Annotated in this window: 49 protein-coding genes, 1 tRNA gene, 1 pseudogene and 2 riboswitches (1 of these 53 cut by a window edge); of the genes and pseudogenes, 19 read left to right on the top strand and 32 right to left on the bottom strand. The window is 74.0% G+C overall.

Annotated elements, in window-relative coordinates:
• On the bottom strand, positions 1-1,502 hold the 5' portion of the coding sequence (locus MCM47_RS17895) for an ABC transporter ATP-binding protein (protein ID WP_238862615.1). 271 nt of this gene lie to the left of the window's left edge; the window shows 1,502 of its 1,773 coding nt (coding positions 1-1,502); the start codon lies at positions 1,500-1,502; its stop codon lies beyond the left edge, outside the window.
• A 454-nt stretch (positions 1,503-1,956) separates the two neighbouring features.
• Between MCM47_RS17895 and MCM47_RS17890 the strand changes: the two genes are divergently transcribed.
• Positions 1,957-2,820 (top strand): aldo/keto reductase, encoded by an 864-nt coding sequence (locus MCM47_RS17890; protein WP_238862614.1) that lies wholly within the window; start codon positions 1,957-1,959, stop codon positions 2,818-2,820.
• 160 nt (positions 2,821-2,980) lie between these two features.
• Here the strand turns inward: MCM47_RS17890 and MCM47_RS17885 are convergent, their stop codons facing one another.
• Entirely contained in the window at positions 2,981-3,847 is an 867-nt protein-coding gene (locus MCM47_RS17885; protein ID WP_238862613.1) for a MarR family winged helix-turn-helix transcriptional regulator, read from the bottom strand.
• Positions 3,848-4,325: 478 nt separating this feature from the next.
• Between MCM47_RS17885 and fabG the strand changes: the two genes are divergently transcribed.
• Together fabG and MCM47_RS17875 are read left to right on the top strand one after the other, a co-directional pair.
• A complete protein-coding gene (gene fabG, locus MCM47_RS17880; protein ID WP_238862612.1) occupies positions 4,326-5,093 on the top strand; it encodes a 3-oxoacyl-ACP reductase FabG in 768 nt (255 codons plus the stop codon).
• A gap of 230 nt (positions 5,094-5,323) precedes the next feature.
• Complete coding sequence (locus tag MCM47_RS17875; RefSeq protein ID WP_238862611.1) at positions 5,324-6,133, top strand: phosphatase PAP2 family protein; 810 nt, start codon at positions 5,324-5,326, stop codon at positions 6,131-6,133.
• Here the strand turns inward: MCM47_RS17875 and MCM47_RS17870 are convergent.
• Complete coding sequence (locus MCM47_RS17870) at positions 6,084-6,272, bottom strand: I78 family peptidase inhibitor (protein WP_238862610.1); 189 nt, start codon at positions 6,270-6,272, stop codon at positions 6,084-6,086. The two genes, MCM47_RS17875 and MCM47_RS17870, sit on opposite strands and share 50 nt — an antisense overlap.
• A 66-nt stretch (positions 6,273-6,338) precedes the next feature.
• On the opposite strand from MCM47_RS17870, the gene MCM47_RS17865 reads away from it, so the two are divergent.
• A complete protein-coding gene (locus tag MCM47_RS17865) occupies positions 6,339-6,611 on the top strand; it encodes a DUF6343 family protein (protein WP_238862609.1) in 273 nt (90 codons plus the stop codon).
• A gap of 91 nt (positions 6,612-6,702) precedes the next feature.
• Here MCM47_RS17865 and MCM47_RS17860 read toward each other — a convergent pair whose 3' ends face one another.
• The 15 genes from MCM47_RS17860 to MCM47_RS17790 form a co-directional block, all read right to left on the bottom strand.
• Positions 6,703-8,109, bottom strand: a complete 1,407-nt coding sequence (locus MCM47_RS17860; protein ID WP_238862608.1) for an aspartate aminotransferase family protein — start codon at positions 8,107-8,109, stop codon at positions 6,703-6,705.
• Positions 8,099-10,009: a 1-deoxy-D-xylulose-5-phosphate synthase gene (gene dxs, locus MCM47_RS17855; RefSeq protein ID WP_238862607.1), complete on the bottom strand. Its 1,911-nt coding sequence runs from the start codon at positions 10,007-10,009 to the stop codon at positions 8,099-8,101. The genes MCM47_RS17860 and dxs overlap by 11 nt, the downstream gene beginning before the upstream one ends.
• Before the next feature lie 120 nt (positions 10,010-10,129).
• A complete protein-coding gene (gene hpnH / locus MCM47_RS17850; protein ID WP_238862606.1) occupies positions 10,130-11,155 on the bottom strand; it encodes an adenosyl-hopene transferase HpnH in 1,026 nt (341 codons plus the stop codon).
• A 2-nt stretch (positions 11,156-11,157) separates the two neighbouring features.
• A complete protein-coding gene (locus MCM47_RS17845) occupies positions 11,158-11,844 on the bottom strand; it encodes a 1-hydroxy-2-methyl-2-butenyl 4-diphosphate reductase (protein ID WP_238862605.1) in 687 nt (228 codons plus the stop codon).
• On the bottom strand, positions 11,841-13,931 hold the full coding sequence (gene shc, locus MCM47_RS17840) for a squalene--hopene cyclase (protein WP_238862604.1): 2,091 nt from the start codon (positions 13,929-13,931) through the stop codon (positions 11,841-11,843). Before shc ends, MCM47_RS17845 begins: the two co-directional genes overlap by 4 nt.
• A gap of 7 nt (positions 13,932-13,938) precedes the next feature.
• Positions 13,939-15,027: a polyprenyl synthetase family protein gene (locus MCM47_RS17835; protein WP_374209151.1), complete on the bottom strand. Its 1,089-nt coding sequence runs from the start codon at positions 15,025-15,027 to the stop codon at positions 13,939-13,941.
• A gap of 137 nt (positions 15,028-15,164) precedes the next feature.
• Positions 15,165-16,598, bottom strand: coding sequence for a hydroxysqualene dehydroxylase HpnE (gene hpnE / locus MCM47_RS17830; RefSeq protein ID WP_238862603.1), 1,434 nt, complete (start codon positions 16,596-16,598; stop codon positions 15,165-15,167).
• 175 nt (positions 16,599-16,773) lie between these two features.
• Positions 16,774-17,631 (bottom strand): presqualene diphosphate synthase HpnD, encoded by an 858-nt coding sequence (gene hpnD, locus MCM47_RS17825; protein ID WP_238862675.1) that lies wholly within the window; start codon positions 17,629-17,631, stop codon positions 16,774-16,776.
• 41 nt (positions 17,632-17,672) lie between these two features.
• Positions 17,673-18,602 (bottom strand): squalene synthase HpnC, encoded by a 930-nt coding sequence (gene hpnC / locus MCM47_RS17820; RefSeq protein ID WP_374209150.1) that lies wholly within the window; start codon positions 18,600-18,602, stop codon positions 17,673-17,675.
• A gap of 353 nt (positions 18,603-18,955) precedes the next feature.
• Positions 18,956-19,765, bottom strand: a complete 810-nt coding sequence (locus MCM47_RS17815) for an ABC transporter ATP-binding protein (protein WP_238862602.1) — start codon at positions 19,763-19,765, stop codon at positions 18,956-18,958.
• Complete coding sequence (locus MCM47_RS17810; protein WP_238862601.1) at positions 19,758-20,699, bottom strand: ABC transporter permease; 942 nt, start codon at positions 20,697-20,699, stop codon at positions 19,758-19,760. Before MCM47_RS17810 ends, MCM47_RS17815 begins: the two co-directional genes overlap by 8 nt.
• 184 nt (positions 20,700-20,883) lie before the next feature.
• Positions 20,884-21,729, bottom strand: coding sequence for a glycosyltransferase family 2 protein (locus MCM47_RS17805; RefSeq protein ID WP_238862673.1), 846 nt, complete (start codon positions 21,727-21,729; stop codon positions 20,884-20,886).
• Positions 21,730-21,782: 53 nt separating this feature from the next.
• Positions 21,783-22,520 (bottom strand): CDP-alcohol phosphatidyltransferase family protein, encoded by a 738-nt coding sequence (locus MCM47_RS17800; RefSeq protein WP_238862672.1) that lies wholly within the window; start codon positions 22,518-22,520, stop codon positions 21,783-21,785.
• A 91-nt stretch (positions 22,521-22,611) separates the two neighbouring features.
• Positions 22,612-23,673: an iron-containing alcohol dehydrogenase family protein gene (locus MCM47_RS17795; RefSeq protein ID WP_238862600.1), complete on the bottom strand. Its 1,062-nt coding sequence runs from the start codon at positions 23,671-23,673 to the stop codon at positions 22,612-22,614.
• A complete protein-coding gene (locus MCM47_RS17790) occupies positions 23,661-24,416 on the bottom strand; it encodes a sugar phosphate nucleotidyltransferase (protein ID WP_238862599.1) in 756 nt (251 codons plus the stop codon). The genes MCM47_RS17795 and MCM47_RS17790 overlap by 13 nt, the downstream gene beginning before the upstream one ends.
• Before the next feature lie 529 nt (positions 24,417-24,945).
• Between MCM47_RS17790 and idi the strand changes: the two genes are divergently transcribed.
• Complete coding sequence (idi, locus tag MCM47_RS17785; RefSeq protein WP_238862598.1) at positions 24,946-25,602, top strand: isopentenyl-diphosphate Delta-isomerase; 657 nt, start codon at positions 24,946-24,948, stop codon at positions 25,600-25,602.
• Positions 25,603-25,678: 76 nt separating this feature from the next.
• Here the strand turns inward: idi and MCM47_RS17780 are convergent, their stop codons facing one another.
• A complete protein-coding gene (locus MCM47_RS17780; RefSeq protein ID WP_374209149.1) occupies positions 25,679-26,185 on the bottom strand; it encodes an ATP-binding protein in 507 nt (168 codons plus the stop codon).
• A 331-nt stretch (positions 26,186-26,516) separates the two neighbouring features.
• On the opposite strand from MCM47_RS17780, the gene MCM47_RS17775 reads away from it, so the two are divergent.
• Positions 26,517-26,601, top strand: a tRNA-Leu gene (locus MCM47_RS17775).
• A gap of 428 nt (positions 26,602-27,029) precedes the next feature.
• The gene (locus tag MCM47_RS17770) at positions 27,030-28,706 is read left to right on the top strand and encodes an APC family permease (protein WP_238862597.1); all 1,677 of its coding nucleotides are present in this window, start codon (positions 27,030-27,032) and stop codon (positions 28,704-28,706) included.
• A gap of 450 nt (positions 28,707-29,156) precedes the next feature.
• Here MCM47_RS17770 and MCM47_RS17765 read toward each other — a convergent pair whose 3' ends face one another.
• The gene (locus MCM47_RS17765; protein ID WP_238862596.1) at positions 29,157-30,146 is read right to left on the bottom strand and encodes a class I SAM-dependent methyltransferase; all 990 of its coding nucleotides are present in this window, start codon (positions 30,144-30,146) and stop codon (positions 29,157-29,159) included.
• A 486-nt stretch (positions 30,147-30,632) separates the two neighbouring features.
• On the opposite strand from MCM47_RS17765, the gene MCM47_RS17760 reads away from it, so the two are divergent.
• Positions 30,633-30,977 carry a hypothetical protein gene (locus MCM47_RS17760; protein ID WP_238862595.1) on the top strand — a complete coding sequence of 115 codons (345 nt, stop codon included), beginning with the start codon at positions 30,633-30,635 and terminating at the stop codon, positions 30,975-30,977.
• Here MCM47_RS17760 and MCM47_RS17755 read toward each other — a convergent pair.
• Positions 30,953-32,413: a glycine hydroxymethyltransferase gene (locus MCM47_RS17755; RefSeq protein ID WP_238862594.1), complete on the bottom strand. Its 1,461-nt coding sequence runs from the start codon at positions 32,411-32,413 to the stop codon at positions 30,953-30,955. The two genes, MCM47_RS17760 and MCM47_RS17755, sit on opposite strands and share 25 nt — an antisense overlap.
• Before the next feature lie 29 nt (positions 32,414-32,442).
• Positions 32,443-32,539: riboswitch (ZMP/ZTP riboswitch) on the bottom strand.
• 307 nt (positions 32,540-32,846) lie between these two features.
• Here MCM47_RS17755 and MCM47_RS17750 point away from each other — a divergent pair.
• The 3 genes from MCM47_RS17750 (at position 32,847) to MCM47_RS17740 (ending at position 35,434) form a co-directional block, all read left to right on the top strand.
• Complete coding sequence (locus MCM47_RS17750) at positions 32,847-33,410, top strand: EF-hand domain-containing protein (protein WP_238862593.1); 564 nt, start codon at positions 32,847-32,849, stop codon at positions 33,408-33,410.
• Between the two features lie 233 nt (positions 33,411-33,643).
• A complete protein-coding gene (locus tag MCM47_RS17745; RefSeq protein ID WP_238862592.1) occupies positions 33,644-34,708 on the top strand; it encodes a PhlD in 1,065 nt (354 codons plus the stop codon).
• Between the two features lie 228 nt (positions 34,709-34,936).
• On the top strand, positions 34,937-35,434 hold the full coding sequence (locus tag MCM47_RS17740) for a flavoprotein (protein WP_238862591.1): 498 nt from the start codon (positions 34,937-34,939) through the stop codon (positions 35,432-35,434).
• 56 nt (positions 35,435-35,490) lie between these two features.
• Here MCM47_RS17740 and MCM47_RS17735 read toward each other — a convergent pair whose 3' ends face one another.
• On the bottom strand, positions 35,491-36,066 hold the full coding sequence (locus tag MCM47_RS17735; RefSeq protein ID WP_238862590.1) for a TetR/AcrR family transcriptional regulator: 576 nt from the start codon (positions 36,064-36,066) through the stop codon (positions 35,491-35,493).
• Between the two features lie 109 nt (positions 36,067-36,175).
• The gene (locus tag MCM47_RS17730) at positions 36,176-37,198 is read right to left on the bottom strand and encodes an EamA family transporter (protein WP_308222353.1); all 1,023 of its coding nucleotides are present in this window, start codon (positions 37,196-37,198) and stop codon (positions 36,176-36,178) included.
• Positions 37,199-37,423: 225 nt separating this feature from the next.
• Here MCM47_RS17730 and MCM47_RS17725 point away from each other — a divergent pair, with 225 nt between their 5' ends.
• The 6 genes from MCM47_RS17725 (at position 37,424) to MCM47_RS17700 (ending at position 41,880) form a co-directional block, all read left to right on the top strand.
• Entirely contained in the window at positions 37,424-37,837 is a 414-nt protein-coding gene (locus MCM47_RS17725; RefSeq protein WP_238862588.1) for a gamma-glutamylcyclotransferase family protein, read from the top strand.
• A gap of 183 nt (positions 37,838-38,020) precedes the next feature.
• Positions 38,021-39,274: a precorrin-6y C5,15-methyltransferase (decarboxylating) subunit CbiE gene (cbiE, locus tag MCM47_RS17720; RefSeq protein ID WP_238862587.1), complete on the top strand. Its 1,254-nt coding sequence runs from the start codon at positions 38,021-38,023 to the stop codon at positions 39,272-39,274.
• Positions 39,271-40,032 carry a precorrin-4 C(11)-methyltransferase gene (gene cobM / locus MCM47_RS17715; protein ID WP_238862586.1) on the top strand — a complete coding sequence of 254 codons (762 nt, stop codon included), beginning with the start codon at positions 39,271-39,273 and terminating at the stop codon, positions 40,030-40,032. The genes cbiE and cobM overlap by 4 nt, the downstream gene beginning before the upstream one ends.
• Positions 40,032-40,796, top strand: a complete 765-nt coding sequence (locus MCM47_RS17710) for a cobalt-precorrin-6A reductase (RefSeq protein WP_238862670.1) — start codon at positions 40,032-40,034, stop codon at positions 40,794-40,796. The genes cobM and MCM47_RS17710 overlap by 1 nt, the downstream gene beginning before the upstream one ends.
• 40 nt (positions 40,797-40,836) lie before the next feature.
• Entirely contained in the window at positions 40,837-41,340 is a 504-nt protein-coding gene (locus MCM47_RS17705; RefSeq protein ID WP_238862585.1) for a DinB family protein, read from the top strand.
• Positions 41,341-41,373: 33 nt separating this feature from the next.
• Positions 41,374-41,880 carry a protein phosphatase gene (locus MCM47_RS17700; protein ID WP_238862584.1) on the top strand — a complete coding sequence of 169 codons (507 nt, stop codon included), beginning with the start codon at positions 41,374-41,376 and terminating at the stop codon, positions 41,878-41,880.
• 33 nt (positions 41,881-41,913) lie between these two features.
• Here MCM47_RS17700 and MCM47_RS17695 read toward each other — a convergent pair whose 3' ends face one another.
• The 5 genes from MCM47_RS17695 to MCM47_RS17675 form a co-directional block, all read right to left on the bottom strand.
• The gene (locus MCM47_RS17695) at positions 41,914-43,443 is read right to left on the bottom strand and encodes a UDP-N-acetylglucosamine 1-carboxyvinyltransferase (protein WP_238862583.1); all 1,530 of its coding nucleotides are present in this window, start codon (positions 43,441-43,443) and stop codon (positions 41,914-41,916) included.
• A gap of 136 nt (positions 43,444-43,579) precedes the next feature.
• Positions 43,580-44,719 (bottom strand): cobalt-precorrin-5B (C(1))-methyltransferase, encoded by a 1,140-nt coding sequence (locus MCM47_RS17690; protein ID WP_238862582.1) that lies wholly within the window; start codon positions 44,717-44,719, stop codon positions 43,580-43,582.
• Between the two features lie 111 nt (positions 44,720-44,830).
• Positions 44,831-46,348: a precorrin-2 C(20)-methyltransferase gene (locus MCM47_RS17685; protein ID WP_374209148.1), complete on the bottom strand. Its 1,518-nt coding sequence runs from the start codon at positions 46,346-46,348 to the stop codon at positions 44,831-44,833.
• Complete coding sequence (locus tag MCM47_RS17680; RefSeq protein WP_238862581.1) at positions 46,345-46,971, bottom strand: precorrin-8X methylmutase; 627 nt, start codon at positions 46,969-46,971, stop codon at positions 46,345-46,347. The genes MCM47_RS17685 and MCM47_RS17680 overlap by 4 nt, the downstream gene beginning before the upstream one ends.
• A complete protein-coding gene (locus MCM47_RS17675; RefSeq protein ID WP_374209147.1) occupies positions 46,968-48,191 on the bottom strand; it encodes a hypothetical protein in 1,224 nt (407 codons plus the stop codon). Before MCM47_RS17675 ends, MCM47_RS17680 begins: the two co-directional genes overlap by 4 nt.
• A gap of 132 nt (positions 48,192-48,323) precedes the next feature.
• Positions 48,324-48,409, top strand: a riboswitch (cobalamin riboswitch).
• A gap of 113 nt (positions 48,410-48,522) precedes the next feature.
• Here MCM47_RS17675 and cobN point away from each other — a divergent pair.
• The gene (gene cobN, locus MCM47_RS17670) at positions 48,523-52,137 is read left to right on the top strand and encodes a cobaltochelatase subunit CobN (RefSeq protein ID WP_238862579.1); all 3,615 of its coding nucleotides are present in this window, start codon (positions 48,523-48,525) and stop codon (positions 52,135-52,137) included.
• A gap of 187 nt (positions 52,138-52,324) precedes the next feature.
• Positions 52,325-53,956: an apolipoprotein N-acyltransferase gene (gene lnt / locus MCM47_RS17665; RefSeq protein ID WP_238862578.1), complete on the top strand. Its 1,632-nt coding sequence runs from the start codon at positions 52,325-52,327 to the stop codon at positions 53,954-53,956.
• Here the strand turns inward: lnt and MCM47_RS17660 are convergent.
• From MCM47_RS17660 to MCM47_RS17645, 4 genes and pseudogenes are all read right to left on the bottom strand, one after another.
• Positions 53,932-54,696, bottom strand: coding sequence for a VOC family protein (locus MCM47_RS17660; protein WP_238862577.1), 765 nt, complete (start codon positions 54,694-54,696; stop codon positions 53,932-53,934). The genes lnt and MCM47_RS17660 overlap by 25 nt on opposite strands.
• Positions 54,697-54,711: 15 nt before the next feature.
• On the bottom strand, positions 54,712-55,620 hold the full coding sequence (locus MCM47_RS17655) for an NADP-dependent oxidoreductase (RefSeq protein WP_238862576.1): 909 nt from the start codon (positions 55,618-55,620) through the stop codon (positions 54,712-54,714).
• A 130-nt stretch (positions 55,621-55,750) separates the two neighbouring features.
• Positions 55,751-56,620, bottom strand: coding sequence for an AraC family transcriptional regulator (locus tag MCM47_RS17650; protein WP_238862668.1), 870 nt, complete (start codon positions 56,618-56,620; stop codon positions 55,751-55,753).
• A gap of 178 nt (positions 56,621-56,798) precedes the next feature.
• Positions 56,799-57,671 (bottom strand): annotated as a pseudogene (locus MCM47_RS17645) (hypothetical protein); the annotation flags it as partial.

Genomic DNA, 57,671 nt, shown 5'->3' with positions numbered 1-57,671 from the left:
GGCGGGTCCGCCAGCAACGAGCGGGCCAGTGCCAGCCGCTGGCGCTGGCCACCGGAGAGCGATCGCCCGCGCTCGGTGATACCGGCGTGCATCGCGTCCCCACCGCAGTCGGGCGAGCCGTCCACCAGGGCGTCCAGGACGTCCTCCGCCCGGGCGGCGGCCAGGGCCTCGGCCGGCGCGACCCGGCCCGAGGCGGGGATGTCCAGCAATGCGGCCAGGGTGCCGGAGAGCAGCACCGGCTCCTTGTCGTGGACCAGGACGGCCGCGCGCGCCTCGGCCAGCGGGACGGCGTCCAGCTCGGTACCCCCGAGCCGGACCGAGGGCTGCGGCTCCTCGCCCTCGGCCAGCGGGACATGCCCGCCGAGCCGCTCGGCGAGCGCCCCGGCGAAGTCCGGATCGCCGCAGACCACCGCGGTGAGCTCGCCGGCCCGGGCGGTGAGCCCGGTGGCCGGGTCGTACAGGTCGGACTGGCCGGGCCCGGAGAGCCGCGCCTCGGCGGTGGCGGTGGTCCGGCTGAGCGAGAGCACCCGGACAGCCCGGCCGGCGGAGACCCGGGCGACGCTCCAGGCGTGCGCGGCCTCCCCGAGGATGCGCAGCGGCGAGGCCAGGAAGGCCGTGGCGCCGTAGACGGCGACCAGGGTCCCGACTCCGATCCGGCCGGAGGCCGCCAGGTGGGCCCCGTACCAGCTGACGCCGACCACGAACAGGCCGGGCAGCAGGATCTGCTGGGCCTGCATCAGGGACCAGACGCGGGCCGACCGGACGGCGGCGGCACGGACCTTCTGGGAGGCGGCCCGGTAGCGGTCGAGGAACAGCTCCTCGCCGCCGATGCCGCGCAGCACCCGGAGCCCCGCCACGGTGTCGGCGGCCAGCTCGGTGGCCTTGCCGCCCAGTGCGCGCTGCTCCGAGTAACGCCGCTCGAACGGGCCCAGCAGCGGCCAGACGGCGGCGGCCAGCACCGGCACCCCGAGCAGCACGGCGAGGCCGAGCAGCGGCTCGGTGACCAGGACGGCGCCGCTGACAGCGAGCCAGACGACCACCGCACCGCGGACCCGGGCGACCAGCTCGACGTACCAGCCGATCTTCTCGACGTCGCCGCTGCCGACCGCGACGATCTCGCCGGTGGCGATCCGCCGGGCGAGCCCGCTGCCCAGTCGGGAGGCCTGACGCGCGACCAGCTGGCGGACCTGGGTGGCGGCGTGGATCCAGTTCCACACCGCCTGGCGGTGCAGCAGGACGGTGCCGAGCGCCGCGACGACGGCGAGGGCCAGGGCGAGGCCACCGGCCCGCCAGATGCCGGCGGCGTCACCGTCGACGGCGGCCTGGACGCCCCTGCCGAGCGGGACCGGGAGGGCCGCCTGGCAGCCCATCTCCAGGACGGACCAACAGGTGGCCAGCACCTGGCCGCGGCGCTGGCTGCGCTGGAGCCAGCGCAGGAAGGCGAGGGGGGAGGACAGATCGGGACCGCCGGGATCGGCCAGCGGCAGGGTCTTGAGCGGCATGACGCTCCGTTGCGGATGGTACGGGCGGTTGGCGCAGGACTGCGGCGACGCGGGTGGCGTGCGAAGGCTGCCGCGCGAGTGGCGCGGGGGCGACGGGGAACCGGCCGGCGGGGTCACGGCCGTGACGAGCTGGTCAGGAGGTCATGGCAGCGAGACTGCCAATCAGATGTGACCTGCGCAACAGGTTTTCCCGCCCCGCGCGCCCCCTTCCCGCCCTCGTTCGCACCCGACCGCCCCCGGCCGCACCCGCCCGCCCCCGGGCCGCACGCGCCCGGACCCCCGCCACCACCCCCGCCCGGACACGCTCCGCAACCCGCTGCGCAACACGCTCCGCAACCCGCTGCGCACGCCGGTACCCCGCGTCAGAAATTTCTTTCCCCGACCGGGAACAATCCGGACACGCAGCGGGTTCTGCCACTGGAAGCACTTGGACAACCCGGAGGCACCACTTCCCGTGAGCAGCATCCCGAGCGTCACCCTCAACAACGGCACCCAGATCCCGCAGCTCGGCTTCGGCGTCTGGCAGGTCCCGGACGCGGAGGCCACCGCCGCCGTGCACGCCGCCATCCAGGCCGGCTACCGCTCGATCGACACCGCCGCGATCTACGAGAACGAGGCCGGCACCGGCCAGGCGATCGCGCAGGCCCTGGCCGACGGCGTCGCCCGCGAGGACCTCTACATCACGACCAAGCTGTGGAACTCCGGCACCCGCGACTGGTCGGGCGAGCAGGGCCGCGACGCGGTGCTGCGCGAGTTCGACGCCTCGCTGGACAAGCTGGGCCTGGACTACGTGGACCTCTACCTGATCCACTGGCCGCGCCCGATGCACGGCAGCTACGCCAACATCTGGAAGGCCTTCGAGCAGCTCGCGGCCGACGGCCGGGCGAAGTCGGTCGGCGTCTCGAACTTCGGCGCCGAGCAGCTCACCCGCCTGCTCGACGAGTCTTCGGTCGTCCCGGTGCTGAACCAGGTCGAGCTGCACCCCTACTTCCCGCAGGAGGAGCTGCGCGCCTTCCACGCCGAGCACGGCATCGCCACCGAGGCGTGGAGCCCGCTGGGCCAGGGCAAGGACCTGCTCGCCGAGCCGGCCCTGCTGCAGATCGCCGAGAAGCACGGCCGCACGGTCGCCCAGGTGGTGCTCCGCTGGCACCTGCAGAACGGCGTCATCGCGATCCCGAAGTCGGTCACCCCGTCCCGGATCAAGGAGAACCTGGACGTCGCCGGCTTCGAGCTGGACGCGGCCGACCTCGCCGCGATCGCGGGCATCGCCACCGGCCGGCGGATCGGCCCGGACCCGCAGGGCTTCGACTGGAACTGACGACCCGTCCGGTCGCGGTCGGTCACCGGCCACGACCGGACGGCGGTGACCGCGACCGCCGAGGGGCCGTCAACCCCGAAGGCCGCCTTCCCTCTTACGGGTCGGCGGCCTTCAGTACGTTGGCGAATCGTTTTGGCTGGAGATTCCAGCGCCGCCCAGCCTAGATCCGGGCCGCCTTGGCGATCAGCGCCAGCGCGTTCTCGTGCTCGTGCTCCTCCAGCGGAGCCAGCAGCAGCCGCTGGACCTGGGCGACGCCCGCGGCCGAGCGGTGCAGCAGGTCCTGGCCCGCCGGCGAGAGCGACAGCAGGTTGCGACGCCCGTCCGAGGGGTCGCGCCGGCGCTGCACCAGGCCGCGCCGGACCAGCCGGCTGACCATCTCGGCCATCGTGGCCTTGTCCAGCGAGGCCAGCTCGCCGACCGTCCGCTGGTCGGCACCCGGCTCGAGTTCGAGCGCGTCCAGCACCGCGTACTGCGGCGCCGTCAGCTCCGAACCGACGTGCTCCGACCAGAGCTTGGTGTGCACCTGCTGGCTCACCCGGATCAGGTAGCCGATCGCCCGCTGGGCGTCCAGCATCGGTCGCGCGTCGCTGAGGACGGCGACCTGGGCCGGCTCCAGCCGGGCTATCTTGGCCATCACCCGCACGATCTCCAGCTGCTCCTCCGGAGAGAGCGGCTCGAACAGCGTGCGCTGCACGCGGACCACCCCGCCAGTGGCCTCGCGCACCGCCTGGGCGCCGCTCTGCGAGAGCGCGAGCAGCTTGCGCCGGCCGTCGGCCGGGTCGCGGCGTCGCAGCACCAGGCCGCGCCGGACCAGCCGGGCGACCATCTCGGCCATCGTGGCCTTGTCCAGCGAGGCGCGCTCGCCGACCGTCCGCTGGTCGGCACCCGGCTCGAGAGCCAGGACCAGCAGTACGGCGAACTGCGGAGCCGTGAGGTCGGCTCCGACGTGTTCGGACCACAGACGGGTGTGTACCTGCTGTGCAACGCGGATGAGGTGCCCGGGCGACTGCTGCAGTCGCGCGGACACGCGGGTCGTCGGGATCTCCCCCAGCACCATGTATCCGTCCCGATGTCACACCCGGTGTGTGTGGGACACCCGGGTGGGGCAGTAACGGCGAGTGGGCGTCCCGCTGTGAGGGAGGGCGCTCCAGCCGTGCAGCCGGTGGCTGCTGGCGGACACTATACAAACGGCGGGCCCTCGCTGGCAGGCGGGGGCGGATAGTAGACGCAGGTTCGGCGACATTGGCATATTTACGCGCCGTGCCGACTCGACAGTAACCCGAACGCAGGAGAAACCCGACCGGCCGGTCCTTACCCTCGGTCACCTGCGGCTTCACCCTGGCCGCGCACCCTACCCGCCGGTAGGGTGTGGCCACTCGACGGGTCCGCCCCGAGCCGCCGCTCCGCGCGACGCCCGCGCGGACCCCGCGACGCTCCGCACCGGATCCGGGCGAGACCCGAGCGGGATCGACGATCCCGCGGATCCGAGAGAGACGAGAGCGAGCATGACCGAGCAGACCACCGCCCCCCGGGTCGCCGTCGTCACCGGCGCCGCACGCGGACTGGGCGCCGCCACCGCCGAGCGCCTGGCGGCCGACGGCTACGCCGTCGCCGTCCTCGACCTGGAGGAGGCGGCCGGCAAGGACACCGTCGACCGGATCACCGCGGCCGGCGGCCGGGCGATCGCCGTCGGTGCGGACGTCTCGGACGCCGAGCAGGTGCAGGCCGCGGTCGACCGGATCGTCGCCGAGCTCGGCGCCCCGGTCGTTCTCGTCAACAACGCGGGCGTCCTGCGCGACAACCTGATCTTCAAGATGTCCGAGTCCGACTGGGACACGGTCATGAACGTCCACCTCCGCGGCGCCTTCCTGATGACCCGCGCGGTCCAGAAGCACATGGTGGACGCCGGCTTCGGCCGGATCGTCAACCTCTCCTCCTCCTCCGCCCAGGGCAACCGCGGACAGGCCAACTACTCCGCCGCCAAGGCCGGGCTCCAGGGGTTCACCAAGACCCTCGCGATCGAGCTCGGCAAGTTCGGCATCACCGCCAACGCCGTCGCCCCGGGCTTCATCGCCACCGACATGACCGCCGCCACCGCCGCCCGGGTCGGCATGGACTTCGAGGACTTCAAGCGCGCGGCCGCCTCGCAGATTCCGGTCCAGCGGGTCGGCGTGCCCGAGGACGTCGCGAACACCATCTCGTTCCTCGCCGGCGAGGGCGCCGGATTCGTCTCCGGCCAGGTCATCTACGTCGCCGGCGGCCCCCTCGACTGAGGCACCGGACCTACACAGGGTGACCACGGAGTGGGAGCCGGCCAGGCCGGTCTCCCACTCCGTTCGCTTTGCCCGCTCTTGGGAACGGGTGCCCGAATACTGGACACACGAGCGGTCAGAGAATATCGGAAAAGCATCTCCGTATGACCGGATTCCGGCCTCATCGATGCTTTCCGGAGAATTCCGAATTCCCGGCGGGCGGCCCGCACCCCGTGGGTAGGGTCGCCCGCGTGCAAGCGCCGAGTGAATTGCCGGAGAACGAGACCACCCGGCGTGAGCGCGCGCGCCGCACCCCCGCCCACCCCGGCCGGGACACCGGCTGGCCGCCGCTGAGCCGGCGCCACGCCGGCCTGCTCGCCCTCACCTGCCTCGGCTACCTGCTGGTGGTGGCCGGCGTGCTGCTGGACACCGCCCTGGTCGACCTCGACTGGTCGCTCCGGCTGCTCCGCCCCTACGAACGGTGGCCCGGTCTGCGACCGCTGCTCGACAACTGGGTGGTGGCGGGGCAGCGCGGCCCCTCCGCGATCACGGCCTTCGCCTGGCTCGGCTGGCGCGCCCACCGGCTCCGGCGGCTGCGCCCGCTGCTGGTGATGGGCGCCGCGCTACTGCTGCTCAACGTCACCGTGGGCGCGGTGAAGATCGTCACCGGCCGGCTGGGCCCGCACTACGCCCACTACGTCGGCTCGCCCGAGCTGTTCTCGGGGGGCACCATATTCCCCTCCGGCCACACCGCCAACGCCGTCGTCACCTGGGGAGTCCTCGCCTACCTGGCCGTCCGCTGGCGGCGCACCGGCGCGGTGCTCGCCGCCGCCACCGCCTGTTCGGTCGGGCTGACCACGGTCTACCTCGGCACCCACTGGGTGTCCGACGTGCTGGCCGGCTGGACCGCGGGGCTGCTGGTGCTGCTCGCGCTGCCCCTGCTCGAACCCCTGGTGACCGCCGCCGAACAGCGGGTGGCCGCCCGCCGGTCACACCGGGCGGCGCCGGCGGTCATCCCTCCCAGGAGCGTTCCACGACCCCGTCGCGCACCGCGAGGTTGAGCCGTCCTTCGCGGAAGTCCATGGTCATCGGCGCCCCGGGCGGCAGCACCCGGACCGAGGCCCAGCCGTGGCGGCGGGCCAGCTCCTCCGCCCGCTCCACCCGCAGTCCCGCGTAGCCCTCCGCGTCCGCCTCGGTCATCGCGCCTCCCCGCCTCCCGCCCCGGACGTACGCTGGAATCGTAGACCGCCGAAGGAGGTGACGGGCGTGCGCACCACGACTCCCCGCCGGTGGCGGAGCGGCACCGAGCCCGCCACCGCCCGCAGCGACCTCAAGCTGCGCTACCTGCTCTCGCTGACGTTCACCCCGCTGTTCGCCATCGCCACCGTGCTCTTCGCGGTCTGGGCCGCCAACACCGCCGAGTACGGCGCCCCCAGCCGGGGCACGCTCATCGGGTTCGCGGTGGCCTGCGGGATCCTCACCCTGTTCGCCGTCGTCGATCTCGTCATCGTCGTCCGGCGCCGCCGGACCGAGCTCTGACGCGGTGTCTCCCCCGGAGGGGGAGGCCGGGCCCGCCCGGCCTCCCCCTCCACGGTGTCCGCAGGACGGCGCCCCGAACGCTCCCGGCGCCCTAGCGGTTGCCGACCGCCTGCTTCACGAGGGTCCGGCCGAAGTCCCACATCAGCCCGCTCCCCCGGTGGGCGTCGTCCATCACGTCGACGAAGGCGTTCACGAAGCGGTCGACGTCCCGTTCGGTGATGATCAGCGGTGGAATCAGCTTGATCACTTCCAGGTGGTCCCCGGACACCTGGGTGAGGATCCGGTGCCGCTGCAACAGCGGGACGACCACCATCTGCGCGAAGAGCCCCTTCCGGGCGGCCTGCAGTGCCGTCCAGCCGGTCCGCAGCTTCAGCGACTTCGGCCGGCCGAACTCGATGCCGATCATCAGACCCCGGCCGCGGACCTCCGCCAGCAGCTCGTACCGCTCGACCAGCGCCGTCAACCGCTCGCGGAACAGGTCGCCGATCCGGCCTGCGTTCTCGACCACCTTCTCGTCCCGCATCACCTCCAGGGTGGCCAGGCCCGCCGCCATCGCCTGGGCGTTGGAGCCGAAGCTGGCCGAGTGCACCAGCACCCGGTCCATCGACGAGTACACCTTCTCGAAGATCCAGCTCTTGCCGAGCGTCGCCCCGACCGGCACGTAACCGCCGGAGAGCGCCTTCGCCGCGCAGACCAGGTCCGGCAGCACGCCCTCCTCGTGCTGGTAGGCGAAGAAGTCGCCGGTCCGGCCGACGCCGGTCTGCACCTCGTCGCAGATCAGCAGCGCCTTGTGGGCGTGCACCAGCTCCTGCGCCTCGCGCAGCCAGCCCGGCGGCGGCGCCTGCACGCCCTTGCCCTGGATCGGCTCCACGATCAGCGCCGCGACGTCGCCCTTCTTCAACTCCTTGGCCAGGGCCGCGAGATCGCCCAACGGGACGGCGGTGTCCGGCAGCAGCGGGTCGAAACCCTTGCGGAACCCGCTCTCCCCGTTGACCGAGAGCGAGCCGGTGGTCAGCCCGTGGAAGGCGTGGTCCGCGTAGAGGATCCGCCGGCGGCCGGTCGCGTACCGCGCGAACTTGAGGGCCGTCTCGACCGCCTCGGTACCGCTGTTGCCGAAGAAGACGCGGTCCAGGCCCGGCGCGTACGAGAGCAGGCGTTCGGCGAGGAGGCCGGGCAGCGGCGAGCAGTCGAAGCGGACCAGGTCCGGCAGGTCGAGGTCCATCACCTGCTGGATCGCCGAGCGCACCACCGGGTGGTGGCGGCCCAGCGCGAAGATGCCGAACCCGGCCAGCATGTCCAGGTACTCGTTGCCCTCGGCGTCGTAGAAGTACGGACCCTCGGCGCGCTCGTAGAACTTGTCGAATCCGATCGTGCGCAGCATCCGCGGCAGCTGCGGATTCAGGTAGCGGCTGTGCAACTCGTACCGCTCCGCGCCGCGTTCGGCGATCAGGGCGGCGAGGTCGAAGCGGGGACCGGTTCGGTCGGGGTCAGCCGGCATGGCGCTGTTTCGCTCCTCGGGTCGGTAGCAGGTTCTTGGCGAAGGCGGCGGTCTGGGCGGCCACCCCGGTACCGGTCAGGCCGGTCTCCTCCAGGATCTCGCCGCGGGCTGCGTGCCCGAGGAACTCCTGCGGCAGGCCGAGCACCCGTACCGGGACGTCCACGTCGGCGTCCTGCAGTGCCTGCGCGACCGCGGCCCCGACGCCGCCGGTGCGGCCGTTGTCCTCGACGGTGACCACCAGCCGGTGCGCGGCGGCCAGCACGGCGAGGGCCGGGTCGACCGGTTTCACCCAGCGCGGGTCGACGACGGTCGCGGTGAACCCCTCGGCCAGCAGCAGCCGGGCCGCGTCCAGCCCGGCGCCGGCCGTGGTGCCGGCCGTGACCAGCAGGATCTCCGGCAGCTCGCCGGTGCGCAGCAGCACGTCCACGCCGCCGATCCGCTCCACCGCCGGGACGGCCGGCCCGATGTCGGCCTTCGGGAAGCGGACCACGGTCGGGGCGTCCGCGACGTCCACCGCCTCGCGCAGCTGGGCCCGCAGCTGGTCGGCGTCGCGCGGCGCGGCGAGCCGCAGACCGGGGACGACCTGGAGGATCGACATGTCCCACATACCGTTGTGGGAGGCGCCGTCCGGGCCGGTCACGCCGGAGCGGTCCAGCACGAAGGTGACGCCCAGCCGGTGCAGGGCGACGTCCATCAGCACCTGGTCGAAGGCCCGGTTGAGGAAGGTCGCGTAGACCGCCACCACCGGGTGCAGCCCGCCGGTGGCCAGCCCGGCCGCGCTGGTCACGGCGTGCTGCTCGGCGATGCCGACGTCGAAGGTCCGCTCCGGGAACGCCTTGGCGAACCTGGCGAGCCCGACCGGTTGGAGCATCGCGGCGGTGATCGCCACCAGGTCCGGCCGCTCCGCGCCCAGGGCGTACATCTCGTCGCCGAACACGGACGTCCAGGAGACCCCGCCGCTGGGCGAGACGGGCAGGCAGGTGTACGGGTCGATCGGGCCGACCGCGTGGAACCGGTCCGCCTCGTCCTGTTCGGCCGGGCGGTAGCCGCGGCCCTTGACGGTCAGGCAGTGCACGATCACCGGACCGCCGAAGCCGCGTGCCTGGCGCAGTGCCTGCTCGATCGCGGACAGGTCGTGCCCGTCGATCGGCCCGAGGTACTTGAGCCCGAGGTCCTCGAACATGCCCTGCGGCGCGAAGGCGTCCTTGAACCCCTTCTTGGCGCCGTGCAGCGCGTCGAAGATCGGCTGGCCGACCAGCGGGGTGCGCTGCAGCGCCCCCTTGCCGAGCGCGAGGAAGCGTTCGTAGCCCTGAGTGGTGCGCAGCGTGGCGAGGTGGTGGGCCAGGCCGCCGATGGTCTTGGCGTAGGAGCGCTCGTTGTCGTTGACGACGATGACCAGCGGCCGGTCTCGGGCCTCCGCGATGTTGTTGAGCGCCTCCCAGGCGAGCCCTCCGGTGAGGGCGCCGTCGCCGATGACCGCGACGGTCTGCCGGTCGTGCTGGCCGAGCAGGCGGGCCGCCTTGGCCAGGCCGTCCGCGTAGGACAGCGCGGTGGAGGCGTGCGAGTTCTCGACCAGGTCGTGTTCGGACTCGGAGCGCGAGGGATAACCGGAGAGCCCGCCCCTGCTGCGCAGTTTCGAGAAGTCCTGCCGCCCGGTGAGCAGTTTGTGGACGTAGCTCTGGTGGCCGGTGTCCCAGACGATCCGGTCGTAGGGCGAGTCGAAGACCCGGTGCAGGGCGATGGTCAGCTCCACCACGCCGAGGTTGGGGCCGAGGTGGCCGCCGGTCCGGGTGACGGCGTCGATCAGGAAGTCGCGGATCTCGTCGGCGAGGAGCGGCAGCTCGGCGGCCGGGATCCTCCGCAGGTCGGCCGGGGACTTGACGCTGGAGAGCAGTGACATGTGTTCACCTCGCGACTCGGGGTGGTGCGGTGGTTCCGGTGGTACCCCTGGTGCGGCGTACCCCTGGTGCAGGGGCCGCCCGGCCCGGGAGGCCGTTCCCGTGCCGGGCGGAGGGTGCGGTCAGCGGCGGCGGTTGGCGCCGACGGTGTCGGTGATCGCCCGCAGTGATTCCTTCAGCGAGCCCATGGTGGCGAGGACGGCGGTCGGCTCGTAGCCGCAGTGCGCCATGCAGTTCGCGCAGCGGGCGTCCCGGCCGCGGCCGTACTTCGACCAGTCGGTCTCCTCGATCAGCTCGCGGTAGGTGGCGACGTAGCCGTCCGCCATCAGGTAGCAGGGGCGCTGCCAGCCGAACAGCGAGTAGTTGGGGATGCCCCAGGCGGTGCACTCGAAGTCGACCTTGCCCTCCAGGAAGTCCAGGAAGAGCGGGCTGTGGTTGAGCCGCCAGCGGCGCCGGTTGCCGCCGGCGAAGGTCTTGCGGAAGAGCTCACGGGTCTGCTCGACGCCGAGGAAGTGCTCCTGGTCGGGGGCCTTCTCGTAGGCGAACGCCGGGGAGATCATCATTTCGTCGACCTGGAGCTCGTCGTTGAGGTAGTCCAGGACGTCGATGATGGTCTGCGGGGTGTCGGTGTTGAAGAACGTGCTGTTGGTGGTGACCCGGAAGCCGCGTCGCTTGGCCTCCTTGATCGCCTCCACCGCCTCGTCGAAGGTGCCCTCCTTGGCCACCGAGGCGTCGTGCCGCTCGCGCAGCCCGTCGATGTGCACCGTGAAGGTGAAGTAGGGCGAGGGCTTGAACCTGTCGAGCTTCTTGCGCATCAGCAGCGCGTTGGTGCAGAGGAAGACGTACTTGCGGCGGGCGACCAGCTGTCGCACGATCTCGTCGATCTGCGGGTGCATCAGCGGCTCTCCGCCGGCGATCGAGACCATCGGCGCACCCGACTCCAGCACGGCGCCGACGGCCTGCGCGACCGGCATCCGCTGCTTCAGCACACCCGCCGGGTGCTGGATCTTGCCGCACCCCTCGCAGGCCAGGTTGCAGGCGAAGAGCGGTTCCAGTTCGACGATCAGCGGAAACTTCTCCCGCCGCCTGAGCTTCTGCTGCATGAGGTAGGTACTGACCCGCACGGTCTGGCGCAGCGGCATGGCCATGGCTAGCTCGCCTCCTGGGGGATCGAGGGTGTGGGGTGGGTGAGGGCGCCGGGTGCCGGACGCCGGGCCGGCCGGTTCCGTTCGTGCCAGTCGACCAGCGCGGGCACGGCGGCCCGCAGCGTGCGCCAGGCCCGGACGCCGGCCGGCAGGGTGCCCGGGCGCAGCAGTTCGTGCTCGGGGGTGTCGACCACCACCCGCAGGACGGCCGCGGGCAGCACGGGGCGGAGCTCGTGCAGGGCGGCGAGGACGGCGGCGGCCTCCATGTCGACGGCGAGCGCCCCCTGCAGGTGCAGGGCGCGCCGCTCGAGGCCGCGCACCACGTGGTCGGCGGTGTGGTGGGTGCCGGTGTGGGCGGTGAGGCCGCGTGCCCTCAGGGCCCGGGTGAGGTCCGGCCCGGAGTCGACGGCGAAGTGGTTGCCCTCGGCGTCGCGCACCCCGTCCGCGACGATGACGTCGGCGGGGGCCACGCCGGGCCCGACGGCGGCACCGAAGCCGGCCACCACGACGGCGCCGTAGCCTCCGGGGGCCGAGGTGAGCAGCCGCCGTACGGTGTGCGAGGCGCGCCGCCGCCCGACGCCGGTGCGCACGAGCACGGGCGGACCGCCGGCCGCGCCGCGCCAGTCCCCTCCGCGCAGGGCCCAGACCTCGGGGCCGAGCGCGCAGAGCACCAGCAGTGGGGCAGGGTTCACCGGGCCGCCCCGATCGCCGGGGTGCCGGTGGCCGGGCGGCCGGTGGCGGGGTTTCCGTGCAGGTACCGGCCCAGTGCGGTGACCGGGAAGACCAGCCGGTACAGGTGGTAGTTGATGGAGAAGTCCCAGGGGAAGCCGGTGCCGGTGAACTGTGGTTCGTCCCAGGTGCCCTCGGGCAGCTGGGTGCGGACCAGCCAGTCCACGCCGCGCTCGACCGCCGGGTTGGCCCGGCCGTCGGGGCCCTCGCCGGCCGCGAGCAGGGCCATCAGGGCCCAGGCGGTCTGCGAGGCGGTGGAGTCGCCGCGCCCGGCCCAGCGGACCGGGTCGTCGTAGGAGCGCATGTCCTCGCCCCAGCCGCCGTCGGTGTTCTGGCGGTCCTCCAGCCAGCGGACGGCGCGGCGGATCGCGGGGTGCTCGTCCGGGACGCCGGCGGCGACGAGGGCGGGCAGCACCGAGCCGGTGCCGTAGATGTAGTTGGTGCCCCAGCGGCCGAACCAGGAGCCGTCCGCCTCCTGATTGCGCAGCAGCCACTCGACGCCGCGGCGGGTGCGGGGGTCCTCGGCCTTGCCGACCTCGGCGAGCATCTCCACCACGTGCGCGGTGACGTCGGCGGACGGCGGGTCGACCACCTCGCCGAAGTCGCAGAACGGCAGCTTGTTCGGCAGGGTGCTGGTGTTGTCGACGTCGAACGCGCCCCAGGCGCCGTTCTTGGACTGCATTCCGAGGTTCCAGCCGACGCCGCGGTCGACCGCTCCGCCGACCTTGGCGGGGTCGGGGTGGCGGACCCGGCGCAGCGCGAGGACCACCTCGGCGGTGTCGTCGATGTCGGGGTAGGTGTCGTTCTCGAACTCGAAGGCCCAGCCGCCGGGGGCGAGCGAGGGCCGCCGCACCGACCAGTCGCCGCGCCTGGTGATCTCCTCGCCGAGCATCCAGTCGACGGCGGACACCAGGGCGGGGTGGTCGGCCGGCAGCCCGGCGTCCACCAGCGCGATGGTGGCCAGGCAGGTGTCCCAGACCGGGGACTGGCAGGCCTCCAGCCAGCGGCGGCCGTCCTCGGTGTGCACCGTGAAGCGGTCGAAGGAGGAGAGTCCGGCCTGCATCACGGGGTGGTCGAGCTCGTAGCCCTCCAGGTGCAGGGCGATCAGCGAGTAGACGGCGGGCGGTTGGATGCCGCCCCAGCAGCCGTCCGCCTCCTGGCGTTCGACGATCCAGCGGCAGGCCTGCGAGACGGCGAGCCGGCGCAGCGGGCGCAGGGCCCGGCGGTGGTAGGCGTGCAGGACCTTGTCCAGGCGTTCGAAGACGCCGTCCCAGCTGGTGGCGGGGGCGAGCGGGCGCTCGGGGAAGGGGTGGTCCGGGTCGGTGTGCAGCTCGGTGAGGGGGAACGGCGCGGGGCGGACCGGGCGGTGGGCCGAGACGATGGTCAGCGGGACGATGGTCTGGCGGGCCCAGCAGCCGAAGGCGTAGATGTTCAGCGGGAGCCATTTGGGCAGGAACATGATCTCGGGCGGCATCTCGGGCAGCCGTTCCCACGGCCACCAGCCGAAGAGCGCGAGCCAGATCCGGGTGAAGACCCGGGCGGCCGCGATGCCGCCGGCGGATCTCACGTAGCGGGCGGCGGCGGCCATGTGCGCGTCGTTCGGGTCGTCGCCGGCGAGTCTGAGGGCGACGTAGGCCTCGACGGTGGTGGAGAGCTCGGGCGGCCCGCCGTGGAAGGTGGACCAGGTGCCGTCCTCCCGCTGTTGCGAGCGGATCCACTCCGCGGTGGCCTTGGTCTGGTCCTCCGTCCGGATACCGAGGAACTGCCGGAGCAGTAAGTCCTCCGCGTCCATGGTGACGTTGGTTTCCAGGTCTCCCTTCCACCAGCCCTCGGAGCTCTGCAGCGAGAGCAGGTGAGTGGTGGCCCGGGCCAGGGCCTCCTCGGCGGAGGCGGGCCCGGGCGGCTGGTCGGGCGCCTCGGCCGCCCGTACCGGCTCGGGGCCCGCGGGCTGCCACCGGCCGGCGCTCAGCAGCGCCGGCGGGCGGTCGCCCACCGCGACCGGCTCGGAATCGTACTCAGGGTCGAGCCGGCCGTCCGCGGTTGCTGTCAACGTAACGTCACCTCTCTCGTACCACCACGAATTCGGCGAGTGCGACGAAGTGCTCGCGCACTGCGTCGGGCATGGGCACCTCGTCCAGGGCGGCGAGGGCAGTCGTGTGCTGGCGGCGGGCCTCTTCCTGCGTCCAGGCGCGGCCGCCGGCCTCCTCGATCAGGGCGGCGCGGGCGGCGAGCTCGGGCTCGCCCTCCTCACCCCGCCCGGTCGGGTCGGCCAACTGCTCGGCGAGCTTGCGGGAGGCGGCACCGCCCTCCGCGAGGGCGGCGGCGACCGGCAGGGACTTCTTGCGCTGGCGCAGGTCGCCCCAGTGCGGCTTGCCGGTGACCTCGGTGGCGCCCCAGATGCCGAGCAGGTCGTCCACCGCCTGGAACGCCAGGCCCAGGTGGTGCCCGTAGCGCTCCAGCGCGCCCGAGACGCGGTCGTCGGCGCCGGCCAGGACGGCGCCGATCGCCGAGGCTGCGGCGAGCAGGGCGGCGGTCTTGCCTCCCTCCATCTCCAGGCACTCGTTGACGGTGACGCTGTCCCGCTGCTCGAAGGCGACGTCCATGGCCTGGCCGTCGATGAGCTTGCGGGTCGCGGTGGTGAGCAGACGGACGGCGCGCGCGGCGTCGGTGGCGCTCGCGTCACCGGAGGTGGCCGCGTCGAGCAGCACCTCGGTACCGAGCGTCGCCAGGGCGTCGCCGACCAGGATCGCCTGGGCCGGACCGAAGACCGTCCAGGCGGTGGCCCGGTGCCGTCTGGTCTCGTCACCGTCCATCAGATCATCATGGAGCAGGGAGAAGTTGTGCACCAGTTCAACAGCCACCCCACCGGGCACGCCGGCCTCGGACGGAGCGCCCACGGCCTGGGCGGAGAGCAGCGCCAGGGCCGGGCGGACGGCCTTGCCGCCGTCCCCCGCGGACGGCGTGCCGTCCCGGTCGATCCAGCCGAAGTGGTACGCGGCGACGGTGTCCATCGGTGCCGCCAGACGGGCGACGGCGGCCTTCAGCGGCGGGGTGCAGAGCGTTCGGCTACGGGCGAGCAGCTCCGGCACCGAGACCGGTTCGGCGTGCGCCGTGCCTCCGACGGCAGTGCCGGTGCGTGACTCCACGTGCTTTCCCTCTCCCTGGTGGTGCCGGGCCGCACGGGACGGCCGGGCGCTTGCGATGTCGATGAGGCCGGTACGGCCGGCGGCGACGGACCGGCCGGCTCTCGCGGGGTCGCCGGGACCGGCGGCGGGGCCCCGGGTCACCTGGGCCACCTCCCGTCGCCCCGGTCCACCGGGAGCCGGGTGCCGGCGGCGGCCAGCGCGGCGTCGGCCGCGGCGTGGCCGCTGCGGACGGCGCCTTCCATGGTGGCGGGCCAGCCGGTGGCCGTCCACGCGCCGGCCAGCAGCAGGCCCGGGACCCGCGTCCGGGCGGACGGGCGCACCGCGGCGGTGCCCGGGGCCGGGTCGAAGGTGGCGGTGCGCTCACGGGTGACGAAGAAGTCCAGCACCTCGGCGCCGCCCGCGGCCGGGAGCAGGCGGGCCAGCTCCGGCAGGTAGCGGCGGCGCAGCTCGGCCACCGGCAGGTCGATCTCGTCCTGCACGGCGGACTGCGAGAGGGCCAGGTACTGGGCGCCGGGGTGCTCCCGGCCGAGCGCGGTGCCGGCCAGACCGGAGTGCTCGGTGCGGTCGAAGACCCACTGGACCGGCGAGCCGAGCGCGGCGAAGAACGGGCGGCGCAGCACCTTGCGGTCGTAGACCACGTGGACGTTGAGGATCGGCGCGGTGCCGAAGCCGGCCAGCCGGTCCTGCCCGGGAACGGCGTCCGGAGGCAGCAGTGCGGCGGCGGTGTCCTGGGCACCGGCCAGCACCACGGTGTCGGCGGCGAGCAGCTCGCCGCCCTCCAGCCGGACGGCGTGCTGCGGCGAGGCGGGCTTGAGCTCGGCGGCCCGGGCGCGCAGCAGCACCGTGACGCCGGCGCGCTCGAGCTCGGCGAGCGCCCGATCGTGGTGGATCCGGCCGAGCGGGACGGCCGCCATCCCGATGTCGGAGGCGCCCGGATCGGAGAGCAGACCGGTCTTGAACACCATCGCGGCCAGCGCCAGCGACACCTGGTCGGCCCGGGCGTTCAGGGTGGCGACGCCGACGAGGTCCCAGAGGGCGGCGACGGTCCGGTCGTTCTGCCCGTTGCCGCGCAGCCAGGCACCGAAGGAGACGGCGTCCAGGGCCGGGTCGGCGAGGTCCAGGCCCTGCAGCGCGAGCGCGCCGCGGACCACCCGGGCGCGGTCGGCCGGGCCCAGGTGGGGGTAGCGGGCCAGGCTGCCGGCCAGGTGGAGCGGGACGGGCAGGCCGGCCCGGCGCAGCCGGCCCAGGGTGCGCTCGGGGGCGCCCTCGGGGCCGGAGACGCCGAGCACCGGCACGTCCAGCCGGTCCTGGAGGTGGACCAGGCGGCTCGCGCCGAGGCGGTCCAGCAGTCCGCGGTAGGCGGTGCAGCAGCGCAGGTAGACGTGCTGGCCGTTGTCGACGGTCAGCTCGCCGCGCTGGAACGAGAAGGCCAGGCCGCCCAGCCGGGGGCGCCCCTCGACCAGGGTGACCCGGTGGTCGGCCTCGGCCAGCCGCAGCGCGGCGGTGATGCCCGCGAGGCCGCCGCCGACGACCACGGCGGCCGGGCGCGCGGCATCGGCTCGCCCGGTCATCGGCCCTCCCCCTCGCATCCGGCACCCGGCCGGACGGCGGCCGGGGCACTCGTGGTCGACACGGTCGTGGCCGAGGCGGCCGCGCCCGGCACGGTCGTGCCCAACACGGTGGACAACACGGTTCCACCCATCAGTGATTCCCCGCTGACACAGCGTGACAGAACTGCGGCAAGAATCAAGAACGCCCCCCGGCGAGCCCGGAAAGCGCCACGTACGCCTTCTCCCAGCCCGGCAGCGAGACCCGGCCGCGCAGCACCGACTCCGGGTCGGCGGCGATCCGGCCGAGCAGCCGGTGGTAGATGCCGGCCATCGCCGCGGTGCAGGCGCGGCTGCGGCGGTCGAGCATCGGCAGCAGCCGCAGGCCCTCCTCGAAGGCGGCCTGGGCCCGGGCGGCCTCGAACGCCACCAGACCGGCGAAGTCCGCTCCGGCCGGGGGCCGGGACAGCGCGAAGCCCTGCTGGCAGCCGAACCTCACGAGGTCCTCGGCGGGCAGGTACGTGCGGCCGTTCAGGGCGTCCTCGCGCAGGTCGCGCAGGATGTTGGTGAGCTGCAGCGCCAGGCCCAGGGTGTCGGCGTAGTCCGCGCCGCGCTCCGGGTCGTCGCAGCCGTAGACGCCGAGCGAGAGCCGGCCGATCGCGCCCGCGACGCAGCGGCAGTAGACCTTGAGCTCCTCGTACGTCTGGTACTCGGCGCCCTTGAGGTCCATCTCGACGCCGTCGATCAGCTCGTCGAAACCGCCGAGCGGGATCGGGAACCGCCGGGCGGCGTCGGCCAGGGCGACCTTGATCGGGTCGGTGTCGTCCTCGGCGACCACGCCGGCCCGGATCTCGTCCAGCAGCTCGCGGGTGCGCAGCAGCGCCTCGGCCTTGCGGTCGTCGGGGAGGTCCCCGTCGCCGATGTCGTCGACCCGGCGGGCCAGGGCGTACAGGGCCGACATGGCCAGCCGCTTCGGCTCCGGCAGCAGACGGATGCCGTAGCTGAAGTTGCGGGCCTGCAGTCCGGTGACTGCCTCGCAGTACCGGTACGCCGCCATGACCTGCGCCGACGCCAGTGGTGATGCCGCCACTCGGGCGTTCACCTTCCCTTCGCGAAGATGGCCGCCGCCTTCGCTGCGAGGCGGCGCTTGTCCGGCTTCGCCTGCTGGGCGAGCACGTCGTACCCGGCGTCCTCGATGGCCGCCAGGGCCGCGTACCCCCCGGCGGTGAATCCCGCCAGGAGCAGTCGAAGCCTCCCCCGAACCGTACCTACCAACGGCGCGCCGCGGTCGAGCAGGGTGCGGGCCCGGTCGGCCTCGAAGGCGATCAGCTCGCGGACCGCGCCGCCGGCGGTCGGCGCGGCGAGCTCGGCCTCGGTGACGCCGAACCGGTCGAGGTCCTCGGCCGGCAGGTAGATCCGGCCGTGGGAGAGGTCCTCCGCGACGTCCTGGAGGTGTTCGACCACCTGGAGGGCGCTGCAGACGGCGTCCGAGAGCTCGATCCGCTCGGGGGTGGAGACGCCGGCGATGGCCAGGACGAGGCGGCCGACCGGGTCGGCGGAGAGCGTGCAGTAGCCGATCAGGTCGTCGTAGGTGGCGTAGCGGGTGGTGGTCTGGTCCACCCGGTTGGCCTCGATCAGCCGGCGGAACGGCTCCGGGGTCAGGCCGTGCCGGTCCACCACGGGGACGAGAGCCCGCAGCAGCGGGTGGCGGGGGGCCTCGGCGGCCGCGGGGTGCAGGGCGGACTCGAAGACCCGGTCGAGGTCCTGCTCCAGCCCGTCGAGCAGCGCGAGCCGGAAGGCGGTCTCCGCCGGAGTGGGCGGGCCGCTCTGGGCCGAAGGGGTGGCGGGGGGCCGTTCGGCGACCCCGAGCAGCCGGGCGGCGCCGGCCGGATCGGCGAGGTCGCCGTCGCCGGCGTCGTCCACCAGCCGGGCGAAGCCGTAGACGGCCATCAGGTCGCCCCGCCAGGCGGCGGGCAGGAAGAACGGGGCGACCGGGAAGTTCTCCGCGTTCGCCTTGTCCAGCGTCACCCCCGTCGAACGGTCCGCTGGCTCACTACTGGGCTGGGCCGAAGCCGACACTGCAGTCACTCCCCCGTTCTACACCGCTCCGCACGCCCGGCCCGAGTCGGACACGCGTCCGATACCGGGAGTCCCGTGCGACACACCACCCCCGCGCCTACAGCCTGACACCACCGGCCGCGCCGGAGAAGGGCGCCCCGCCCGGCGCACGGGGCGCTCACCCGGGCAGCGGCGGGCCACCCGGGCGACCACCGGCGGCGCCCGAACGCCCGCCTGGCGCCCCGGTCGGGCCCGGGAACGCCGCAGGGGCCGGTGACCGGGGGTGTCCCGGTCACCGGCCCCTGCATGCGGGCCGGGCGGCGCTACGGGCGCTCGCCGCGCTCGTACCGGCCGACGACCTCCTCGGTCGGGCCGTCCATGACCAGCTCGCCGGCCTCGATCCAGATGGTCCGCTCGCAGACCTCGCGGATCGAGGCGTTGTCGTGGCTGACCAGGAAGACCGTACCGGCGGACTTGCGCAGCTCGTCGATCCGGGCCTTGCTGCGCTGCTGGAACGACTGGTCGCCGGTGGCCAGCGCCTCGTCGATCAGCAGCACGTCGTGGGTCTTCGCCGCCGCGATGGAGAACCGCAGACGGGCGCCCATGCCGGAGGAGTAGGTGCGCATCGGCAGGGAGATGAAGTCGCCCTTGTCGTTGATGCCGGAGAAGTCGACGATCTCCTGGTAGCGCGCCCTCACCTGGGCCGGGGTCATCCCCATCGCCAGGCAGCCGAGCACCACGTTGCGCTCACCGGTGAGCTCGTTCATGAGCGCCGCGTTGACGCCCAGCAGCGAGGGCTGGCCGTTGGTGTAGATGGCGCCGCGCTCGGTCGGCAGCAGGCCCGCGATGGCCGCGAGCATGGTCGACTTGCCCGAGCCGTTGGAGCCGATCAGGCCGATCGCCTCACCCTTGTAGGCGGTGAAGCTGATCCCCTTGACCGCGTGCACCTCGCGCACGCCGGCGGCGCGCTTGCGGCTGATGATGCGGCTCATCGCGGAGGTGGCGCTGCCCTTGCCGGAACCGGCGCCGTGCACCTTGTAGACGATGTGCACGTCGTCGACCACCACGGTGGGCTCGCGCGCGACGTCGGCGTCCGGGACGCTCAGGCCCTTGCGCAGATCGGTGTCAGCCACGGCCGTACTCCTCCTCGGCCTTCCAGAAGAAGACGTATCCGATGACGAACATCCCGACCGCCCAGGCGATGCCGAACTTCCACTGGTGCGCCGGGAACTCCTGGTGCTGGGCGACGTGCTTGTTGTAGATGACGGGGGCCAGCGCGTGCCGGACCAGGTCCATGTAGACCGAGGCCGGGTTGAGCTGCATCACCTTCTGCCAGAACGGCGGCCAGCCGTTGATCTTGTCCTGGATGCTGAACATCACGCCGGACAGGAACATCCAGGCCCGCATCGCGAACGGAATCAGCTGGGAGATGTCGCTGGTCTTGGAGCCGATCCGGGCCATCACCAGGGCGATGCCGGTGTTGAACATCGACTGCAGGAGCAGCGCCGGCACCACCAGGACCCAGGTGCGGCCCGGCGCGATGCCGCTCGCCAGCACGACGCCGACCAGGACGACCATCGAGATCAGCAGCTGCTGGAGCTGGATCACGGTGAAGGCGATCGGCAGCGAGGCCCGGGGGAAGTGCAGGGCGCGGATCAGCCCGAGGTTGTCGGAGATCGCCCGGGTGCCGGACTGCACGGCGTTCTGGGTGAACTGGAAGACGAAGACGCCGATGCAGAGCCAGGCGGTGTAGGTGCCCTCGGGGAACCCGTCCTTGTTCTTCAGGATCACACCGAAGACGAGGTAGAAGACCGCGCAGTTCAGCAGCGGGGTCACGACCTGCCAGAGCTGGCCGAGCTTGGCGTCGGTGTACTGGGCCACCAGGCGGGCGGTGGCGAAGGCCCAGATGAAGTGCCGGCGGGCCCAGAGCTGCTTGGTGTAGGCGACCAGGCCGGGTCGTCTGCCACTGACCGCCAGGCCGTACTTGTCCGCAAGCTGCTTGGGGGTCAGGCCTGCGTCCGCCCCCCTCGGGGCTGAGAGGCTGACGGGTTCACTCACTGTCGACACATTCGTCCTTCGCGCGGGATCGGGTCGGGGCGGGCCGGTCGGCGGGGGTCCGCCGGCCTTTCGCCGATGGGGATCCACTCGGATCACGGGGGTTGCGGCCGGTGCTGGTCCACCGGCCGGTGCGATCGGCCTGCCCTGCGGCTCGCGACGCAGTGGCAGGCCGTCGCTTCGGTCGTCCGACGGATCAGACGACCGGCGGTCGGCCCAGCCTGGTCAGTTGCCAAACGGTACGCCATCGCATGGGCCGCCGCTCACCGCAGGGTTCGCGCCAGCCCGCCCGGAACCCGCCCCACCAGGCCTTCAGTGCCTCCCCGGAGGGGCGGCGGGCCAGCGTGAGCAGGAACCAGGTTCCCAAGTAGAGAGGCACCAACACGGCCGGAAGGTTCCGCCGGGCGAGCCAGACCCTGTTCCGGGCCACGTTGTGGAAGTACGCGGCGTGCCGGGCGGGCGAGGTCGCCGGGTGGTGGAGCACCACGTCGGCCCGGTAGTCGATGGCCCAGCCGGCGTCCGCCGCGCGCCACGCGAGGTCGGTCTCCTCGTGCGCGTAGAAGAACTCGGCGGGCAGCTGTCCGGCCTGCTCGAACACCGTGCAGCGCACCGCGCTCGCACCACCCAGGAAGGTGGTCACCCGGGACGAGCGCAGCGGGTCGCTCGCCCGCAGCCGGGGGACGTGCCGGCGCTGGGTGACGCCGGTCTCGGGATCGGCGATGCGGAAGCTGACGATGCCCAGCCGCGGGTCGGCCGTGAAGGCCTCGCGCAGCAGCCGGGCCGAGTCGGTGCCCGGCAGCAGGCCGTCGTCGTCCAGGAAGAGCACGGCGTCGACGTCCCGGCCGTCCTTGCCGAACAGCTCGATGCCGACGTTGCGCCCGCCCGGGATGCCGAGGTTCTCCGGCAGCTCGACGCTGCGCACGTCGGCGGGCAGGGGCGGCAGCGGGGCGCCGTTGGCGACCACGGCCAGCTCGATCCGCGGGCCCTCCTGGGCGCGGACCGAGGCGATCAGGGCGTTGAGCTCCTCCGGCCGGTTGCCCATGGTGATGATGACCGCGCCGAGCCGGAAGGTGTCGGCCCCGGTCTGCACGGCGCTCACCGCAGCCTGCTCGACAGGACGATGCTCAGCAGGTGGAGCACGGTCTGCAGCATGGCGATCGCGGCCAGGACGACCACCGCCAGCCGGGTGAAGAACAGCCCGCCGTGCACGGCGTCCGCGACGCCCGCGGCGAGGATGAACAGCGAGGCCTCGACCGCGCCCACCAGCCGGTGGAACTTGAGGACGGAGGCCGCCCGGCGGGCCTTGGCGACGCCGGCAGAGCGCGGCACCGAGGCGCTGTCCTCGACCGCGGTCATGCCGCTGCGGGCGCGGGCCACGTCCACCAGGTCCGTCTCGGACTTGATCAGGATCGCGCCGAGCGCGGCCAGGGTGCCGAGGAACGCCCACTCCCAGTGCGAGCCGCCGCCCTCGCGGTGCAGCAGGTCGGTGGCGCGCAGGCCGAGGCCGGTGAGCAGGGCCGCCTCGGACATGTAGTGGCCGACCCGGTCCAGGTAGACACCGGTGAGCGAGGTCTGCCGCCGCCAGCGGGCGACCTCGCCGTCGACGCAGTCGAGGAGCAGGTAGACCTGGATGAGCAGGGCGCCGAGGACGGCGCCGACGAGGCCCGGGACGACGAGTGCGGCACCGGCCAGGATGCCGGTGAACATCATCAGGTAGGTCAGGCCGTTGGGCGTGATCGCCGTCATGGTGGAGAGCACGCGGGTGATCCGCAGCGAGATCTTCCGCATGTAGAGGCGGCCGGCCCAGTGCTCCGCGCTGCGGCGCTGGAGCATGCCCTCCGGGTGGATCACCGCGCGCAGCTCCTCGACGGAGGGGCGGCGGGTGAGGTCCACCGGGGCCGGGGGAGAGCCCTTCGTGGCGGGGTCAGCTGTTGACGGCTTGGACATAGTCGGCGTACGCGTCCCTGATGGCTGAAGGGGAGAGGTCGAGGTGCTCGAGGATGGTGAAGCGGCCCGGACGGGTGTTCGGAGCGTAGTGCACCGCTTCGGTGAACTCCGCCTCGGTGAAGCCGATCTGAGCAGCGGTCACCGGCAGGCCGTGGCGCGCCAGGCGCTCCACGATCAGACCGGTCAGCTCGCGCTCGCCCCGCAGGAAGCTGGCGAAGGCGGCCCCGAGGCCGACCTGCTCGCCGTGCTGGGCGGACCGCTTGGGATACAGCACGTCCAGGGCATGCGAGATCTCGTGGCAGGCGCCCGAGGAGGGCCGGGTGCTGCCCGCGATGTTCATCGCGATGCCGGACAGTACCAGGGCTTCCGCGAGCGCAGTAAGGAGGTCCTGGTCCTGGAGGTCTCCTGGGTGGCGCAGCAGGTTCTCGCCGGCCGAGCGGGCCATCGCGACGGCCAGTCCGTCCACCGGTTCACCGGTCCGGGCCTGCGACAGCTCCCAGTCGGCGCAGGCCGAGATGTTGGAGATGACGTCGCCGATCCCGGCCGCCACGAAGCGCGGCGGGGCCTGCCGGATCACGTCCAGGTCCACCACGATCCCGATCGGGCTGGGCACCCCGTAGGAGCCCCGGCCGGCGTCGTTGTCGAGGGTGGAGACGGGCGAGCAGATGCCGTCGTGGGCGAGGTTGGTGGCGACCGCGACCAGCGGCAGCCCGACCCGGGCGGCGGCGTACTTGGCGGCGTCGATGATCTTGCCGCCACCGAGGCCGACGATCGCGTCGTAGTGCCCGCCGCGCATCGCCTCCGCCAGCCGGACCGCGCTGTCCAGGCTGCCGTCGTCCACGTTGTACCAGTCGGCACCGGGCAGGGCCGGCTCCAGCCGCGCGCGCAGCACCGCGCCCGAGCCGTTGCTGATCGCCACCGCGATCCGGCCCGAGGCGGAGAGCCGCTGGTCGGCGAGGATGCCGCCGAGCGCGTCCAGCGCGCCCGAGCGGATCTCCACGAAGACCGGCGACGGCACCAGCCGGGTCAGTACTGGCACGCGATCTCCCGCGCCTTGGCCAGGTCGTCGTGGTTGTCGACCTCGACCCAGGACACCTCACCGATCGGCTGCACGTCGATCCGCAGGCCGCGGTCGACCATCTCCTGGTAGCCGTCCTCGTAGTACAGCTGCGGGTCGCGCTCGTAGGTGGTGCGCAGCGCGTCGGTGAGGTCGGCGGCGGCGGCCGGGTTGATCACGGTGACGCCGATGTACTCGCCGGTGGCCTCGGCCGGGTCCATCAGCTTGGTGATGCGGCGCATGCCGGCGGCGGGGTCGACGACGACCTTCATCTCCTCGTCGGCGAGCTTCTTCACCGTGTCGAGGGCGAGCAGGATGCCGGGGGCGTCACCGCTCGCGGTGAGCCGGGCGTTGCCCTCCAGCATGGTCCGCTGGACGGAGGCCGGGTGGACGGTGTCGCCGTTGGCGAGCAGCAGGCCCTCGGTGAAGAGCTCCCGGGCGCACCAGAGGGAGTAGGCGTTGTTCCACTCCTCGGCCTTGTCGTTCTCCACCAGGGTGAGCTTGACGCCGTACTTCCGCTCCAGCGCCGCCTTGCGGTCGTACACCGCCTCCTTGCGGTAGCCGACGACGATCGCCGCCTCGCGCAGGCCGACCTCGGCGAAGTTGCCGAGGGTGAGGTCCAGGACGGTCCGCTCCCCGTCGACCGGCACCAGCGCCTTGGGCAGGGTGTCGGTGTACGGGCGCAGTCGGCGGCCGGCGCCGGCTGCCAGGACGAGGCCGATCATGCGGGGGTCTCCTGATCCGTCGTGCTCTGGTGATCCGTTGATCCGTCGTGTCCGCTGGTCCGTCGGTCCGTCCGGTCCGTGCGGTCCCTCGGTGGGTGCGCTGCCGCCGTCCACCCGTCGATGGGTGCGCTGCCGCCGGCGCGCGGGTGGCGCGCCGGTGCCGCCGGGGATGCGGGCACCGCGTCGTATGTGATGGTAGGCGACCGTGGCGACCAGCCCGAACGGGGCCGGGGCCCGGCGGACGCCGGGCCTCGGACGGGCGGCGGCCGCACCGGGCCGGGGCGGCGGGGGTTGTGGAGGAGGAGTGCCGCCGAGGTGTCGGTTTCGCCGTGCGTGCACCATCGGATCGAACGCCGGCCGAACGGGACCCGAACGGTTCTGCTAATCCGTTGCCCGTTCCGGGGACGGGATCGGACCGGGTTCGGTCATGATCGGCCCGGTTGTGCGTGGGACCCCTGTGCACCGCCACCCGTACGGCAGACTGGAGCACGACGCCACCGGTGCTCCCTTTGCCCCCGAAAGAGGCCTCATGCCCCAGAGTCTGCCGACCAGCCCGACGCACTTCACCTCCGAGATCGACACCGGTCTCGACGTGGAGACCGACGTGACGGCCGACCCGACTGCCGCGGCCGGGACGGGGGCCGCCGGGCCGGAGATCCTGCTGGAGCTCGTCGACGACGAGGGCGTGACCATCGGCACCGCGGAGAAGCTCTGGGCCCACCAGCAGCCGGGCCGGCTGCACCGGGCGTTCTCGGTGTTCCTCTTCGACCGCCAGGGCCGCCTGCTGCTGCAGCGCCGCGCGCTGGGCAAGTACCACTCCCCCGGCGTCTGGTCGAACACCTGCTGTGGCCACCCGTACCCCGACGAGCAGCCGTTCGTCGCCGCCGCCCGGCGCACCGCCGAGGAGCTGGGCGTCGCCCCGGCGCTGCTCTGCGAGGCGGGGACGGTCCGCTACGACCTGCCGGACGAGGCCTCGGGCCTGATCGAGCGGGAGTGGAACCACCTGTTCGTCGGGCTGGTCACCGCGCCGGTGCGGCCGAACCCGGAGGAGGTGGACGACTTCGCCTTCGTGACCGCGCAGGAGCTGCGCGAGCTGGAGGAGGAGCGGCCGTTCTCGGTCTGGTTCCGGACGGTCTTCGAGGCGGCGCTGCCCGGGATCCGCGAGATCGCCGGGCGCGACTGGTAGGCGCCCGAGCGGCGTCCGGCCACTTCGGCTCCGGTCCGGACGGTCGGCCTCGGGCGGTCACCCGGCTCTCGGGCGCTCACCCGGCCCCGGGCCGGTCCGCGTCCTGCCGGGGGATGGGCAGCGAGGCCCAGATGACCTTGCCGCCCTCCCCCGTGCGCTCGACGTCGCAGATCCCCCCGGCCTGCAGCGTCACGCTCTTCACCAGCAGCAGCCCCCGCCCACCGGTCCGCCCGGTGTCGCTCTCCAGCGCCTTCGGCCGGTACGGGTCGCCGTCCTCGACCGAGACCCGCACCCAGCCGCCCCGCACCGCCAGCTCGGTGGTCACCTCCGGGGAGAGCTCCGCGGCGTGGGTCACGGCGTTGCCGACCAGCTCGGAGACGATCAGCAGCACGTCGTCCACCAGCTCCTGGTAGCGCACCCCGGCCATCCCCTGGGCCAGCAGCCGGTCCCGCACCGCGTGCCTGGTCCGCGGCACGGAGGCCTCGGCGGCCGGCACCGCGAACCGCCACACCCCCTCGACCGGCCCGGTCCCGACCCGTCTCGGCCCGGCCTGCGCCGCCCCGCCGATCTGCTCCAGCTCCACGTCCAGCCGCCCTTCGTCCGCGACCCCGGGAATCAGGCGTTCCGCTCATGGCGCCCTCGGTCCACAGAGGCTAGGAGAGCCACCGGGGGGTCCGGGGCACCGTCGACAACTTGCCCGTGTCGGATCGCTCCCGACCGATTCCGATCGCTCCCCCCTCCCAACCCGACCGCTTCCCGCCCCCGAAACCACCGCTTCGCTCAGATCATCGACCCGTCCCGGCCACCTGCGCGATCCCCACCGGGGAAACGCAGGTGAGAAGCACTCCAGAACCCTGGTAATGTTCTCTCTGTCGCCGAGGGGGCGAGAGAAAAGCCCCCGAAGCACACACCCCGTCCGGGTGGCGGAATGGCAGACGCGCTAGCTTGAGGTGCTAGTGCCCTTTATCGGGCGTGGGGGTTCAAGTCCCCCCTCGGACACCGGCGATTCCCCGTGGGAACTCGAAAGAGATCCCACGGGGAATTTCTCTTTGCCGCCTGCTTGCCGCCCGCTTTGCCGGCCCGCTTTACCGCCTGCTTTCGCGGCTCCACGGTGGGGGAATGGCGGCGGGGCACTGCCTCCGCACCGCGATCCGTCCCGACCGCGGGCCCCGGCCTCGCCCCGGCCCTGCGACACGCGGCCGTGCGACACGCGGCCGTGCGCCGGGCGTACGCCGCTCTCCGCCCGGCCCCCGCACCGCCGCCCCCCGCGCCGTCACGCCCCGGACCTGCGGGCACCGAACTCCGATAGTCGGACACGAGATGGCAACGATCGAACGATCTGAGCTTCACCTGAGGCTTTCGCCCGATTTGGCACCATAGTCTGCTCTGCGTTTGCCCTGGCCCCGACGAGAGAGAGGACCGATTCGTTGAGCGCGCCCGATTCGACGACGGCATCGACGGCCTCCCATCAGAACTACCGACGTTCGCTCGGCACCATCAGCCTGACCGCGGTCGGGCTCGGCTCGATCATCGGGTCGGGCTGGCTGTTCGGAGCCGAGCGCGCGGCCAGACTGGCCGGCCCCGCGTCGATCGTCGCGTGGGTGATCGGGGCCGCGGTCGCGCTCACCATCGCGCTGACCTACAGCGAGCTCGGCTCGATGTTCCCCAAGGCCGGCGGGATGGTCCGGTACGGCCAGTACTCGCACGGGTCGCTGGCGGGGTACCTGGCCGCCTGGGCCAACTGGATCGCGATCGTCTCGGTGATCCCCGGCGAGGCGACCGCCTCGGTCCAGTACATGAGCTCCTGGGACTTCGGCTGGGCCAAGGGCCTGTTCGACGGGGAGGAGCTGTCCGTCAGCGGCGTGGCCCTGGCCAGTGTGCTGCTGGTCGGCTACTTCGCGCTGAACTGGTTCGCGATCACGCTGTTCGCCAAGACCAACACCGCGATCACCGTGTTCAAGGTCGTCGTGCCGACGCTGACGGCGGGCGCGCTGCTGCTCGCCCACTTCGACACCGCCCACTTCACCGACCACGGCGGCTTCGCGCCGAACGGCTGGAGCGCGGTCTTCACGGCGGTCGCCGTCTCCGGCATCGTCTGGGCCTTCAACGGCTTCCAGTCCCCATTGAACCTGGCCGCCGAGGCGCGCAACCCCGGCAAGTCGCTGCCCAAGGCCGTGATCGGCTCGATCCTGATCGCCCTGGTGATCTACGTCGCGCTGCAGGTCGCCTTCCTGGGTGCCATCCCGGCCGCGGACCTCTCCGGCGGCTGGGGCTCGCTCGGCTACACCTCCCCGCTGGCCGACCTCTCCATCGCCTGGGGCCTGAACTGGCTGGCGCTGCTGCTCTACGCGGACGCCTTCGTCTCCCCCAGCGGCACCGGCATGATCTACGCCGCCACCACCTCGCGCATGATCCACGGCGTGCAGGAGAACGGTCACCTGCCGGGCCTGTTCGGCCGGGTGGACCCGAAGACCGGCATCCCGCGCCCGGCCCTGCTGCTCAACCTGCTGATCGCCTTCCTCTTCCTCGCGGTCTTCCGCGGCTGGGGCTCGCTCGCCGAGATCGTCTCGGTGGCCACCGTGATCTCGTACATCACCGGCCCGGTCGCCGTCATGGCGCTGCGCCGGCTGGCCCCCGAGCTGCCGCGCCCGGTCCGCCTGCGCGCCATGCCGGTGATCGCCCCGGTCGCCATGGTCTTCGGCTCGCTGGTGCTCTACTGGGCCCGCTGGCCGCTGACCGGCAAGGTCATCCTGCTGATGGCGGCCGGCCTGCCCATCTGGGCCTGGTACGAGCTGCGCAAGCCCTTTGCCGAGCTGAAGCCGCACCTCAAGGCGGGCGCCTGGATGGTCGCCTACCTGTTCGTGATGGCCGCCGTCTCCTGGGCCGGCTCCGCCGACTTCGGCGGCCACGGCTACCTGCCGGAGGGCTGGGACCTGCTGATCGTCGCGGCGATCGGGCTGGCCTTCTACCAGTGGGGCGTCGCGAGCGCCTGGGCCAACCCGTCCCTCGCCGCCGTCAAGGCCGAACTCGCCGCCGAGGAAGCGGACGCCGACAGCATCGTCACCCGCCTGCCCCACCAGGCCGGCGAGACGTCGCACGTCTGAGCGGACTCCCGGTAGGGGGAGAGGGGTGTACCGGGCATCGAGCTCGGCACACCCCTCTCCCCTTTGCCGGGACGCATCCTCACCGGGCCGCGTGGCGACCCCTACGGCCGAACCGCCTGCCGCCCGTGTCGATGTCCCGGGAGGTGCGCAGGCCCGACAGGTCTTCGGAGCGCCGGTCGAGTCGGCCCGACCGGCGCTCCGGTGGTGGGAGGGGTGCCCTCGGCGCCGGGACGGTCGGGCGGCTGCGGGGTCGGCGGTACGGCCGGCGGGGACGCGACCGGCGGCGTGAGCCGGGGGCGGGAACGGCGGGAGCCGCGTGGCTCGGGCCCACGCGGCTCCCGGGCGCACCGCCGGTGAGGCGGGCGGCGGACGCGATCCGGCGATGCGGTGATGCGGTATGCCGTGATTCAGCGGATCACCGCGGCCGGAAGGGGTCGGGCGTCGAGGCGGTCAGCCGCGGCGGGCGCGGCGGATGGCGGAGGTGACCACGGGGGGCAGGAGGTCGCCGGCGACGCGCTTGGCGACGTTGACCGGGCGCCGGCGCTCGGCCGCGCGGGCGCGGCGGGCGTCGAGGTCGGCCGCGGCCGCGCGCTGCGCCCGCAGCTCCTCCTCCGCCGCCTGCTCGGCCTCGCGGCGGGCGGCCTCCGCGGCCAGCCGCTCGTGGTGGCGGGAGGGTCGGAACGGGGCGATCCGCAGCGGGTGGTTGCCGATGCGCACCAGGCGCCGGCCGTTCAGCAGCTCCACCGTGAGGTCGCAGTCCTCGGACAGGTCCACCCGGTCCAGCAGGTCGCGCTGGGCCGGCTCGGGGTCGCCCCAGGTGCCGTAGAACTTGCCCTCGGTCAGCACTATCGGCTTCAGGCCGTGGTTGAACACGGCCTCCCAGGTGGCGGCGGCGACGCCGGGCGTGTGCGCCGACCGGTAGTCGTCCAGGACCACCACGCCCTCGGGCTGCAGTGCCACCCGGGCCACCTGCAGGTCGCCCACCACGTGCTCGTACAGGTGCGAGGCGTCGATGTGGATGAAGCGGAAGGCGCCGGCCGGGATCCGGCCGCCGGCCAGGGTCGAGGTCGGCGCCTGGATGATCTCGGGTAGCGCGTCGTGGAAGGCGAGGTAGTTCTCCTCGAACGCGGACCTGGTCAGCGTCCTGCGGTAGGACATCTCCATCTCGGCGGCGTTCTCGTCGTCCGGGGCGTCCGAGTCGAACAGGTCACAGACGGTGAAAGTCTCGGACGGCTGCAGGTGGCTACCGATGACGATGGCGCTGCGGCCCAGGTAGGCGCCCATCTCCAGCAGGTCGCCGGTCACCCCGGCCTTCTCCTGCCGGGTGAGGAACCACTCGAACAGGTGGCGGTCGTGGTCCCAGAACCAGCCGGGGACGTCATCGAGCACGGCGGGCTCGGCGGGCCGGTGCTGCTCGGTGCGCAAGACGGCGTCTGTCACGAGGTAGCTCCTTACACGGTACGGACGACCGAGGGGACGGTCCCTGGACTCGGGACGGGGGGTCCCGGACCGCGAACGGTCTCCCACCCATCATCCGGAGGAGCCGGCGGACCGGCACGGCGAGAAACCGCCCGGACTCGCCACCGGCACCACCGCCGAAGGCCCGAGTGCGCTGCAATCTACCCTCAGGCGGCCGGAGTTGAGGAGCTTTTGCACAAGGAATCGGCCGCGACCCGTCAATCCGCCGGGAAGAGGCGAAGGGCGGCATGGAAACGAAGGGGCACGACGGGGAATTCGCACCCGTCGCCCGCCGACCGCCGTGCGTGGCGCCCCCGTAGACCGACGAGCCGCCCGCACAGGCGGCGGGAGCGGCTTCCGGCCGGGCGGGCCGCCGGATCCGGCTCGTGCGCACGCCTGCCCGGCCGTCCTCGACCGGTGTGACCGGCGGTGTCAGGGGAACCGCCGATCACACGGAAGGACCAACCGGTGCCGCAGCACACCGACCACCGGCGCACGGGCGACGGCGTCCCGTACGGGGAGCACGGCGACCGGTACATCGGCGGGCGCCGGCGCCCCTCGCTGGACACCGGCTCGATCACGGTGCCGGGTCCGGCCACCGAGCGGGCGCTGGCCACCGTCGCGGCCGGTGGCGCGGCCGACGTGGACGCCGCCGTCGGCCGCCCGCCGGGCCTCCGGGCCGGCACGGCCCGGAGGTGTTCCTGCAGGACGATTCCTGCGGTACGGAGGCGGTCGGGGCCGCCGGAGCTCGACGGGCCCGTGCCCTCGACCTCCGGCGGCGACCGGCGTCAGACCAGGTCGACGCCCGGGTAGAGCGGGAAGCCGGACAGCAGGTCGGCGGCGCGCTTGGCGACGCCCTCGCTCAGGGCGGCGTCCAGGGTGTACTGGGCCTTGGACGGGGCCCCCGCGGCGGTGGTGACCGGGGTGGTGCCGCGCAGGACGGTGTCGACCAGGGCGGCGACCTCGTCCATCTCCGCGGTACCGAGGCCGCGGGTCGTGAGCGCCGGCGTGCCGAACCGGACGCCGGAGGTGTACCAGGCGCCGTTCGGGTCCTGCGGGACGGAGTTGCGGTTGGTGACGATGCCGGAGTCCAGCAGCGCGGCCTCGGCCTGGCGGCCGGTCAGGCCGTAGCCGGTGACGTCGGCGAGCACGAGGTGGTTGTCGGTACCGCCGGTGACCAGCTTGCCACCGCGCCGCAGCAGGCCCTCGGCGAGCGCCCGGGCGTTGTCGACCACCTGCTGGGCGTAGGCGCGGAACTCCGGGCGGCGGGCCTCCGCGAAGGCGACGGCCTTGGCGGCCATCACGTGCGAGAGCGGGCCGCCGAGCACCAGCGGGCAGCCGCGGTCGACGTGCTCGGCCAGCTCGGCGGCACAGAGCACCATGCCGCCGCGCGGGCCGCGCAGGGACTTGTGGGTGGTCGTGGTGACGATCTGGGCGTGCGGCACCGGGTCGTGGTCGCCGGTGAGCACCTTGCCCGCGACCAGGCCGGCGAAGTGGGCCATGTCGACCATCAGGGTCGCGCCGACCTCGTCCGCGATCTCGCGCATCCGGCGGAAGTTGACCAGCCGCGGGTACGCCGAGAAGCCGGCCACCAGGATCAGCGGGCGGAACTCCCTGGCGGTGGCGCGCAGCGCGTCGTAGTCGATCAGGCCGGTGGCCGGGTCGGTGCCGTAGCTGCGCTGGTCGAACATCTTGCCCGAGATGTTGGGCCGGAAGCCGTGGGTGAGGTGGCCGCCGGTGTCCAGGGACATCCCGAGCATCCGCTGGTTGCCCAGCTCCCGGCGCAGCTCGGCCCAGTCCTGGTCGGTCAGGTCGTTGACGTTGCGCACCCGGGCGCGCTCCAGCGCCGGGCTCTCGACCCGCTGGGAGAGGACGGCCCAGAAGGCGGTCAGGTTGGCGTCGATGCCTGAGTGCGGCTGGACGTACGCGTGGTCGGCGCCGAAGAGGGCGCGGGCGTGCTCGGCGGCGATGGTCTCGACGGTGTCGACGTTGCGGCAGCCGGCGTAGAAGCGGCGGCCGGCGGTGCCCTCGGCGTACTTGTCGCTGAGCCAGTTGCCCATGGCCAGCAGGACGGCCGGGGAGGCGTAGTTCTCGCTGGCGATCAGCTTGAGCGAGGCACGCTGGTCCTCGATCTCCTGCCCGATGGCGGCGGCGATCCGCGGCTCGACCTCGCGGACGGTGTCCAGGGCGCTGCGGAAGGCGGTGTTGGCGACGGCACTCGCGGTGGTGTGGGGCTGCTGGGCGGCCAAGGCGGTCTCCTCGTGTCCTCGTGACGCGTTCGGACGGCCCAGGCGCTCGGCAACTTGACGTGGCGTTCCACGGAGCCGCTTCCCGATGGTCGATTCCATCCGTGCGCGCCAGTCGCGGCTCGCCCGGATCGTATCAACACACGAGCCACGGCGGCGGCGGTCTCAGAGTTCGGGACGTGCCGTCCCTCTTGCCGCCCCCTGTCGCCGCCCCGGCCGCGGCTGTCATCGCCCCCGTTCGCCGCTCGTGCCGGCCCGTGCCGCCCCGGCCGCGGCGTACTGCGGGGGCGCCCGCGACGTGCGGGGGCGAGCCGGGACGGGCAGGCGGGAGACGCCCGCCGGGCACGCGTTCCGCTCCCCCGCCGTTCGGCTGCGCGGCCCGCCCCGGAGGCACTAGCGTGCGAGCAGGAGTGATCACCAACCCGAGGGGCCACCTGTGTCGGACGACCTGCTCATGGCGAAGATCCACCACGGCTTCGACCACCTCGACGCCGACGGCGACGGGCTGCTGACCGAGCGGGACCACGTGCTGATGGGCCACTCGGTGGCACGGTCGCTCGGACACCCGGAGGGCTCCGAGGCCGAGGCCTGGATCGTCCGCGCCTACCTGACGATCTGGCACGACCTACACCTGGCCCACCTGCCCGCCGACACCCAGGCGATCACCCGCGAGCAGTTCGTGGCCTCGACCAGGTCGCTCGCCGACGACCCGGAGGCCGCACAGGCCAGCCTGGGCGCGCTGGCCGGGGCCTTCCTCGCCGTCGCCGACACCGGCAAGAGCGGGACGGTCGACGCGGGCGAGTTCTTCGTCTTCCAGCGCGGCCACTTCGCCGGGCTCTCCCGCGACGACGCCGACGAGGCCTTCCGGCGGCTCGACCGCGACGGCGACGGCCGGCTCTCCGCCGCCGAGTTCACCAGCGCCATCATCGAGTTCTGGACCAGCCGCGACCCCGACGCCCCCGGCAACTGGTGGACCGGCCGGCCTCCGTTCGAGCGGTAGGGGCCGGCGGCGGGATCTCCCCGGAACCCCCGTCCCGGGATGCGGGACCGGCGCCCTCGCCCGGTCGGGGCGGGCGGGACGGGCGGGTAGCGTGGGAGCGTCTGTGTCCGGGCGGGGACAGCCGAGGACGGCACGGTGCGAGGCGGCGCACCGGCACGCGTCCGGCCGCCGCACCGGCACCGGCTGCCGTGTCCGACCGGGCGCGGCACCGACCGCCTCGAGGACTGCGTGCCATGCCTACCACCGCCTACCTCAGCCGTCCCGCCCTGGTCGTCGGCCCGTACGTCGTCCGGGCCGAGCGGATCCGGGACGACATCCTCGCCCGCAACCCCGGCTACTCGGCGCGCCAGGCGCAGACCGTCCGGATGGCCCTGGGCAATCTGCCCGGCACCAGGCGGTACTTCCAGCCGTACGAGGTGGTCACCTCCCCCGACCGCACCGCCGCCGAACGCAAGACCACCGTGATGGCCGACCTGCTGGCCGCCGCCGAGCGAGCCGGGGCCGCGGCGATGGCGGACGCCGGGGTGGCGGCCGACGACGTCGACTGCGTGATCGTCACCAGTGCCACCGGGGACGGCGTGCCGGGCCTGGACGTCGAGTTGCAGCAGCGGCTCGGGCTACGCCCCGACATCAGCCGCCGGCCGCTCACCCAGCTGGCCTGCGCGGGCGGTGCGCACGTGCTGATCATGGCCGAGGAGTACCTGGCCCGGCACCCCGGGGCGGTCGTCCTGGTGGTCGCCGCAGAGTCGCTCTCCTCGCTCTACCAGGACAGCCAGACCTCGATCGAGGACCAGATCTACAAGGCGCTCTGGGGCGACGCGGTGGCAGCGGCCGTCGTCACCGGGGAGCAGCGCACGCCCGGGCTCCGCCTCGACCACACCTTCGAGTACACCATCCCGGGGACCACCGACCGGTACCGGAAGCTGACCGACGGGCGCGGCGACCACTTCGCCTCCACCCGTGCCTCGCTGCGCTCCGTCAGCGACCTGGGCCCGGCGCTGCTCGCCTGGCTGGACGAGCACGGCGGCCGGGAGCTGGACTTCGGCGTGCTGCACCCGGGCGGCCCCGCGATCCTCGACCGGCTCGGCGCCCTGCTCGGCCTCGACGGGGAGTTCCTGCGCCACTCCAAGGGGGTGCTCGCCGAGGAGGGCAACCTGGGCGGCGTGACGATCTTCTCCGTCCTCGCGCGCACCCACGCCGCGCCCCCGGCGGACGGGGCGCGCGGGCTGGTCCTCGGCCTCGGGCCGGGCGTCGCGCTGAGCGCCCTGCTGGTCGGCTGGGCCGCTCCGGCCGTCTGAGCGCGGCAGCCCGCGTCCGCGGGCGGGCGGATCGCGGGGGCTCCGGTCGGGGTCCTGCCGGCAGGGCCTTGGGCGGGCCGGCCGGGACCGGGATGATGGGCCCGACCGCGATCCGCCGGCGCAGCCGTCGGCCGGGAACCGGCACCACCATCCGCGGACACCAATGCCGTCACCAATGCCGTCACCACCGCCGTCACCACCGCCGTCACCACCCCGGGGAGCCCCTCCGTGCCCTTCCTCTACGTCGTCGTCTGCGCCTCGGGCCGCGCGCCCGAGGCGCCAGCGCTGATCGCCGCCGCCCAGGCCGAGGGCTGGGAGGTCGGCGCCGTCGCCACGCCCGACGCACTCGCCCTCGTCGACGGGGCCGCGCTCGCCGAGCTGACCGGGTATCCGGTGCGCTCGGCCTGGCGCAGGCCGGGCGAGCCGAAGCCGCTGCCGCCGCCGGACGCGATAGCGGTGGCGCCCGCGACGTTCAACACCGTCAACAAGTGGGCCGCCGGGATCTCGGACACGCTGGCCCTCGGCATCCTCTGCGAGGCGTTCGGGCTGGGCGTACCGACGGCCGTGCGCCCCGTTCTCAGCCCGGCCCAGGCCGCCCACCCCGCGTACGCGGACAGCCTGGCGCGGCTGCGGTCGATGGGCGTGCTGGTGAGCGAGGACGGCGCCCTCACCGAGGTGCTGGGCCTGCTGCGGCCGGTCCTGGCGGCGTCCCGGGAGAGGCCCTAGAGCCCCGGCCCGGTGCCCGGGCGCCGGAGGCCCGGGCGCCGGAGGCCCGGGCGGGCTCAGGCCGCCGGGACGATCCGCTCGACCAGCGAGTCGATCAGCTGACCGAGCCCGTCCGTGCCCAGCACCTCGGGCAGCGTGAGGTGTTCGAGGATCAGACCGGTCATCGCCAGGTAGAGGGCGACGACGGTCCCGCGGTCGCCCGGCAGGCCCTCGGCCAGGTGGTAGGCGATGTTGGCCTCCAGCTCGTCCCGGATCGTGCCGGTGAGGGCGGCGCTCAGCCCGGGCCGGCGGGTGGCCTCCAGGCGCAGCTCCAGCATGGCCAGGTAGCCGGCCCGGTCGGCGGTGATCCGGCGCATCAGATCGTGCATCAGGGCGGTCACCAGGGCGCGGTCTCGCGGGGCCTTCAGCAGTTCGGCGATGACGGCCGGGTCCGGGACGAGGCGGTGGTGGATCTGCCGGGCCGTGTGGTCGAGCAGGTCGTCGCGGTTGGCGAAGTAGTTGGACGCCGTGCCGGTCGGGACGCCGGCCTGGACGTCGACCGCGCGGAAGGTGAGGCCCCGGGCGCCCTCGCGGGCCAGGACGTCGATGGCGGCATCGGTGAGGGCGGCACGGCGGGCGGGGTTCTTGGCCACGGCGCGGATTCTCCTTCAGGAGGACACGGAACAACCACTCCAGGCAGAGCACTCTATCTGCAGTGGTTGATTGCGGGGCGCCGTGCCCACCGGGCGGCCCGCCCGGCCCTCAGCCGCCGGAAGGCCGCCGCCACGGACGCCGCCACGGCGCCCGGCCCGACGTCCGCGGCGCCCGGCTGACACTGACCACCAGACAGACGCCCACGACCACGATCGCCCCGCCCGCCAGCGTGGGGCCGGTCAGCGGCTCAGCCAGGACCAGCCAGCCCAGTGCGACCGCCACCACCGGGTTCACGTACGCGTAGGTGGCCACCAGGGTCAGCGGCGCGGACTGCAGCAGCCAGGCGTACGCGGTGAACGCGACCAGCGAGCCGACCAGCACCAGGTAGCCGAGCGCGAGCCAGGAGCGCGTGGAGAAGGCGGCCGGGTCGAGTCCGTGCTGCTCACCGCGCGCCAGTCCGATCAGCACGTTGCCGAGCCCACCCACGAGCATCTGGTAGGCGCTCGCCGCGAAGACGTTGCCCGGCATCGGGAGCCGCTTGGCGACGAACGAGCCGGCCGCCCAGGTCAGGGTGCCGCCGATGACCGCGACCACGCCGACCGGCGCGATGTCCCCGCCGATCGCGGGCGCGGAGAGCACCGCCAGGCCGACCAGCCCGAGCAGCACCCCGGTCAGCTCGGCCGGCTTCGGCCGGTTCCCGGCCGCCGCCGTCAGCAGCACCGTCCAGAGCGGGACCGCCGCGACCAGCAGCGCGGCCAGCCCGGAGGAGACGTAGTTCTCGCCGAGCACCACCAGCCCGTTGCCGCCGGTGAGCAGCAGCACGCCGACCAGCGCCGACGAACCCAGCTGCCGGGCGTTCACCCGGAGTGCGGCCGTGCCGTCCCGGACCAGGAGGACGCCGGCCAGCACCAGCCCGGCCAGCACGAAACGCGCCCCGGCGGAGAGGAAGCCGGGCATCGTCTCCAGCGCGATGCGGATCGCCAGGTACGTCGACCCCCAGACCACGTACACCACGGCGAGCGCCGCCCAGACCGCCCCGCCCAGCCGGACCGGCCCGCCCGCCACTGCCCCGGCCTTCCCCGAAACGGCGTCGACGGGGGTGCCCGAAGGGCGCGAAACGGGAGCTGTCATGGGTGTCCCCCTCGGACGGTGCTGGCGGTCACCCGTCATGACAGCGCATCAGCGCCGCGAGCGCCAGTGGGTATCACCAGATGATCCGACCGGTCGGTCCGACAGCACGGCGCGGCGGGCGTACCGTGGGGCCCCGCCCCCGCTCCCCCCCCCGTTCCCGCCCCCGCCACGACTCCGGCTACGACTCCCTCCCGCTCCCGACCGGCCATCGGAGGTCCGCGTCCCGTGACCGCCCTGCCCTTCTTCGTCTACGGCACGCTGCGCACCGGCGGCGCCAACCAGGCCGTCCACCTCGCCGGGCGGTGCGCCGACGTGCGGCCGGCCGTGCTGGAGGGTGCGGTGCTGCACGCAGGGCCCGGCTACCCGTACGCGGTGCCGGACCCCGACCCGGAGCAGCGGATCACCGGGGAGCTGGTGGCGATCCGCCCCGGTGCGTACGCCGCCGCGCTCACGGCGCTCGACCGGCTGGAGGACTGCCGGGCCGACGGGACCGGCGAGTACGTGCGACGCCGGCTGCCCGTCCGGCTGCCCGACGGGCGGACCGCGGACGCCTGGGTCTACCTGGCCGGCCCGGCGGTCGCCGCCCGGTTGCGGCTCCGCCCGGCGCCGGTCGCCTCCGGGGACTGGTTCCGGCGCTGACGGCCCGCCGGGTGGCACACCGGGCCCGGCGAGCGGCGGTCCGGCGAGCGGCGGTCCGGCGAGCGGCGGTCCGGAGAGCGGCGGCCCCGGGCCGGCGGACGCACGCACCCTGACCCGCCCGCGGCCGTCCACCGCCAGGTAGGCTGCCCCGGCCACCTTCGCCGACCCCCGAGGAGCCTCCCGGTGCCCGAGCTGCCCCCGCCGATCTCCGTCGTCGGGATCGGGGCCGACGGCTGGCCCGGCCTCGCCGGTACCTCGCGCGCCACCCTGCGCGCCGCCGAGGTGGTGATCGGCGGCCCGCGGCAGCTCGCGCTGCTCCCCGAGGACGAGGTGACCGCCGCCCGGGTGCCGTGGCCGTCCCCGCTGCGCCCGGCCGTGCCGGGACTGCTCGCCGAGCACGCCGGCCGCCGCGTCGCCGTACTGGCCAGCGGCGACCCGATGTTCCACGGCATCGGCCGCACCCTCGCCGAGACGGTCGGCGCCGACCGGCTGCGCATCCTGCCGCACCCGTCCTCCGTCTCCTACGCCTGCGCCCGGCTCGGCTGGCCGCTGGAGGCCACCGAGGTGGTCAGCCTGGTCGGCCGGCCGCTGGAGACCCTCGCGCTCGCCCTGCACCCCGGGCGCCGGCTGCTCGTCCTCAGCGCCGACGCCGGCACCCCCGCCGCCGTCGCCGCCCTGCTCACCGCCCGGGGCCACGGCGCCGCCCGGCTCCGGGTGCTGGAGCAGCTCGGCGGGCCCGGCGAGCGGCAGTCGGAGGGTCCGGCGGACGGCTGGCCGCACCCGCCGGGCGACCCGCTCAACGTCGTCGCGGTCGAGCTGCCCGCCGACGGCCCCCGCGGCTCGCTCGTGCCCGGCCTGCCCGACGCCGCGTACGAGAGCGACGGCCAGCTGACCAAGCGCCACGTCCGCGCCGCCACCCTCGCCACGCTCGCCCCCGCACCCGGCGAACTGCTCTGGGACGTCGGCGGCGGCTCCGGCTCGATCGCGATCGAGTGGCTGCGCGCCCACCGCGACAACCGGGCCGTCAGCGTCGAGCGGGACCGCTCCCGGGCCGAGCGGATCGTCCGCAACGCGGCCGCGCTCGGCGTGCCCCGGCTGCAGGTGGTGACCGGCTCAGCGCCGGCCGCACTGGACGGACTCCCCGCCCCCGACGCGGTCTTCGTCGGCGGCGGCCTCACCGCGCCCGGCCTGCTGGAGGCCTGCTGGGCCGCGCTGCCGGCGGGCGGCCGGCTGGTCGCCAACACCGTGACGCTGGAGTCCGAGGCCCTGCTCACCGAGTGGTACCGCCGCCACGGCGGCGAGCTGCTGCGGATCGCCACCGCGCACGCCGTCCCGGTGGGCGGCTTCACCGGCTGGCGGCAGGCGATGCCGGTCACCCAGTGGTCCGCCGTCAAGCCCCACGACCCTCAGCACGACCTCCAGGAGAACGCCTCGTGACCGTCTACTTCATCGGAGCCGGCCCGGGCGCCGCCGACCTGATCACCCTGCGCGGCGCGCGGCTGCTGGCCCGCGCCGAAGTCTGCCTCTACGCGGGCAGCCTGGTGCCGCGCGAGCTGCTGGACGAGTGCCCGCCGGACGCCCGGCTGGTCGACACCGCCAACCTGGACCTGGACGCCATCACCGCCGAGCTGGTCGCCGCCCACCGCGACGGCAAGGACGTGGCCCGGCTGCACTCCGGCGACCCGTCGGTCTTCAGCGCCGTCGCCGAGCAGATGCGCCGGCTCGACGCGGCCGGCGTCCCCTACGAGGTCGTCCCCGGCGTGCCCGCGTTCGCCGCGGCCGCGGCCGCGCTCAAGCGCGAACTGACCGTGCCGACCGTCGGCCAGACCGTCATCCTCACCCGGATCGCCAAGCGCGCCACCCCGATGCCGGAGGGCGAGGACCTCGCCACCCTCGGTCGCAGCGGCGCCCTGCTGGTGCTGCACCTGGCCGCCGGCTACGTGGACGACGTGGTCGAGCAGCTGCTGCCGCACTACGGCGTCGAGTGCCCGGCCGCCGTGGTCGCGATGGCGAGCCGGCCCGACGAGCTGGTGCTGCGCGGCACGCTCGCCGACATCGCCGGGCAGGTGAAGGAGGCGGGTATCGTCCGTACCGCCGTGATCATCGTCGGCAGGACGCTCGCCGCCGAGCAGTTCCGCGACAGCCACCTCTACTCCGCGGACCGCGAGCGGCCGCACGAGCCCTGCGGGGCGTGATGGCGCGACACCTGCTGATCCTCGGCGGGACGACCGAGGCGCGGGCGCTGGCCGCCGCGCTGGCCGGATCGCCGCTGCGGGTCACCAGCTCCCTCGCCGGGCGGGTCGCCGAACCCCGGCTGCCCGCCGGCGAGGTCCGGATCGGCGGCTTCGGCGGGGCGGACGGGCTGGCGGCCTGGCTGCGCGCCGAGCGGGCGGACGCCGTCGTGGACGCCACCCATCCGTTCGCCGCGGCCATCTCCGGCAACGCCGCACTGGCCGCCGCGGCGACCGGCGTGCCGCTGCTGGCACTGCGCCGTCCGGGCTGGACCGCGGTGGACGGCGACAAATGGCACCCCGTGGCCGACCTGGACGCGGCCGCCGCCGCGCTGCCGGCGCTCGGCCGGCGGGTCTTCCTCACCACCGGCCGGCAGGGCATCGGTGCCTTCGCCCACCTGGACGGCCTGCACTTCCTGGCCCGCTCGGTCGACCCGCCCGAACCGCCGATGCCCACCGCCCTGGACGTCCTGCTGGACCGCGGCCCGTTCACCCTCGACGGCGAGCGGGCGTTGCTGCGCGAGCACCGGATCGACGTCCTGGTCACCAAGGACAGCGGCGGCGCCGCGACCGCGCCCAAGCTCACCGCCGCCCGCGAACTCGGCCTTCCCGTCGTGGTCGTGCAGCGCCCGGCCGCACCGGCCGGCGTCCCGGTCGCCGAGTCCGTCCCGGCGGCGCTGGCCTGGCTGAGTCGCCGGCTCGACGGGCCGGGCGGCGACGTGCGGTAGTCACGTGCCGGTTCCCGTCCCGGTCTGCCACGATGCTCCGATGAGCGACTTTCCCCGCACCCGGACCGAGCAGACCGCCGACGAACGGGCCACCCTGGCCAGCTTCCTGGACTTCCAGCGGGACACCCTCGCCATGAAGTGCGCCGGGCTGACCACCGAGCAGCTCCGGGCGCGGGTGCTGGCGCCGTCCGAGCTCTCGCTGCTCGGGCTGGTCCGCCACCTCGCCGAGGTCGAGCGCGGCTGGTTCCGCAACACCTTCAACGGCGAGGGACGGCCGGGCTTCTGGAAGCACCCGGACGGCAGCTTCGCCGAGTTCGACGTCGACACGGCCGATCCGCAGGAGGCGTTCGCCGTCTGGCGCGGCGAGTGCGACCACGCCCGGGAACTCGTCGCCGCCGCTGAGTCGTTGGACGCCCTCGGACACCACGGCGAGGAGGCCTTCTCGCTGCGCTGGATCCTCACCCACATGATCGAGGAGTACGCCCGCCACAACGGCCACGCCGACCTGCTGCGCGAACACCTCGACGGCGAGACGGGCGAGTAGCCCCGGCCGGCCTGAACGAGCGACGGAGAAGAGATGCCGACCCGCCAGAAGGATCACGACGCCCCCGGGCCCCCGGAGCGGTGGAGCGAGATCACGCCCGGGCTCTGGATGGGCGGGCACTTCGTCACCCCACCCCGCCGCCCGCTCGAACCGGTTGTCGTGGAGCGGGAGTTCGACCTGGTGGTCAGCCTGTTCACCCGGGCCGGGCACGGACCGGCGCCGGGGGTGGAGCACCTGGTCCGCGAAGTGCCGGACGGGCCGCTCTCCGCCGGGCAACTGCTGGCCGTCGGGGAGGCGGCGGCGTACACCGCGGAGGCGGTCCGGCAGGGGCGGCGCGTCCTGGTGCGGTGCCACTCCGGCTGCAACCGCTCCGGCCTGGTGGTCGCCCAGGCGCTGGTCGAGCTCGGCCACCAGGCCGAGCGGGCGGTGGAGCTGGTCCGCGAGCGGCGTTCGCCGTGGGCGCTGAACAACCGGCTGTTCGTGGAGTACCTGGCGGCCGGACTGAGCACAGCTGCGCTGCTGGCCGACCTCGATGGCTGAGGCCGGCCGGCGGCGAAGGGATTCGAGTGACCGTCAGATGTCGCGGAAGGTCTCGATCTGGGCGCCGATCGAGTTGAGGCGCTCGGCGAGGTCCTCGTAGCCGCGGTTGATGACGTACACGTTGCGCAGCACCGAGGTGCCCTTGGCGGCGAGCATCGCGAGCAGGATGACCACGGCCGGGCGCAGTGCCGGGGGGCAGACCATCTCGGCGGCGCGCCAGCGGGTCGGGCCCTGGATCAGGACGCGGTGCGGGTCGAGCAGCTTGATGTCCGCGCCGAGCCGGGTGAGTTCGGTGAGGTAGATGGCGCGGTTGTCGTAGACCCAGTCGTGGATCATCGTGGTGCCGTGGGCGGCGGCCGCGATCGCGGCGAAGAACGGCACGTTGTCGATGTTGATGCCCGGGAAGGGCATCGGGTGGATGGTGTCGATCGGTGCGGTCAGCTTGGACGGGCGCACGGTGAGGTCGACCAGCCGGGTGTGGCCGTTGTGGGCGCGGTACTCCGAGGTCCGGTCGTAGTCGAGGCCCATGCCCTCCAGCACGGCCAGCTCGATCTCCAGGAACTCGATCGGCACCCGGCGGATGGTCAGCTCGGAGGAGGTGACGACGGCGGCGGCGAGCAGGCTCATCGCCTCCACCGGGTCCTCGGCCGGGGTGTAGTCGACGTCGCAGGTGATCTCGGGCACGCCGTGCACGGTGAGGGTGGTGGTACCGATGCCCTCGATCCTGACGCCCAGCCGCTCCAGGAAGAAGCAGAGGTCCTGGACCATGTAGTTGGGGCTGGCGTTGCGGATGACGCTGACACCGTCGTGCCGGGCGGCGGCGAGCAGGGCGTTCTCGGTCACGGTGTCGCCGCGCTCGGTCAGCACGATCGGCCGGTCCATCGGGGCGCCGGGCTCGACCGAGGCGTGGTAGGCACCGCTGGTGGTGGCGACCTCCAGGCCGAACCGGCGCAGCGCGGTGAGGTGGGGCTGGACGGTCCGGGTGCCGAGGTCGCAGCCGCCGGCGTACGGGATGGCGAACTTGTCGGCGCGGTGCATCAGCGGGCCGAGGAACATCAGCACGCTGCGGGTGCGGCGGGCGGCCTCGACGTCCATCGCCGCGAGGTCGAGCTCGGCGGGCGGGGTGAGTTCGAGGTCGCGGCCGTCGTTGGTCCAACGGCTCTTGACGCCGATGCTGGTGAGCACCTCGAGGATGCGGTAGACCTCTTCGATCCGGGCGACCTGCCGGATGGTGGTGCGGCCGGTGGTCAGCAGCGAGGCGCAGAGGATCGCCACGCACGCGTTCTTGCTGCTGCGGACGTCGATCGCGCCGGAGAGCCGGGTGCCGCCGGCGACCCGCAGGTGCATCGGACCGGCGTAGCCGAGCGAGACGATCTCACTGTCCAGCGCTTCGCCGATGCGCGCGATCATCTCAAGGCTGACGTTCTGCTTGCCCTGCTCGATGCGGTTGACCGCGCTCTGGCTGGTGCCGAGGGCCTCGCCGAGCTGGGCCTGGGACCAACCACGGTGCTGACGCGCGGTACGGATGAGGGTGCCGATACGGGTGAGGTAGTCGCCTGTCACCCGGCAGACCATATCTCATGGCTGAGATAGCACCAGAATCAAAGGTGGGCGCGGCGCCGCATTTGTCCGTTTCTCACCCCGTATGGACGTCAGATCTTCACATCATGGCGACGGTTCGCAGCCGGGAGCGGGGACGTCAGGCCGGGGCGGGCCCCCGCGGCTCCGCCCGGCCCACGACGGTGCCGGCCCGGTCGATGCAGATGACGTCCACCGCGACCGGTGAACCGACCAGCACACCCAGCGCGGTGGCCCGGGCCGCCTCGGCGACCAGGTCGCCGAGCGGCACGCCGGCTGCCCGGCAGAGCTGGATGGCCTCCAACGCGGTGTTGGCGGCGGCCACGGCCTGCACCAACTCGGGGCCGGCGCCGCCCTGGCGGGCCAGCTCCGCCAGGAAGCCCTTGTCCACCTGGGAGCGCGCCGAGTGCAGGTCGAGGTGCCCGGCGGCGAGCTTGGAGAGCTTGGCGAAGCCGCCCGCGATGGTGAGGCGGGGCACCGGGTGGCGCTTGAGGTACTTCAGGACGGCGCCGGCGAAGTCGCCCATGTCCAGCAGCGCGTCCTCGGGCAGACCGTACTCGGCGACCGCGACCTTCTCCGAGGTGGAGCCGGTGCAACCGGCGACGTGGGTGCGCCCGGCGGCGCGGGCCACGTCGACCCCGCGCCGGATGGAGTCGATCCAGGCCGAGCAGGAGTAGGGGACGACGATGCCGGTGGTGCCGAGGATGGAGAGACCGCCGAGGATGCCCAGCCGGGGGTTCCAGGTGGAGCGGGCGATCTCCTCGCCGTGGTCCACCGAGATCTCCACCACCACGTCCCCGGTCGCGCCGAACGCCGCGGCCACCTCCGCCACCGCGTCCCGCATCATCTGCCGGGGCACCGGGTTGATGGCGGGCTCGCCGACGGGCAGCGGCAGGCCGGCCTTGGTCACCGTGCCGACCCCGGGCCCGGCCCGGAAGACCACCCCGGAGCCGGGCTCCCCCGCCCAGACCGTGGAGCGGATCAGCGCGCCGTGCGTGACGTCCGGGTCGTCCCCGGCGTCCTTCACCACCCCGGCCGTCGCGCGCGGGCCGCCGGGCCCGTCCGCCAGCCGCTCGGCGGCCAGGGCGAAGGCGGGCTGCTGGCCCTTGGGCAGCGTGATCACCACCGGGTCGGGGAACTCCCCGGTCAGCAGCGCCTGGTACGCCGCCCTGGTCGCGGCGGTCGCGCACGCCCCGGTCGTCCATCCGTGCCGCAGCCCGCTGCTCCGCAGCTGCCCGGCCCGACCACCGACCTCGCTCACGCCCGCTCCTCGCCACACACCCTGTTCCCGGACGCCCCCATTCTCCCCGCCCAGCCGGGCACCGACCCGGCCGGGGCGGGTCGGGCCGACGGCCGCGACCCGCCCCCGGGCTCACGCCTCCGGGTAGCGGCGCGGCGTCCAGACGACCTCGGTGGCGTTGCCGCGTTCGACGGCCCGGGTCTGGGAGGAGCCGATCAGCAGGATGGTCCGCATGTCGACCTGGGTGGGGTCGAGGTCGCCGAGGCGGACCGTGCGGACCCGCTCGGTCGGTCCGCCGACGTCCCGGGCCATGACCACCGGGGTCTCCGGCGCGCGGTACTCCAGCAGGAGGTCCCGGGCGCGGCCGACCTGGGTGGTGCGGGACTGCGAGCCGGGGTTGTAGAGGGCGAGCACCAGGTCCGCCCCGGCGGCCGCGCGCAGCCGCGCGGCCACCACGTCCCAGGGCTTGAGCCGGTCGGAGAGCGAGACCACCGCGTAGTCGTGACCGAGCGGGGCCCCGGCGCGGGAGGCGGCCGCGTGGGCGGCGGTCATCCCGGGCACGATCCGGACCGGGACGTCCCGGTAGGCCTCCTCGCAGGCCACCTCCAGGACGGCGGTCGCCATCGCGAACACGCCCGGGTCGCCGGAGGAGACCACCGCGACCCGGTGGCCGCGACGGGCCAGGTCGAGGGCGAACTCGGCACGCTCGGACTCCACCTTGTTGTCGGAGCCGTGCCGCTGCTGGCCGGGCCGGACGGGCACCCGGTCCAGGTAGGTGGTGTAGCCGACCAGGTCGGTGGCGGCGGCGAGGGCGCCGCGCGCCTCGGGGGTGAGCCAGAGCGGGCCGGCCGGGCCGGTGCCGATGACGGTGACGCTGCCCGTCCCGTCGGCGAGCCGCACCTGCGGCTCCAGCGGCGCGACCTTGCTGGGCAGCACGGCCACCGAGAAGTACGGCACGGTCTGCGCGTCCACCTCGGCCAGCGACGCGGTGCGCTCGCCGTCCATGAAGGCGCGCTCGACGTACCGGGCGTCCTCCAGCCGGCCGGCCCGCTCCAGGGCGCGGCGGACGGCCGGGAAGGTCCGGCCCAGTTTCATGATCACGGCGGAGTCGGCGGAGGCGATCCGGGCCGTCAGCTCCTCCTCGGGCAGGGTGCCCGGGATGATCGTGAGCGTCTCCTCGGCCTCGGTGAGCGGCTGGCCGAGCCGGGCCGCGGCGGCGCTGACGGAGGTGACGCCGGGGACCACCTCGGTCGGGTAGCGGTGCGCCAGGCGCTTGTGCATGTGCTGGTAGGAGCCGTAGAAGAACGGGTCCCCCTCGGCCAGCACGACGACGTCGCGGCCGGCGTCCAGGTGGGCGGCCAGCCGGGCGGCGGCCTCCTCGTAGAAGTCGTCGAGGGCGCCCCGGTAGCCGCCCGGGTGGTCGGTGGTCTCGACCGTGACCGGGTAGACCAGCTTCTCCTCGATCTGACCGCCCGTCAGGTACCGCTCGGCGATGGACCGGGCGATCGAGCGGCCGTGCCGGGCGCTGTGGTACGCCACCACGTCGGCCTTGCCGATGAGTTCGGCGGCGCGGACGGTGACCAGGGACGGATCGCCCGGGCCGAGCCCGACCCCGTACAGTCGGCCCGTGATTGCCTGATCGATCGTCACTCTTCCTCGCTCGCAATCGCGTTGACGGCGGCGGCGGCGATCGCGCTGCCGCCGCGCCGGCCGCGCACCACCAGGTGCTCCAGGCCGGACGGGTGCTTCGCCAGGGCCTCCTTGGACTCGGCCGCGCCGATGAAGCCGACCGGGACGCCGATCACCGCGGCCGGGCGCGGCGCGCCCGCCTCGATCAGCTCCAGCAGCCGGAACAGCGAGGTCGGCGCGTTGCCGACGGCGACGACCGCGCCCTCCAGCCGGGGCAGCCACAGCTCCATGGCGGCGGCGCTGCGGGTGTTGCCCATCCTGCGCGCCAGCTCGGGCACCGACGGGTCGGTGAGGGTGCAGATGACCTCGTTGTCGGCGGGCAGCCGCTTGCGGGTGACGCCGCTGGCGACCATGTTGACGTCGCAGAGGATGGGCGCTCCGGCGTGCAGCGCGGCGCGGGCCGAGGCGACCACGCCCGGCGAGTACACCAGGTCCTCGACCAGGTCGGTCATGCCGCAGGCGTGGATCATCCGCACTGCGACCTGGGCGACGTCCGCGGGCAGGGCGGCCAGCTCGGCCTCGGCCCGGATGGTGGCAAAGGACTGGCGGTAGATGGACGCGCCGTCCTTCTCGTACTCGATCACTTCGTGGTCCTCCGGGCCTCGGCGACCGCCTCGGCCATCTCCTCGTTCGTCACATCCACGGTGCCGCGCCCCTGCGGCGCGCCCGCCACCGTCACGCGGTACCCCTGCCCGGTGGCGAGCACGTCGACCCACTGCCCGGCCGGGTGGCCGCAGCGCCGCTCGCACCCCGACCAGTGCACCGGCAGGCCGGCGGCCGGGGCCGCCGCCAGCGCCAGGGCCGCGTCGGCCCGGACGTCGGCCAGGGACTTCGCGCAGCCCGGCAGGCCGGTGCAGGCGCTCGCGCCGTCCCAGCCCGTGCCGGTCGCGGTCCGGAAGCCGGCCGCGCCGAGGCCGGCCAGCCGCTCGGCTGGCGCGCCGGGCAGCACCACCGCCCGCCACGGGGTGAGCCTCAGCTCGCCCTCGGCCGCGTCGACCAGCGCCCGCCACGCGGCGGCGCCGCAGCGGCCGAAGCGCAGGCCGACCGCCAGGCCGCCGGGCAGTGCGCCGAGCGCCGGGGGCGCCGCGGCGAAGGCCGGCAGCTCGACCGCGCCCGGCGCCAGCAGCTCGGGGACCTCCCGCAGGTGCCAGGCCGTACGGCCGGCGGCGCGCAGCGCGTCCAGGAACTCCCGGGCGGCCGCCAGCGCCGCGTCCACCGCCCGGCCGGCCGGCACCGGGCGCGCGGTGGCCGCACTCCCGAGGCGCAGCAGGGCGGTGCCGGCCGGGCCTGCGATCAACGTCACATCGGCGTTCAGTGCGGCCACGTCCCCGCGCCCGTCGTCCAGGACGAACAGGAACTTGCCGGACAGTCCGGTCGCCCACGGGCTCGCACAGAGCTTGGCGTCCAGTTCGCGCGCCCAGGCCCGCACGTCGGCGTGGCCGGCGCCGGGACCGGGGGAGGCGACGATGTTGCGCACCCGCTCGTGGGTGTCGGAGGGCAGCAGTCCGACGGCCCGCAGCCGGGCGCCGAGTTCGGCGCCGCAGCCGGCGGCGAGGCCGCGCAGCTGGACGTTGCCGCGCGAGGTGACCTCCAGGCCGCCGTCGCCCAGCGCCGTCGCGACCTCGGCCAGCGCGAGCGCCTGACGCTCCGTCAGCAGACCGCCGGGCAGCCGCACCCGCGCCAGGGCGCCGTCGTCGGCGGTGTGCAGACGAAGCGCCCCCGGACAGGCGTCCGCGCGGCCCCGGTCGGGCGCGCCGGCGCCCGGCATCGTGGCGTCGGGAGTCGGTGGCATGGCCGCGAGCATACAGATGATCCGATCGGTTGCCTCCGTACTCCCGGTCACACTCCCGGTCGCACTCCCCCAGCTCAGCCGCACCCCGTACGATGCTGCCGGGCGCCCCGCGCGGGCCGCCCGCACGCCAGCGACGGCGCAGGGGAGGAAACCGGTGCAAGCCCGGTGCGGTCCCGCCACTGTGACCGCGGTTCACCGGACTCCCGGGCAGCCGCGGGAGCCAGGAACTCCTGCCGTCCTCCACCGGCCCGGGGCGCGGACCCCGAGGAAGGCTTGAAGCCATGCGCCGCCGCATGCCCGCACTCGCGGTCCTGTCCACCGACAAGGCCGGGAGGGCCTTCGCATGATCCTGCTGCTGTCGACGTCCGACACCGACCTGCTCAGCGCCCGTGCCTCGGAGGGCCCGGTCCGCTACCGCCTCGGCAACCCGGCCCGGCTCACCGCCGAGGAGCTGCCCGAGCTCCTGGAGGGCACCGACCTCGTGGTCGTCCGCCTGCTCGGCGGCCGCCGGGCCTGGCAGGAGGGCCTGGACGCGCTGCTGGCCGGCCCCCGCCCGGTGGTGGTGCTCACCGGCGAGCAGGCGCCCGACGCCCAGCTGATGGAGCTGTCCACCGTTCCGGCCGGCATCGCCGCCGAAGCGCACGCCTACCTCGCCCACGGCGGCGCCGCCAACCTGGCGGAGCTGGCCTCCTTCCTGTCCGACACGGTGCTGCTCACCGGCCACGGCTTCGCCCCGCCCGCCTCCGCGCCGGCCTGGGGGCCGCTGGAGCGCGAGGCCCGCACGACCGCTGGCCCGACCGTCGCGGTGCTCTACTACCGCGCCCACCACATGAGCGGGAACACCGCCTTCGTCGAGACCCTCTGCCGCGCCGTCGAGGACCAGGGCGCGCAGGCCCGCGCCTACTACTGCGCCTCGCTGCGCGGCGCCGAGCCCGAACTGCTGGCCGCGCTCGGCGAGGCCGACGCGATCGTCACCACCGTGCTCGCGGCCGGCGGCACCCGCCCGGCCGACGCCCAGGCCGGCGGCGACGAGGAGGCCTGGGACGCCGGAGCGCTCGCCGCGCTCGACCGCCCGATCCTGCAGGCGCTCTGCCTGACCTGGTCGCGGGCCCAGTGGGAGGCCAGCGACGACGGCCTCTCCCCGCTGGACACCGCCACCCAGATCGCCGTGCCCGAGTTCGACGGCCGTCTGATCACCGTCCCGTTCTCCTTCAAGGAGCTGGACGAGGACGGTCTGACCGTCTACGCCGCCGACCCCGAGCGCGCCGCCCGGGTGGCCGGCACCGCCGTCAAGCACGCCCGGCTGCGCCACGTCCCGGCCGCCGAACGCCGGCTCGCCCTCGTCCTCTCCGCGTACCCGACCAAGCACGCCCGGGTCGGCAACGCCGTCGGCCTGGACACCCCGGCCAGCGCCGTCCGGCTGCTGGAGCGGCTGCGCGCGGAGGGCATGGACCTCGGCGCCGGGCTCCCCGGGCTGGACGACACCGGCGAGGACGGCCACGAGGGCGACGCCCTGATCCACGCGCTGATCGCGGCGGGCGGCTACGACCAGGACTGGCTCACGGAAGAACAGCTGGCCCGCAACCCGGTCCGCATCCCCGCCGCCGACTACTGCCGCTGGTACGCCGAGCTGCCGCAGGCGCTGCGCGACCAGGTCGAGGAGCACTGGGGCCCCGCCCCCGGCGAGCTCTACGTGGACCGCTCGCAGAACCCGGACGGCGACATCGTGCTGGCCGCGATCCGCTCCGGGAACCTGCTCGTGCTGATCCAGCCGCCGCGCGGCTTCGGCGAGAACCCGGTCGCGATCTACCACGACCCCGACCTCCCGCCGTCCCACCACTACCTGGCCGCCTACCGCTGGATCGAGGCGGCGCGCGAGGACGGCGGTTTCGGCGCCCACGCCGTCATCCACCTCGGCAAGCACGGGAACCTCGAGTGGCTGCCCGGCAAGACCGCCGCGCTCTCCGCCGAGTGCGGCCCCGACGCCGTCCTCGGCGACCTCCCGCTGGTCTACCCGTTCCTGGTCAACGACCCGGGCGAGGGCACCCAGGCCAAGCGCCGCGCCCACGCCACCCTCGTCGACCACCTCGTGCCGCCGATGGCCCGCGCCGACTCCTACGGCGACATCGCGCGTCTGGAGCAGCTGCTCGACGAGCACTCCAACATCGCCGCGATGGACCCGGCCAAGCTCCCCGCCATCCGCGCCCAGATCTGGACCCTGATCCAGGCCGCCAAGCTGGACCACGACCTCGGCCTGGACGAGCGCCCGGAGGACGACGGCTTCGACGACTTCCTGCTGCACGTCGACGGCTGGCTCTGCGAGATCAAGGACGCCCAGATCCGCGACGGCCTGCACGTCCTAGGCCAGGCGCCGAGCGGCACCGACCGGGTCAACATCGTGCTCGCCATCCTCCGCGCCCGGCAGATCTGGGGCGGCGTCAGCGCGCTGCCCGGCCTGCGCGAGGCGCTCGGCCTGGACGAGGCGGCGCTCACCCTGGGCGCCACCGACGCGGCCGAGGCACAGGCCCGTGCCCTGGTCGAGGCGATGGAGGCCGAGGACTGGGCGCCGGCGGCGGTCGAGAAGGTGGCCGCCGGACTGCCGGCCGCCGTCGCCGAGGTGCTGACCTTCGCCGCCACCCAGGTCGTCCCGCGCCTGGCCGCCACCACCGACGAGCTGGACGCCGTGCTGCACGCGCTGCAGGGCGGCTTCGTGCCGGCCGGCCCGTCCGGCTCGCCGCTGCGCGGCCTGGTCAACGTGCTGCCGACCGGCCGCAACTTCTACTCCGTCGACCCCAAGGCGGTGCCCAGCAAGCTCGCCTGGGAGACCGGACAGGCCCTGGCCGCCTCGCTCGTCGAGCGCTACACCGCCGACAACGGCGGTGCCTACCCGCCCTCGGTCGGCCTCTCGCTCTGGGGCACCAGCGCGATGCGCACCGCCGGCGACGACATCGCCGAGGCCTTCGCCCTGCTCGGCGTCCGCCCGGTCTGGGACGACGCCTCGCGCCGGGTCACCGGCCTGGAGGCGATCCCGCTGGAGGAGCTGGGCCGCCCGCGCATCGACGTCACGCTGCGCATCTCCGGCTTCTTCCGCGACGCCTTCCCGCACGTGGTCGCCCTGCTGGACGACGCGGTGCGCCTGGCCGCCGCCCAGGAGGAGCCGGCGGCGGACAACTTCGTCCGGGCCCACGTCCAGGCCGACCTCGCCGTGCACGGCGACGAGCGCAAGGCGACGGTCCGGGTCTTCGGCTCCCGTCCGGGCACCTACGGCGCCGGCCTGCTCCAGCTGATCGACAGCCGGGACTGGCGTACCGACGCCGACCTGGCCGAGGTCTACACGGTGTGGGGCGGCTACGCGTACGGCCGCGGCCTGGACGGGCGGCCGGCCCGCGAGGAGATGGAGACCGCGTACCGGCGGATCACCGTCGCCGCCAAGAACACCGACACCCGCGAGCACGACATCGCCGACTCGGACGACTACTTCCAGTACCACGGCGGCATGGTGGCCACCGTGCGCGCCCTCACCGGCAAGGCGCCGACCGCCTACATCGGCGACTCGACCCGCCCGGAGACGGTCCGCACCCGCACCCTGACCGAGGAGGCGGCCCGCGTCTTCCGCGCCCGGGTGGTCAACCCGCGCTGGATCGAGGCGATGCGCCGGCACGGCTACAAGGGCGCCTTCGAGATGGCGGCCACCGTGGACTACCTGTTCGGCTACGACGCCACCACCGGCGTGGTCGCGGACTGGATGTACGAGAAGCTGACCCAGGAGTACGTGCTCGACCCGACCAACCGGGAGTTCCTGGCCGAGGCCAACCCGTGGGCGCTGCACGGGATCAGCGAGCGGCTGCTGGAGGCGGCGAGCCGCGGGCTGTGGGAGCAGCCGGACCCGGAGCTGATCGAGCAGTTGCAGGCCGCCTTCCTGGAGACCGAGGGCGACCTGGAGGGCGACGAGGGCTGAGCCAGGCGTGCTCCGGGCGGGGCGGACGGCGGCCCCGACCGCCCCGCCGGAGGCACGTCGGCGGCCCCGACCGCCCCGCCGGGAGCACGTCGGCGGCATCCACTCCTCGGGCCGTCCGCATTCCCGTCACCCGTTCGGGTGACGGAAATGCTGGTGGCACCCCTCTGCCGAGCGGACAATACGGGGCATGTCCCGCCGCCTCGCCCCCGCCCGGCCCGTCCACGGCGCAGTGCCCGCCGCACCGGACCGCGACGCCCGCGCCCACCGCTACCGGGCCCGGGCGGCGGCGCTGGCCGCCGGGGCCCTGCCGGTGCTCGCCTTCCCGGCCCCCAGGCAGGCCTGGCTCGCCTGGGTCGCACTCGTCCCCGGCCTGCTGCTGATGCAGCGGGCGCCCGGGGCCCGGGAGGCGGCGGTGCGCGGCTGGTGGTTCGGCGCCGGGTTCATCCTGACCGGGATGTACTGGCTGCTCCCGTCCGTCGGGCCGGCCCTGCCGCTGCTCGCCGTCGTCTTCGGCGTCCTCCAGGCCGGGTTCGGCTACGCCGCCCACCGGCTGCTGCACCCACCGCTGACCGCACGCCGCGCGCTGCTCGCCCTGGCCGTCCTCCCGGCGGTCTGGCTGGCCACCGAGTACGCGCGCTCCTGGCACGCCCTCGGCGGGCCGTGGGCGCTCCTCGGCGCCACCCAGTGGCAGCACCCGGCCGTCCTCGCGCTGGCCTCGGCCGGCGGGATCTGGCTGGTCAGCGCCGCCGTGGTGGCCGTCAACACCGGCGTGCTGATCGCGCTCACCGCCGTCCGGTGGCAGCCGCGCGCCCTCGCCGCGCTGGCGACCGTGGTGGTGCTGGCGGCCGGCCCGGCGCTGTTCGCGCTCCGGGCCGCGCCCGCCCGCGCCGGGGAGGCGACCGTGGCGCTGGTGCAGCCGGGCATCGTCGAGGATCCGCAGGCCCGGTTCGAGGCGAGCGCCGCGGCCACCGCCACGCTGGGCGGGCGGCCGGTCGACCTGGTCGTCTGGGGCGAGTCCAGCACCACCGCCGACCTGGACCGCGACCCGGCCGCCCTGGCCCGGCTGCGCCGGCTCTCCGCGCTGACCGGCGCCGAGGTGCTGGCCGGCGAGGACGCGCGCAAGGCGGACGGGCGGATCTCCAAGGACGCGGTGCTGATCTCGCCGGACGGGATCGTCGACCGCTACCGCAAGATCCGGCTGGTGCCGTTCGGCGAGTACATCCCGCTGCGCCCGGCGCTCGGCTGGATCGCCGGCGTGAGCCGGGCGGCCGGGGAGAACCGGGCGCCGGGCACGGCGTTCCACCTGCTGCCGTCGACCGACCGCACGGGTGCGCCGCTGCCGGTCGGGGCGCTGGTCTGCTTCGAGTCGGCCTTCCCCGACATGGCCAGGGCGGCCGCGAACGACGGGGCCCGGGTGCTGGTCTACCAGTCCTCGACCTCGACCTTCCAGCGCACCTGGGCCCCCGAGCAGCACGTCTCGCTGGCCGCGATCCGCGCCGCCGAGACCGGCCGCCCGGCCGTCCAGGCCTCGCTCACCGGCGTCTCGGCCGCCTTCGACGCGCAGGGGCGCGAGCTGGCGCGGCTCGGCACCGGCGGCACCGGCACACTGACGGTCCGGCTGCCGCTCACCGCCGCCACCACGGCGACCTGGTACGACCGGGTGGGCGACGTGGTGCCGGCGGCGGCGCTGCTGGTCACCGCCGTGGCGGCGGTGGCCGGCAGGGCGGCCCGGCTCCGCCGCCCGGCGGCGGGGACGGGGGCGGAGGCGGGAACGGAGGAGGGGACGGAGGCGGGTCAGCCCTCGGGCCCGGCCGCGTAGATGCCGAAGGCCGCGCCCATCGGGTCGCGCAGGACGGCGATCCGCCGGTCGTTCGCCATCGACACCGGCGGCATCAGCACGTCGCCACCGAGGTTCCCCGCGCGGAACGTCGCCACGTCGGCGTCGGCGACCGCGAAGTACGGCAGCCAGTGCGCCGGCACCTGCGGCGGGAAGCGGTCGTCCATGGTGAGCATGCCGCCGAAGTCCTCACCGGACAGGCCCCACTGGGTGTACTGCTCGGACGGGTTCACCGACCAGCCGAACACCGCCGGGTAGAAGGCGCGGGCACCGTCCGGGTCGCGGGTGAGCAGTTCCACCCAGCCGAGCGCGCCGGGCTCGTTGAGCACCTCGGCGCCCAGCAGCGCGCGCGGCTGCCAGAGTGCGAACACCGCACCGGACGGGTCGGCGGCGATCACGAACCGGCCGAAGTCCAGCGCCTCCATCGGCGGGACGATGAGGCTGCCGCCGGCCTCGGTGATCCGGGCCGCGGTGGCGTCCGCGTCGTCGACGGCGAAGGAGACCGTCCAGGCCGTCGGCTGCCCCTCCCCGTAGAGCGGGGTGATGGCGGCGGCGACCTTGCCGTCCAGCTTCATGAAGGTGTAGCCGCCGGCCTCGGGCCGCTCGTCGGGCTCGGCCTGCCAGCCGAGGATCTCGCCGTAGAACCGCTGGGCGGCGATCGGGTCGGCGCTGCCGTGCTCGACCCAGCACGGCCCGCCGACGGTCACGCTGTTCTGCTTCATCTCGTCGCTCTGCTCTCAGCCGATTTCGAGGATCAGTTTGCCGCGCGCGTGCCCCGACTCGACCAGCGCCATCGCCTCGGCGGCGTGGGCGAGCGGGTACCGGCCGGTGATGTGCGGGTCCAGCTCGCCCGCCGCCACCAGATCGGCCAGTGCGGCGAGCGTGGCCGGGGTGGTGGACCGGGTGACGTAGCGGCCGCCGAGCTCGGCGGCGGTGTCCGGGTCCGCGGTGGAGACCAGCTTCGACCGGTCGGCCAGCGTCGCGGCGGCGGCCCGCAGGGCTTCCCCGCCGACCAGGTCGAGGATGCCGTCCACACCGTCCGGCGCGGCCGCCCGGATCCGCTCGGCCACGCCGTCGCCGTAGCGCACCTGTACGGCGCCCAGGGATTCCACGTGGGCGCGGTTGGCGTCACTCGCCGTGCCGAGGACCCGGATGCCCCGGCTGCGGGCGATCTGCGCGGCCGCGCTGCCCACACCGCCGGCGACGCCGAGGATCAGCAGCGTCCCGCCGGAGCCGACGCCGACGTCCCGGACGCCGTCGTCGGCCGTGGCGGCCGCCACCGGTAGCGTCGCCGCCTCGGCGAAGCCGATCCCGCGGGGTTTGACCGCGCTCAGGTCGGCGCGCAGCAGGGTCTGCTCGGCGAAGGCACCGGTCGCGGCCACCCCGAACACCTCGTCTCCCGGGGTGAAGCCGGTGACGCCGGGCCCGATCCGCTCGACCACGCCCGCGGCCTCCTGCCCGAAGACCGCCGGGAGCTCGCGGTTGCGGCCCAGCAGCCCGCGGCGGATCTTCCAGTCCACCGGGTTCACTCCGGCGGCCCGCACCGAGATCCCCAGTCGGCCCGGGCCCGGCTCCAGCACCGGCCGGTCCAGGAACTCCTGAGTCTCCGGCCCGCCGTAGTCGACGAACCCGAACGCCTTGGCCATCCTCGATCCACTCCTCGTTCCGCCGCACTCCCCCGGCCCAGCATGCGGCCCGGCCGCGGCCCGGGCCTGCCGGTGATGCGCTGAACGGGCGGAGGGATGGACGGGCGGAAGGGCGGACCGACTCAGCGGTTCACCGCAGCGCCCGGTCCACGGGGATCCAGAGTTCGGCCTCCGCCTCCTCGTCGGACAGGAACCTCGTCCGCAGGATCTCCGGACCGAGCTTGGTCTCGTACGGGTTCGACGGGAACCAGAGCGTGTAGACGTCCCGCCACATCTCCTGGAGCGCCTTCGGGAACGGCCCCCGGTTGACGAAGACGGCCCAGGTGCCGGCCGGCACCTCCCGCACGTCCAGCCCGTCCGGCACGACGGTGTCCGCGCCCGCCACCACCGCGTGGTAGTAGTCGAGTTCGACGCCCTCCTCGCGGTTGTCCGAGAAGAACTCGGTGACCGAGACCACGCCCTCCGGCTCCTGGTCGGAGAGCGCGGCGATGCGCGCGATGCCCTCCTGGCCGATCTCGCGGATGAACGCGGCGATCGCCGGGTTCACCCCCTCGTGGACCAGGGGCACCCGCGCCCTCCGGCCGACCACCTTGAACGCCGGCTTCTCGACGATCCGGTACTCCATGCTGCTACTCCCTTCGACGACGAGTCGGAAGGAGATCCGGGGCTGGGAGCGCAGCGCCAGGCCACCGCGCCTGGCCTCGCCGGGCCCGACGCCGTGCATCGCCCGGAACGCGCGGGCGAACGCCTCGCCCGAGGTGTAGCCGTAGCGGACCGCCACCTCCAGCAGCGTCCGCTCACCGGCCAGCACCTCGGCCCCGGCGACGGTGAGCCGCCGGCGTCGCACGTACTCCGACAGCGGCATCCCGGCCAGCGCCGAGAACAGCCGCCGGAAGTGGTACTCCGACGTCACCGCGATCCGCGCCAGCTCGGCGGCGTCGAGCGGCTCGTCCAGGTGCTCCTCGATGTGGGCGATCGCCCGGTTGAGCTGCTCCAGCATCCCGACCTCGTCCTTCCTCTTGCTGACCACCACCGTAGGAAGGGCCCACCCTGCCGCACCCGACATCCTGTGCCCACTCCGGTCGGGTCGGGCGAACACGGCGGAGCCTGCGGGGGCGGGTGCTGGTGCGGGTGCTGGTGCGGGTGCAGAGCGGTCGAGGGGCGCGCCGGGCCGCCGGTCAGGAGCCGTCGGCCCGCACCGCGTAGACGTACCTGGCCCCGGCGTACTCGCTGAGGTTCCAGATCACCGACTCGGGATAGGCCCAGTCGGTGGTGGCCGCGCTGTGGAAGCTCAGGTCCTCGCTGCCCACCGCCAGCCTGGCGACGGTGGACGGCGTGTCCGATCCGGACGTCACGGTGCGCAGGCTGCCGTTGGCAGAGCCGTTGCTGGTGGAGAGGTAGTGCTTCGACTGCTGCGAGACGACGCCCTGGATCTTGCCCTGCTTGACCGTGAGCGCCTCCGAGGCGGTGGTCGAGCCGAGCCGGCGGTCCGTGTGGTCCAGGTTCCAGCGCACCACCTTGGGCGTGCCGATCTTCGTCCCGTTGCCGTTCCAGCCGGTGCCCGCGTAGTCCACCACCGGGTCGGCGAGGTCCGCCGCGTACTCGCCGACGGTCAGGCTGTCCGGCGTGCCGGCCCGGTCGAGCCCGAGGCAGGAGAACCGCAGCAGCGTGCCGGTGTTGTCGTACGCGGCGCTCTGCGGCAGCACGTAGCGGTAGTCGTGGGCGTAGTACCTGCCGTCGGCGTCCAGCCCGCAGACGTCGGACTTGCCGGTCGCCACCTCGAAGAGCGTGTCGAGGTCGAACACCCGCAGGCCCTTGGTGGTGTCCACCATGTAGAGCAGGTTGCCGTACCAGAGGATGCCGCCCGCGTGCCGCTGCACCGGGGCGTAGGAGTAGGCGCCTGCGGAGGTCTTCACCGGTTCGACCAGCAGGACGTGCCGGTACCGGGGCGCGAGCCGGTCGGTGTGGTCGACGAAGGAGACCCGGACGCCCTTGTTGATCGCGAAGTCGGGGGTGCCGTCGCCGTTCGGGTCGGTGTCGAAGTACCAGGA

It is taken from the genome of Kitasatospora sp. A2-31 (assembly GCF_022288725.1).
In the GTDB taxonomy this organism is placed as follows: domain Bacteria; phylum Actinomycetota; class Actinomycetes; order Streptomycetales; family Streptomycetaceae; genus Kitasatospora.
The sequence above is the reverse complement of the archived record's forward strand: the minus strand, read 5'-3'. Positions and strand labels throughout refer to the sequence as shown.

Bases quoted from the DNA above. Each gene is read 5' to 3' on its own strand.
- fabG (WP_238862612.1), top strand. From the start codon at position 4,326: ATGACCGAGCAGACCACCGCCCCCCGGGTCGCCGTCGTCACCGGCGCC.
- MCM47_RS17870 (WP_238862610.1), bottom strand. From the start codon at position 6,272: ATGACCGAGGCGGACGCGGAGGGCTACGCGGGACTGCGGGTGGAGCGG.
- MCM47_RS17860 (WP_238862608.1), bottom strand. From the start codon at position 8,109: ATGCCGGCTGACCCCGACCGAACCGGTCCCCGCTTCGACCTCGCCGCC.
- dxs (WP_238862607.1), bottom strand. From the start codon at position 10,009: ATGTCACTGCTCTCCAGCGTCAAGTCCCCGGCCGACCTGCGGAGGATC.
- hpnH (WP_238862606.1), bottom strand. From the start codon at position 11,155: ATGGCCATGCCGCTGCGCCAGACCGTGCGGGTCAGTACCTACCTCATG.
- hpnE (WP_238862603.1), bottom strand. From the start codon at position 16,598: ATGACCGGGCGAGCCGATGCCGCGCGCCCGGCCGCCGTGGTCGTCGGC.
- hpnD (WP_238862675.1), bottom strand. From the start codon at position 17,631: ATGGCGGCGTACCGGTACTGCGAGGCAGTCACCGGACTGCAGGCCCGC.
- MCM47_RS17805 (WP_238862673.1), bottom strand. From the start codon at position 21,729: ATGGGCAACCGGCCGGAGGAGCTCAACGCCCTGATCGCCTCGGTCCGC.
- MCM47_RS17800 (WP_238862672.1), bottom strand. From the start codon at position 22,520: ATGCTCCAGCGCCGCAGCGCGGAGCACTGGGCCGGCCGCCTCTACATG.
- MCM47_RS17790 (WP_238862599.1), bottom strand. From the start codon at position 24,416: ATGATCGGCCTCGTCCTGGCAGCCGGCGCCGGCCGCCGACTGCGCCCG.
- idi (WP_238862598.1), top strand. From the start codon at position 24,946: ATGCCCCAGAGTCTGCCGACCAGCCCGACGCACTTCACCTCCGAGATC.
- MCM47_RS17745 (WP_238862592.1), top strand. From the start codon at position 33,644: ATGCCTACCACCGCCTACCTCAGCCGTCCCGCCCTGGTCGTCGGCCCG.
- MCM47_RS17730 (WP_308222353.1), bottom strand. From the start codon at position 37,198: ATGACAGCTCCCGTTTCGCGCCCTTCGGGCACCCCCGTCGACGCCGTT.
- MCM47_RS17710 (WP_238862670.1), top strand. From the start codon at position 40,032: ATGGCGCGACACCTGCTGATCCTCGGCGGGACGACCGAGGCGCGGGCG.
- MCM47_RS17705 (WP_238862585.1), top strand. From the start codon at position 40,837: ATGAGCGACTTTCCCCGCACCCGGACCGAGCAGACCGCCGACGAACGG.
- MCM47_RS17700 (WP_238862584.1), top strand. From the start codon at position 41,374: ATGCCGACCCGCCAGAAGGATCACGACGCCCCCGGGCCCCCGGAGCGG.
- MCM47_RS17675 (WP_374209147.1), bottom strand. From the start codon at position 48,191: ATGCTCGCGGCCATGCCACCGACTCCCGACGCCACGATGCCGGGCGCC.
- cobN (WP_238862579.1), top strand. From the start codon at position 48,523: ATGATCCTGCTGCTGTCGACGTCCGACACCGACCTGCTCAGCGCCCGT.
- lnt (WP_238862578.1), top strand. From the start codon at position 52,325: ATGTCCCGCCGCCTCGCCCCCGCCCGGCCCGTCCACGGCGCAGTGCCC.
- MCM47_RS17660 (WP_238862577.1), bottom strand. From the start codon at position 54,696: ATGAAGCAGAACAGCGTGACCGTCGGCGGGCCGTGCTGGGTCGAGCAC.
- MCM47_RS17655 (WP_238862576.1), bottom strand. From the start codon at position 55,620: ATGGCCAAGGCGTTCGGGTTCGTCGACTACGGCGGGCCGGAGACTCAG.
- MCM47_RS17650 (WP_238862668.1), bottom strand. From the start codon at position 56,620: ATGCTGGAGCAGCTCAACCGGGCGATCGCCCACATCGAGGAGCACCTG.